This window comes from Nioella sp. (assembly GCF_964229645.1).
Lineage (GTDB): Bacteria > Pseudomonadota > Alphaproteobacteria > Rhodobacterales > Rhodobacteraceae > Nioella.
In genome coordinates, this window is record NZ_CAXREX010000030.1 from 1 (window position 1) to 46,931 (window position 46,931).

Consider the following 46,931-nt stretch of genomic DNA (forward strand, 5'->3'; position numbering starts at 1 on the left):
CAGATCGCCCGCGTCGCGGCCTGTATGAGATCGACCAGCGCCCGCGCCTCGGCCTCGCTTTCGGGGTGGGCATGATCCTGCCGGTCGTCGCCCGCGCAAAAGGCACGACCCTCGCCGGTGAAGATGATCGCGCGGGTATGCGGGCAGGCATTGGCATCGTCGAAGGCGCGGGTCACGTCACGGATCAGCGCGGGGTTCATGGCGTTCAGCCGCTCGGGGCGATTGAGGGCAATCCGTCTGACGCCATCTTCTATAAGATCGCTTCGCACCGTGTCATAGGTGAAACCGGTCATCTCAATACTCCCTCAGCACGCGTTTGGTCTTGCCTTCGGTCACGGGGAAGGTCCCATGCGGCACCAGCGTGACCCGTGCCGTGGCCCCGAGGTTGCGTTTCATGGCGGCTTCGACCTCGGCCTTCAGCGCGTCGCTGGTTTCGCGCCCTTTCGCCAGTTCCACCGTGATCGGCAGGGCGTCATAGGGCGGCGGGGCGTCCAGCACGATCCGGTAGTCGCCTGACAGGGCCTCCATTCCGCTTAGAACCGCGGCGACCATGGTGGGGAAGAGGTTCAGCCCCCGCACCACCACCATGTCGTCGCTGCGCCCCACCACGCGGAAGCGGAAGCCGTGGCGCCCGCATTGGCAAGGCTCGGTCTCGTCGATGGCGATGATGTCGCCGGTGCGGAACCTGACCAGCGGCTGACAGTCGCGCGCGAGGTGCGTCAGCACCAGTTCGCCTTCCACGCCCGCCGCGATCGGCAGCGGGGCCTTGGTTTCGGGGTCGATCAGTTCCGGCCACAGGACATCGGCGGCCATGTAATGCAGCCGCGTGTCATGTTCACATTGCGCGGCGAAGTTGGAAAACACATCCGACACGCCGTAATTGGCGTTTCGCGGCTCCATCCCCCAGGTCTCGCGGATGCGATCCCTCAGGGCCGGGTCATCGAGCCCCGGTTCCCCGCCGAACAGCCCCAGCTTCAGGCCAAGATCACGCGGGCGCATCCCCATCCCCTCCAGCACCCGTTCCAGAACGGCGGGGTAGGAAGGCGTGCAGGAGATTGCGTTGATGCCGACCTCCTGGATCGTGCGGATCAGAAGCTCGGTCGATCCGACGCCGAAGGGCACCACCAGCGCACCGGTGGCCTCCAGCGTCATGTGATCGGTCACGCCACCCATCCACATCTGGTAGTTCAGGCAATGCACCACCGTGTGATCGGGCGTCAGCCCGGCAGAGGACTGGCAGCGTCCGCCTACGGTGCCGGTGATGGCGCTGTCGCGCGCCGACATGGCGAGGTTCATGGCCTGCCCCGTGGTGCCCGAGGTCCGGTGCAGGCGGTTGGCCTGACGGCGCGGTGCGGCGAGGTAGTCACCGAAGGGCGGGTGCGCGGCCTGGGACAGGCGCAGCCCCGCCTTGTCCGACAAGGGCAGCGCGGGCAGGTCCCGAAGGTCCTCTGGCGGTGTGACCCCCTTCCAGAGTGCCTGATAAAACGCTGAATTCCCGGCCACATGGGCGCGCTGCGCGGCCCATGCATCCTGCTGCGCGGGCAGCAATTCCCCTGCCGATAGAAACTCGGCCCCGTCGATCAGGCTCATCCGCCCATCCCCCTTTCCCAGATATGGGTCAATGTCCGGGTCAGAGCGGCCCGGTCCTGGCTGATCTCGCGCACCAGCGGATCGGAGCCGAAATGCAGCGTGATCAGGTATTGGTCGACCATGCCGCCAAGCGCATGGGCGCGGCGCGTGAGCTCGTCGCGCGGGGTGTCTCCGCGCTTTTCCCATGCCGCGACCACCGTGCCAGTCCACTCGGCGTTGAGCCGTTCGAAGGCGGCGCTGGCCTCGGGGAAGGCCTCCATCCGGGTCACGAGGCAGCGCATCAGCCCCTTGTTGGCCTCGAAGAGCCGAAGGTAGGCCGCCGTCGTCTGGTGAGAGCGGTCGGCGGGCGTCTGGCCTGCGCGCGACGCCTCTCGCATGCGGGCCTGAAGAAAGCCCACGAAGCCCGTGAGGGTTTCGGCAAGGGCGGCGCGCGTATCGGGGAAATAGGTGTAGAACGTGCCGTGGGCGCTGCCCGCCCTGCGGGCGATATCGGCCACTTTCAGATCGCCCGTCGGGATCTCGTCAAGAAGGCTGCACAGCGCCGCCTGCACCCTGGCCCTGGTGCGCGCAGCCTTGGCCCCGGTCCGCGCGCCCGCAAGCAGGGCAGAGCCGTAGCGATCGGGATCATCCTCGGTCTTCAGGGCAGGGGCAGGCATGGCATCTCCATTTCTGAAATTGACATCAATATCAAAAATGAGTCGTGTCAAGGAGCCATATGGGCCGCTCGTGTCAGTCGGCGTCGGACTCCAGCGCGCTGCGGGCCGCTTCCGGGTCCCACACGGCCAGCCCCAGGAGCCGCGCCGCCGCCAGCGACAGAACCCCGGAGTCGAGCCCCTGCGGGCGCTGGAACTCGCGGATGGCGGCGCGGGTGCGCCGGTCCATCTCTCCGGTGATCGCGCCGTGATAGAGGCCACGAGCGTCGAGCGCCCGTTGAACGGTGGCGATGAAGGCCGGATCATCCTGCGCGGCGCAGGGGGTTTCGAACCAGATCTCGCGCCGTTCCTCGACGATGCGCTGGCGCGTATCGGTGCGGTAGATCGCGGGCGCGCGCACGGACCCGTCGGCGGCAATCTCGGGCGGTTGCACCAGAACCTGTTCGGTCACTGTCTCGATCACCGCCGGGGTCACGTCCTGCGCGTAGCAGGCATCGGCGCGGGCGTTCTCGGGGCCCTCGCCGCGCGTGACGATGGTGCCGTCCTGTTCCAGAAGACGCGACACCTCTGCCCCGGGCATGGGCCCGCAGGCAGCGAGGCCCAGAAGGCCCGCGATCAGCAAAGGGGTCGGTTTCATCAGGTCGCCTTGGATCTGCTCGGGGTGCGGCCGCTGTTTCTCGGGCCGTCGGTTGCGCATAGGATACAGGGTTTTCGGCCCGAGGCAAAGCGCTCAACCCTCGGGGCGCGCCAGAAGCGCATCCAGCATGGGCGAGATATCCTCCACCTCTTCGGCGATGACGTTGATCACCCCGTGCCCGTGCTGCACCCGGCCCGTGACGCGCAGAAGTCGCCCGGCCACCACCGCCCGGCGAAACCGTTCGTAAACCTTGCGCCAGACCACCACGTTGCAGGTGCCGGTCTCGTCCTCCAGCGTCAGGAAGATGACCCCGTTGGCAGTGCCGGGCCGCTGGCGCACAAGGACCAGCCCGGCCACGGTCACCCGCGCGTTCTGCGGTGGCCGGTTTAGCCAGGCATGGGGCAGCGCCACGGGGGGGCGCGGCCAGTCGGGGGGGCGGATAGCGGGCTCCATGGGAACAAATATAGAACACGAGCGTGACGGCGCAAGCTGACGAATTTCCCTCGAAAAAGTGACGCATTCAGGCTGGCAAAGCGGGAATCGGGCCGCTACCTAAGGCCGGACGCAAGATTGAGGATCGGCAAGACCATGGCGAAAATTACCTATATCGAGTTCGGCGGCACCGAACATGTCGTCGACGTCCCCAACGGGCTGACCGTGATGGAAGGCGCGCGCGACAACAACATCCCCGGCATCGAGGCCGATTGCGGCGGCGCCTGCGCCTGCTCGACCTGCCACGTGCATGTGGACGCGTCCTGGAAGGACAAGCTGCCGGCGATGGATGCGATGGAAGAGGACATGCTGGAGTTCGCCTACGAGCCGGACGAATTCTCGCGCCTGACCTGCCAGTTGAAAGTGACAGACGAACTGGACGGGCTCATTGTGCGCATGCCCGAAAAGCAGATCTGATGAGGCGGGGGCTGGCACATGCGCTGGCCCTCTCGCTTTGGGCGCTCGTGGCCGGCGGCGCCGGAGCCTGCACGGTGGATCCCGCCAGCCAGACCGCTTACCCGGCCAGCCTGACGGTGGATCCGGACACGGGTGGCGCCATCGCCCGGGCCTGGTTCGACGATCCTGTCACGCGCTACCGCCATTTCGTGCTGGGGCGGCAGCATGAGCCCGAAACGCTCTGGGTCAATGCGCCGGGCAATCGCGGGCTCTGCGGTCACGCGCTGACGCTTGACGCTGATCATGTGTTCGAAGACGTGGCCCCGCGCCTCGCCGATCTCGACGGCGATGGCACGAACGAGGTCATCGTGGCGCGCAGCCACCGCCAACTCGGCGCACAGCTTGCCGTCTACCGCTGGAGCGGAACGGAACTCGTGCTCGCAGCCACTTCCCCTTATATCGGCCGCCCGCATCGCTGGCTGGCAATCGTCGGGGCGGCTGACCTGGATCGCGACGGGCGCATTGAGATTGCCTATGTCGACCGCCCCCACCTGGCCCGCACGCTCCGGGTCTGGCGATATCAGGATGGGACGCTCACCGAGGTGGCCGCGGTTGCCGGCCTGACCAATCACCGTATCGGCGAGGGCAGGATATCTTCAGCCCTGCGCGACTGCGCAACGGGGCCGGAGATTCTGACCGCCGACACGGACTGGTCCCGCCTTCTGGCCACGCGCCTCGATGGCAACAGGCTCGTCTCTCGCGATCTTGGACCCTGGTCGTCGGATGCGCTGGCCTCGGCCCTGACCTGTCGCTGACCGCTTCATTGTTCTGAAAATATCCCGGGGGAGTCGCCGCCAGGCGGCGGGGGCAGCGCCCCCAAACGTTTTCCGCTGCGGAAAACGCCCGCGATCCGCGTCGGATCGCGCGGTGTCGCCGCGGCCCGCAGGGCGCGGCGACGCCCATCTCAACCCCCGGCGGGCTTTTGCAGCAGGAAGACCTCGCTCTCCGGCCCGACCGGGTGATTGCGGCTGTTGGGAACGATGGTGCCATCGACGGCGACCGACACACCCCGCTTCAGCGCGGGTTCCAACCCCGGATGCGCCTTGATGAGCGCATCCAGCACCTGGCCGACGGTCGCCCCGTCAACTTCGACCATGTCTTTTCCGTCGGCCAGGGCGCGCAGCCCTGACCACAGGTGGACCTCGGCCATCAGCCCTTGCCCTGGATCGCCGCCAGAACGCGCGAGGGGCGCAGCGGCAGCTCGCAGATGCGCTTGCCGGTGGCGTCGCGCACGGCATTGGCAATCGCGGGCAAAGGCGGCGTGATGCCGGTTTCGCCCACGCCGCGCACCCCGTAGGGGTGACCGGGGTTCGGCACTTCGACGATCACGGTGTCGATCATCGGCAGGTCCGAGGCGACGGGAATCCGGTAGTCGAGGAAGACCGGGTTCTGCAACCGCCCGTCCTCGCCATAGATGTATTCCTCGTTCAGCGCCCATCCGATGCCCTGCGCCGCGCCGCCCTGGAACTGGCCTTCGACATAGGCAGGGTGAATGGCCTTGCCCGCGTCCTGCACCACCAGGTAGCGCAGGACGGTGGTGCGGCCCGTTTCCGGGTCCACCTCCACATCAACCACATGGGTGCCGAAGCTGCCGGAAAAGCCCGTGGGGCTGTCCTCGTAATGGCCCGAGATCGGCCCGCCGGTCGAGCCCATTTCGCCCGCCAGCTCCGCGATGCTGATCGGCTCGAACTCGCCCGCATTGGGGCCAGAGGGCTTGGCGCAGCCCTCTTCCCAGATCACCGCCTCCGCGTCGATGCCCCACTTGTCCGCGGCGCGCTTGCACAGCTTGCCGATGCATTCCTCGGCCGCCCGGATCGTGGCCAGCCCCGAGGCATAGGTCGCGCGGCTGCCATGGGTGGGTTCGTTCACGCCAAGCGCGCCGGTGTCCGACACGTTCACGCGCACGTTCTCATAGGGGATGCCAAAGGCCTCTGCCGCCATCAGCGCCATCGAGGCGCGGCTGCCGCCGATATCGGGGGTGCCGACCGAGACCGTCACCGTCCCGTCCTCGGAAATCGCAACGGAGGCAGAGGTTTCGCCGCCCCAGTTCATCCAGTAGCCCGAGGCCACGCCACGCCCCTGGTTGGGGCCGAGCGGCACGCTATAGTTGGGATGCGCCTTGGCCGCTTCCAGCGTTTCGACGAAGCCGATGGGGCCGTATTTGGGCCCGAAGGTCGCGCGGGTGCCTTCCTTCACGGCGTTCTTCAGGCGCGTGTCGATCGGGTCGAGCCCCAGTTCGCGGCAGAGTTCGTCGATCACGCTTTCGGTGGCAAAGGCCGCCATCGGCGCGCCCGGCGCGCGATAGGCCGCCTGCCGGGGCCGGTTCGACATCACGTCATAACCGGTGTGATGGACATGCTCGATATCGTAGTTGGCGAAGGCGAGCATGGTCGTCACGTCCACGGGCGCGCCGGGGAAAGCGCCGCCCTGCATGCGGAAGACACCGCTTGCCGCAGTGATCCTGCCCTCCTTTGTCATGCCGATCTTGACGTCCATCGAGGCCGAGGCGGTCGGGCCCGTTGCGCGCAGCACCTCGTTGCGCGTCATCACCATCTTGACCGGCTTTCCGCCCGCCTTGCGGCTCAGCGCCAGCGACAGGGGTTCGATGAAGATCGTGGTCTTGCCGCCGAAACCGCCGCCGATTTCCGAGGGCGTCACGCGGATATTGGTGGTCTCTATCCCCAGGACAGCGGTCGACATGCGGCGCATGAACCAGTGGCCCTGGGTGCAGACCCACAGCTCACCCCGACCGTCTGCACCCATCTGGCCAAGGCAGGCATGGGGTTCGATATACCCCTGATGCGCGGCCTCGGTCTTGAAGGTGCGCTCGATCACAAGGTCGGCTTCGGCAAAGCCCTTCTCCAGGTCGCCCCGGCCCGAGTCGAAATAACGCACCACGTTGGGATGCATCCCCTCGGGCACCGAGAAATCGGCAGCCCCTTCGCGGATCACCGGCGCGCCCTCGGCCATGGCGGCATCCACGTCGGTGACATGGGGCAGCACTTCGTAGGTCACTTCGATGAGCTTCGCTGCATCGCGGGCGATCAGCGGCGTGGTGGCGGCGACGGCGGCAACGGCGTGCCCGTCATAGAGCGCCTTTTCGCCCGCCATGCAGTTTTCCTGCAGGTCCCAGGCCTCGCCCTCCAGCCCCTCGGGGAAGTCGGCGCGGGTGATCACCGCCTTCACGCCGTCGAGCGCCAGCGCCCTGGTGGCGTCGATCTTCACGATCTTCGCATGGGCGTGGGGGCTGCGCACAACGGCGCCGTGCAACATGCCGGGCACGGAAATGTCTGCGCCATAACGCGCGCGGCCTGTCACCTTGTCGAGCCCGTCGGGGCGGTCGGGGCGGGTGCCGATATACTTGTAGTCCGTCTTCTGTCCGTCCAGAGCCATCACAACGCCTCCCGCATTTCCGCAGCCGCATCCATCACGGCGCGCACGATCTTGTCATAGCCGGTGCAGCGGCAAAGATTGCCGGCCAGCCAGTAGCGAATTTCCGTTTCCGTCGGGTCGGGGTTCCGTTCCAGAAGGTTCTTGGCCGCGACCAGGATGCCGGGTGTGCAGATCCCGCATTGCAGCGCCGCATGCTCGATGAACTTGCGTTGCAGCGGGTGCAGGGTTTCGCCCTCGGCGATGCCTTCCACGGTGCCGATCTCGGCGCCATCGGCCTCGACGCCCAATACGAGGCAGGAACAGACGAGCCGCCCGTCGAGCGTGACCGAGCAGGCCCCGCAGTCGCCGGTGCCGCATCCTTCCTTCACGCCCATCACGCCCAGGTGGTCGCGCAGGCAGTCGAGCAGGGTTTCGCGCGGATCGCACAGGTAATCGACCTCGTCGCCGTTCACGGTTGCGCTGACGTGAATACGCTTGGTCATGCGCTTTCTCCTTTCGCGCGGGCATAGGCGATTTTCGCGGCCCGCTTGGCCAGAACCCCGGCCACATGGGTGCGGAACTCGATCGTGCCGCGTTTGTCGGTGATGGGGGCACAGGCGGCAGAGGCCGCCGTGGCCAGCGCGTCGAGCGCGGCATCATCGAGCGTGGTGCCGATGATCGCTTCGGCGGCCTCGTTCACCAGCAACGCCGTGGGGGCAACCGCACCGAGCGAGACGCGCGCCTCTGTCACCGTGTCGCCATCAAGGCGCAGGTTCACCGCGCAGCCCACGACGGCAATGTCCATTTCCGTGCGCGGAATGAAGCGCAGGTAGGCGTCACCGCCATTCTGCCCCCGCGCGGGGATCGTCACGCCGGTGATCAACTCACCCTTGGCCAGTGTTGTCTTGCCGGGGCCGGCTGGGATGTCTTCCACCGCGACTTCGCGGCTGCCGCTTGGGCCGGTCACGGTGACGGTGCAGCCTGCCGCGATCATGCCCGGCACGCTGTCGGCAGCCGGAGAGCCGTTGCAGAGATTGCCAACCAGCGTCGCGCGGCCCTGCACCTGGGTTGACCCGATCAGGTCCATCCCTTCGACGAGTCCGGGCCAATCGGCCGAAAGCTCCGCATGTTCGGTCATCTCGGCACCGGCCACGGCCACGCCAAGGCGCCAGCCACCATCGGCGGTGCGCGTGATCTCTTTCACGCCCGAGATATGCTTGATGTCGATCAGATCATCGGGAGTCACGATATCGGCGCGCAATTGCACCAGAACGTCTGTTCCTCCGGCGAGGAACCGCGTGACGCCCGAGGCCCCGGCGGCAATGGCCGCGGCCTCTTCGAAACTCGAAGGTCTATGATATTTCATGCGAACTCCCTGACTGGTGCGCCGGGCGTGGCAGGCGGCCCGGCGTCTTTGCCTTACAGTAACCATGCCGGCGCGGATGTCGATGCACCGGAGGCGACAAATCCTGGCCGATTTTCTCCTTTGCGAAAGGACGGAAAAAGCCTTTCCCCGCTCTGCATGCAGCGGGAAAATATTCGATTTGTGAAACCTCTGTGTCAGTCGCCACGGTCCGGATCGACCGCCATGCTTCGGGTGTCGAATCGATCGGAGCCTCGCTCCGAATCAGTCTTTCGATGCGGCGGGCCTAGACTCGGATTCGGCCTGTTCGGCGCCGTGAAGAAGGATTGTTTCTGATTCGTGAACGAAGAATTTCCATATTTTCTACAGAAAGAATCGAAGGATACGTCAAATACCCGTTAGAGCAATAATTGCCGAACGCAATCAAGTGTTTGTGGCAGGATTTGGGCAGAAATATGTCCGGCAGGCTAGCTCGAATATCTTTAGTGAGTATGGCTTTCTTGATCTATGTCAAAGTATTATCTGACGGTCGATCGCTGGAATATATGTGTAATTCCTGTGTGCGAAGATTAAAGGTGTCTAACTTTCGGCACCAGGGAGCCTCAATCCCCAGTAGCGTCGCATCGGGTAACCAGTTGGAGCGAAGGCGATCATCGCACCAGGACACACAAACGTTTGCTCTTCTTTGGGAGAAAGCCATGGGTGTCAGGTTTTTCAGTTCAACAGTTGGCCTTGGATTGCTTTTGGCAACGGTCCCCTCTTACGCGACAGCGCAGGAAGCGGCTGCCGCGCTTATTGATCAAGACCTTTCCGCGCAGATCGACTTTCGGTCTTTGGCGTTCGGTTTGTGCTTTTCGCAGCCGACTTGCACCGTTGAGGGCGTGACCATTACGGCTGAACGTCGCGACGTCGCCGGAGATGGCTGGGTGCCCGCGCTCATCTATTGGGATCCGATGGATGGTCTTGGGGTGCTGGAAGGTGGCCAGAACGACGAGATTGATTTCGATGAACGGCTGACCGTCTCCTTTAACGGGCTGGAAACCGTGGAACGGGTCTGGCTGAGCGATCTCTTTATCGGCGAAGACCGCCGCTATGGCAGTTATGATCCCGCTGGTGACCCAGACGTGGAAACCGCCGGTATTCAGTTCATGCGCGGAGAAGCCATCGTCTCCGATATGACCGTGGACGGTATGAACATCCTGCCGCAAGACCCGTTCGACCAGATCGTGTCGTCGCAGTTCCGCGAGGACGGGGATCTCTATCGCCGTATCGTCGTGCGCGACAACGTCATCTCGGTGGTGGCCCCCGGCGCAAATTCCTGGGGTCGGACCGAGCTTCTGACCTTCCCGATCGACGAGATCGACGAGGACAAGCTGGCGATCTTCGAAGGGATCGAGACCACGGAGGTCGATCTGACCGACATCATTCTCGGGTTCAACGACGTGCCCCTGTTCTCGGCCGGTAGCCACAACGCCAACGTGATCCTCGCTGCGCTCGATGATGAGGCCCTGCTGCAAAGCCTGCGCGACACGGCCGAAGATGGCCGGGTCGTCGGGTCGCTCTCGAACGGGGAACTGGGTGTCGACATCACGCCCGCAACCCCCGCCACGGCGCTGAGCTTTGTCTCGGTCTTCGGCGGCAGCAACGACTTCTCGGTCGCCGGGATCGTGCTGGCGGGTACGCGCGGATAACGCCGGTCCCCGTCACGCGGGGCCGGACATGGAATTGCCAGACAGGATTGGAAGAACGTCATGGCAGGAAAAAGCAAACTTCTCGGAGCAATGAAGATCGTCAAACTCGTGATCCTGGGCTCTGCCCTGGCCACGCGGACGGCAACCGGTTCCTACACGGTCGAAGACCAGATCGCGAATGAACTGGCCTGGCTCAATGTCCGTCGCGACCTTGAAACCATGCAGCAGCCCTCGCAACTGCCGACGACGATTGTGCGGCTGGTGGCTGCGGGGCAGGGGCCGGAATTCGAAACCCGGATCCTGGCCAGCTACGCGGCAGTCCGGCCCGAGGCCCGGTCGCAGTTGGATGCCATGTGGATGGATCGGTTGGCCGATGAAGCGAGTTCCGCCACGCTGGACCGGTTTCTTGCCACGCGCGCCGTGGCGCTGGCCGAAGCCATGGGGATCGAGTCCGATAGCCTGGAAAGCGCCGATGACTGGGTGATGCTAGCCAACAACGGCAATGGCAACGGCAACGGCAACTATGACAACGAGAACAATGGCTGGGGGAATGGCGACCAGGACGCCCCTGGCGGGTCTGGCGATAACAATAACGCGGAAAACAGCGATAACACGCCGCCGCCGGGTCAGCAGCGCTAATGGCAACAGGCCCCGGTTCCGCCTGATGGAAGGCGCGAAGCGGGGCCGCTTGGCTTAGCTCGACAGGTTGCTCAGATGCGCGGAAAGGCTGCGCTCGCCATTGCCCGAAGCCACCAGGCAGGACAGCCCACGTTCGGGCAAGGTCACCAAGATGGTCCAGGACGTATGCGTATTGTTGGAATAGATCTCGAGCACGGCATTGTCGCGCGACAGCGCGTTGCCGTAGAGCGTTTCACCGAAGCGCTGGTTAAGCTGCTGAACCACGTGGTTCCGGTCTGCACAGGTCGACGCCGAGGCCGCAGATCCGACAGCCGCAATCAGGGCCGCAGTGGTCAGCATCTTGGTCAGTTTTCTCATGTCATCCCTCATCCACTTTGGGGCGGCAACTTTGCCTCGCAAGGCGGGACCGAGAGCGATCCCTGTTGCTCCGCCGATTTGTCAACTGTTGTCGAAGTACACACTAATTACGGCCCTCCGATGGTCTCTCGGAGGCGTTGTTCGGACAGCACAGGTCCGATCCATGTCTTGGCAGGAGAACTAAGGCTGCTCGCTCATTTGTTGTCCGCTTTTCCCCAACCGGGGAGGTTAGGCCATGCTCTCCGTATTCTCACAATACCTCATTTGGCGGAGAATCCTATCCGTTCGGATAGGTATTTGGTGTCCAACGTCCTGTCTGTCGGGGCCGAAAGATCGGAGGATATGCGAAATTCTGAATATAATTCTGCAAAAGACACCCGTAAGATAGTTGGCAATATTAAGTATCAGGCGGAGCAACTATCATGACTGTCCAGGATTGTGTCAGGAATGTGTCTTCCACCCCACGCATGACGTCTGATTCGGATCTGGCGCTGGTTGAAGAGGTTCTGAACGACCTCGCGCCGGACGCGACCCTGGTCGAACTCGGGCCATGGCTCGGGGGCGTAAGCGAAGTCCTAGCACGAGCCGGGCAGCTGCACGTTGTGGATAGCTTCATCTGGACAGCAGATCATGCCAAGCGGGTGCCGGGTCTGCTTGAAAAAGGGGACAGCTTTCGCGGCGTCTTCGAAAACCTGATGGCAGAGCGCGGGGTGGAGGTCACAGCACACGAAGCCACATTCGAGGCCTTTCGCTGGCAGGGTGGGCCAATCGCGTTTTGCATGATCGACAGCCCCAAGAAACCCGAGGCGCTGGCAGACTGCCTGCGCGCTGTGGCCACCGGCCTGGGCGAGGGCAGTCGCCTTGTCATCAAGAACGCCAATGCGCACGGCTATTTCGAGATGATGGACTTCGTGCAAGATCTCATCACTGCCGGGGCGATGCGGCTCTTGCAGGCCGATCCCGAAGGAGGCTGCAATTCCCTCGCTCTGGAGGTGAATGTCGACAGCGCAGAGCTTCTCGAGTTGCTGGAGCAACCCATCGAGCCCGCGCGCCTTTCTGCGCGCAAGGTTGACGGGGGTCTTGGGCATCTGGGCGCATACCAGCTCGGCCTGATCGCGCGGCTGGTGGAGCGGGGGCTTTGGGGCGACGCCTACGAGGTGCTTGCCAGGATGGAAGCAAGCCGGCGGATCTTGCGTGACTGGGACCGGCTGGAGCCGGACCTCGCCCGGTCTGGCATCGACCCTGAGCAGCTTGCCTGGTTTTCCGAGATCATGGCCGTGCAGCATGCCAAGGGGGGGCTGCCCCCGGCTCCGAAATCTTTCAAGGCCAGCGCCGCGCTCAGCCTGCGCGCCTTCTGGATCAACAATGCCGACAAGCCCTGGCGCGCACGCGCCTTCCACCCCGACGTGATCGAGCGGGCGCATGCCTTCGGCTACATGAACTGGGCCAACCAGGTGCAGGATCACGTGCGCGGTCAGTCGGTGCTCGACGTGGGCTGCGGGCCGGGTCTGCACGGGCTTGGCTACCTTGCTGCCGGGGCAAAAAGCTATCTTGGGCTGGACCCGATCATCGACCTGAACAGGGATCGGGTGAAGAACCTGAGCGCCCGTGCTCAGACAATGGCCTTTGGCTGGACCCCGGCAGAACTTGGCCGGATGCTGGAGCCGTGGGAGGTGCGCCCCGACCCGATCCAGGATCTGCCCGACGACCGTGTGTTCGACATCGCCGTCCTGCACAACGTGACCGAGCACCTGCTGCAGATCGACAGCGTGTTCGAGGCCATCGCGCGCAGGCTCAAGCCCGGGGGGCGGCTGCTCTACAATCACCACAATTTCTACGCCTGGAACGGGCATCACCTGCCGCCAAAGCGGGTCAGCGACATCAAGCCGGGCGACCCTGCCCAGGCCGAGATGATGGATTGGGGCCATGTGGAATACGATCCCGCACCCGAGCACTACATCGCGCGCGGGCTGAACCGGATCCGGCTCGATGACCTGATCGCCCTGACCGAGCGGTTCTTTGATATCGAAATCTGCGACGAGCGGCCTTCGCGCCCGGAAACCGGGCTTGGCCGCCTGACAGACGAGATCCGCGATCGCTATCCTTACCTGACCGACCGGGACTTCGAGACGCAGAACCTCTTCTGCCTCGCTCGGGTCAGGGGTTAGGCCCCGCGCGCTCCGCGATCAGCTTGCCCGATCCAAGCGCACGGATCTGCGTCACGCCATGGCGGGCATGAAGCCGCTCAAGCTCTGCCTCTGGGGGCCTTTCGCCGATATGTTCTAGCCCATACCCATAGCGCCCCAGAAGCGGGACCGCCTGGTAGTGGGAGCACAGGAACAAGAGCCGCGCGAAAGGTGTCTGGTATTGGGTCTTGAACAGCCCGGCCAGCGCGTTCGCCAGGGCGCTGCCCATCATCCCCTCGTCATGGATCGCGATGGCAGGCAGGGTGCTGCTCAGCCGTTCCTTCTGGATCGCCCCCGACGGCAAGGGAAGGCGCGGCAAGCGGTTGGAGGCTGCGGCTCTTGCGGCCCAATCGCAGCCGCTGGCGGCCCCGACATCGACGATATCCAGCGCGAAGGGCGGATCGGCAGAAAGCTCGGCCAGCAGCCTGCGCAGCTCGTGCCGGGCCAGCCGCTGCCTGAGCGCCGCGTTTTCCCGCGCAAGCTGCCCAAGGGCGCCCTGCAGGCTGTCGGCGTTGTCCGTCATGGCGCCCTCCCGTTCACGGCAAGCGCCAGAAGCGCGTGGGCCAGTTCTGCCGCCCCATCGCGCCAGTCAGGGCGGGTGTCGATACATGCCTTGCCGCACAGCGCGTCGAAGAAGCGCCGGACCTGGGGCAGGGGGCTTTCGGCTTCGGGCAGGTCCAGCGCCCATCCCTGCCGCGCCGCGTATTGGGCGCGACCCGGTTGATCGTCAAGCTGCGCGTGCCGCGTGGGCGCGAAGAGCACCGGACCCCGGTAAAGCTGCATCAGTTCGTGAAAGCTGTTGTAGCCCGCGGCCGAGATCACCCCGTCGAAGGCCTGAAGGCAGGGGGCGAGCGGGTAGCGGCTGATCGTGGTCATGCCGGTGCGCTCGGCAAGCTCCGGGTCCTCGGCAGCCAGCGGGGATCGCGCCCAGACAAGGGTGGTCCGGGCGGTCTGCGCCTCATGCACCAGCGTGCGCAGCAGCAGTTCCCAATCCCCGAAGGCATCGCCGCCAAGCGAGACCAGGCAAAACCGCCCCCGACCAAGTCCGAGCGCCCGGCGCGCGGCGCGGCGGTCCAGCATGTCCCCCGGCCGGGTCAGCGTGACCGGGGCCGTTCGCGCCATGGTGGCGAAGCCGCCCGTCCGCGCGTGGCGGTTGCGGGTCAGGCCCCGGTCGTCCCCGGACGCAAGGTCACCCGGCTCGATCACCAGATCGACGAGGGTTTCGGCCTCCAGCGCATCGAGCCCCACGCCCGGCTGCCACATGCCGCGTCGCACCAGCGCCAACCGGGCGCTGCCGCTGCCCGGTCGGGCCATCGCCTCGACGATGAAGCGGTCGACCTGGCTGCCATCCTGCACCACCAGGTCTGGCTGGACATCCGCAAGGGCTGCCGCGAAATCCTCGCTTTCCCACCGCAGCCAGGCGTCCGGGTCGGCCTGAAGATGCTGCGCGGTCTGGCGCAGGGTGACGTCGAAGCCGTGGCGCGCGATGATCCCCGCAGCGCGCGAAAAGCTCCAGAAGAGCACCCGCGCGCCGTCCCGGTCACGCAGGCTGCGGGCCACCGCCAGCATGCGGGTCACGTGCCCCAGGCCAATGCCGTTGGGCACCACGATGACGATGACGGGCGGTCGGTCGGTGGTGGCCAAGGGCGAAGTGCCCTCTCCATTGGCGAAGGCCGCAAGGTCCATCAGGTCCGGGTCGCTGGCCTCTGCCGAAAGGCCCGCCAGACGGCGCAAGCGCGCGAGGTTGTAGCGTCGCGCCAGCAGCGGGGGCGTATTGCCTTCCCGCACCAGAAGCGGACCGTCGCCCTGCAGAAGCTGCAGGCGGCGCGGGCCGTGATAACGTTTCGGCATCGGGGGCAGGGGAGAGACAGGCCGCCCGATCCGGTCCGACAGGGCCTGGGCCGCGGGTTCCGTCAGCGCCGCAAGCCGGACATCCTGCGGCCCGGTCTCCAGCAAGGTCGCCAGCAAATCTAGGCTTTCCTGCCATTCCTTCCCGGTCGATCGACCGTCGCGACGCAGGATGATGGTCACAGGGCCGTCATGAGCTGCAAGCGCGGGCCAATGGGCCAGGGCGGCCTCTTGCGAGGGCAGGATCATCGTGTGCTGCCCCCCCAACCCGTCATGCTCTGCCAGCAACTGGATCAGCGGGTCCCCCTGTGGGGTAGGCAGCAGGATGGGGCGGGGCGCGGTCATGACGTCCCCCCGTAAAGATCGAGCGCAAGCTGTGCCAGCGCGCTCATCGAGTAACGCTCCCGTATGAAGGCCACGCGTCCCTCGCGCGGGGCGGATAGCGCGCCGGGCAGCCAGGCCGCCAGCGCATCGGCGGCCTCTTCTGCCCCGATGTCCGCCCGCATCAATAGCCCTGCATCCGGCCCCCTGCGATGCAGCGCGTCGCGCACCCCGCCCACATCGCAGGCCGCCACCGGAAGGCCGCAGGCCTGGGCTTCGAGGACCACGTTGGGGGTGCCCTCGACCGATGACATCAGCAGCATCGCGTCGCTGTCGCGGTAGATACCGGAAGGATCGGTCTGCGGTGCGTCGATCCGCAGGTCCTCCAGCCCAAGGCGCAGCGCCTGCCGGTTCACCTCGTCGATCAGGGGGCCGGTGCCGACGATCCGGGGGGCAAGCGCGATCCCGTGGCGCTGACGCAGCGCTGCCACCGTTTCCAGCCACAGCAGCGGGCGCTTGTTGGGCACGATGCGAAAGAGCCCCACCAGCCGGATGGGCCCATCCTCGCGGACCTTGGCCGGGGCTGGCGAGAAGCGACGCTCGTCCACTGCGTAGGCAAGGACCTCGACCTTTCCCGTCGGAAGGCCGAGCCAATCTTCGTAGTCGCGCGCGCCCGCCGTGGCATTGGCCGTCATCCGAACGGTCGGGCTCTTGATCAATTCGCGATAGACGGCGCGCGAGACACGGGTGGAGCTGTCGCCGCGTTTCTCGGGGCGCATGTTGCGCGCGCTCAGCACGATGCGCGGGATGGCCAGCATCTGGCCCACGATCCCCGCCGCCATCGCCGAACGGTCCTGCCAGCCATGCAGCACCGCCGGGCCGAGGCGCTGCGCAAGCTGCCACAGTGCCAGCACATCGCCGCGCAGGGGCGTTGGCAGCATGGCGATGCGGTTGCGCTGCGCGTCGGGCAAGAGCAGCGGATCGACCGTCATTCGCGACAGGTCATGCACGTGGATGCCAAGCGCCTTCAGGTCGTCCTCGAAATGGGCGTGACGCCGATCCCGCTCGATCGACATCAGCGCCGCGTGCAGCCGGTCAGGGGCTATTCCGTTTTCACACAGCGCGCGTGCCAGCATCACGAACTGGCGTTCGGCCCCGCCCGCGGCAAGGGTGGAATTGACCAGCAGGATCGGGTCTTCGGCGCGCAGGCGTGGCGGCCAGCCCGGCGGCAGGGCCTCGGTGTCGCTGCCGGCGCGGATGGGAAAGAGGATCTCGGGGCTGCAAATCGACAGCGCCTCTTCCATCCCTCCTGGCATGGCCCGGGCGGATCCCGGACCAAACCCGTTGCGACGCAGAAGGTTCTTGGCTGCAGCACCGATCGGGATGCCTTCTCGCCATAGCCACAGCACCAGCCCGACGCAGCCTTCATCCATCAAAAGCGCCGCGATCTCTTCGGCGTCGCGGCCCGTCAGCCCCGGATCGGCGGGCAGGCTCGAAACCAGCTGTTCCAAAAGGCGGGACTGTCCCAGCAGAACGGCGAGGCGCATTTTCTGAAGCGGGTTGGTTTCCGTTTTCAAAAGCGTTGCGGCATGGGCCATGGCACCTGCCTCGTCCCCAAGCCTGCGGTGAAGGCGCACGAGGCGGGTCAGCCCCTGGCCACGCATGGCAGCGTCGCCGCTCAACTGGGCCTGAACCACGGCGCTGGCCGTCGCCAGGTCGCCCATGCCTTCCGCAATCCAGGTCAGCCGGTTGGTAAACCGCCTGTCGTCGGGAAAGCGCGCCTGCGCGGCCTCGCAACGCGCGCGGGCCAGCGCCAGTTCTCCGATTCCGCGCAATGTGTCCACCGCCAGAAGTGCGGTGTCGGCATCGGAGCTTTCCACCCCGTCGAGGCAAGCGAGGGCCGCCGCGCGGTCCTTCGCGGCCAGTGCAACACCAAGCAGGATGCGCGCCTCGGGTGATGAGGGGAGGTGGCCGAACTGGTCTTCGATATAGGCGCGGGCCCGGTCTGGTTGGTTGTCCTTCAGGGCGTGACGTGCTTCGCGCAAGGCAATGTCGGGGCTGCGGACCCCGGCGCGCAGCAGCGCCTGTCTCAGCCTGTGGGCTAGCAATAGTTCGCCCGCACGCGCGGCGCGCCGTTCGAGGTATTCCCAAAGACCGGGATGGCTTTCCGCATCGAAGCCGGTTTCGAGCAGCCGCAAATGCGCCGAAGAAAACTGTTGCGCCTCGCACAGTTCGACAAGCTCAAGCCGGATCGCACCGGCGCTGACGTCAGGTTTCGTCACACCCAAGGGCACTGATCCACGATGAACTATTTTCAAGGTCAACTATGGATCGGATGTCGTCACAGGACAACAGCAAAGCCCGCCGGTTCGGGGTTTTTCGATAAAGGTCAGACCGTTGGGCTGGTGCGTCAGCCCTGTTCCAGCTCATTCAGGATCGGGCAGTTGGGCCGGTCATCGCCCGCGCAGGCATGGACCAGGTGGGACAGCGTGCTGCGCATGGCCGACAGTTCCTCGATCTTGCGGTCAATCCGGGTCAGGTGCTCTTTGGCGATGCGCTTGACGTCGCCGCTGGCGCGGGTTTCATCCTCGTAGAGCGCCAGCAGCGCCCGGCAGTCCTCGATGGAAAAGCCAAGGGATCGCGCCCGGCCCAGGAAGGTCAGTTTGTGCAGATCGCTTTCGCGGAAACTGCGATAGCCATTGGACGAGCGCTGCGGCGTGACAAGGCCGATATCCTCGTAATAGCGGATGGTTTTTGGTGGCAGGCCGGATCGCTCGGCCACGTCTCCGATATTCATCGACGGGTCTCCTTATTCGGCGGCTGCCGGGGCCGGGGTTGGGGCGACGGTGCCGCCTACGGGGGGCTCGTTGCCCTCATGGGCCTCGCCCACCCATCTGAGCCGCAGCGCGTTGGACAGCACGAAGACCGATGAAAGCGCCATGGCCCCTGCGGCCAGCGCGGGCGACAGCATCATGCCCGTCAGCGGGAACAGGACGCCAGCCGCGACCGGGATCAGCAACACGTTGTAGCCAAACGCCCAAAAGAGGTTCTGGCGGATATTGGCGATGGTGCGCTGGCTGATGCGCAGGGCGTTGGTAACACCCAGCAGATCGCCCGATATCAGCACCACGTCGGCGGCCTCGATGGCGATGTCTGTGCCGGTGCCGATGGCAATGCCAACATCGGCGGCAGCCAGCGCCGGGGCGTCGTTGATGCCGTCGCCCACGAAGGCCACCGGGCCGCGCCCGCGCAGACGCTCCAGCGCCGTGACCTTGCCTTCGGGCAGGACGCCCGCAACCACGTGGTCGATGCCAAGTTCGCGCGCGATGGCCTCTGCCGTGGCGGGGCTGTCGCCGGTGATCATCGCGGTTTGCAGCCCCATGTCGCGCAGAACGGCCAGCGCCGTGGGGGTCGAGCGCTTGATCGGGTCGGCCACGGCCAGCATCGCGGAAAGCTCTCCGTCCACGGCGGCAAAGAGCACGGTCTTGCCATCGCGCGCCAGTGCTTCGCCCTCGTCCGCCAGCGGGGCGATCTGGATGCCCTCGCTGCCCATGTAGCGGGCGGCACCCACCTGCACCTTGCGGCCCGCGACCATTGCCTCGGCCCCATGCCCGGTAATCGAACGGAAGCTCTCGGCCTCTCGCAGGTCAAGCCCCCGCGCCTTGGCGGCGCGCAGGATAGCCGCGGCAATCGGATGTTCGGACTTTGCCTCGACGCTGGCGACAAGGCGCAGCACCTCTTTCTCGGTCATGCCGATAGGGGTGATCGTGGCCAGTTCCGGGCGCCCTTCGGTCAGCGTTCCGGTCTTGTCGAAGGCCACGATCTGCGTGGCTTGAAGGCTTTGCAGCGCGTCGCCCCGGCGAAAGAGAACGCCCATTTCCGCCGCGCGCCCGGTGCCCACCATGATCGAGGTCGGCGTGGCCAGACCCATGGCGCAGGGGCAGGCGATGATCATGACCGATACGCCCGCGACGAGGGCAAGGCTGAGTGCAGGCGACGGGCCGAAGATCAGCCACACGGCCACGGTCAGCAAGCTGGCGGCGATGACGGCGGGCACGAACCACGCGGTGATGCGGTCGACAAGGCCCTGGATGGGCAGCTTGGCGCCCTGTGCCTCTTCGACCATGGCGATGATCTGGGCCAGCATCGTGTCGCGGCCCACGCGCTCGGCGCGGAAGGTCAGCGCGCCTGCGCCATTGACGGTGCCGCCCACGACCTCGGCCTTGCGGGTCTTGAGCACCGGGATCGGCTCGCCCGTCAGCATCGACTCGTCCACATGGCTTTCGCCCGAGATCACGCGCCCGTCGACGGCGATTTTCTCGCCCGGGCGCACATGCACGATGTCACCGGCCACGACCTCTTCGATGGCGAGATCGATGACCTCACCTCCCCGTTCGACGCGAGCCGTTTTCGCCTGCAAATTCAGAAGCTTGCGGATCGCTTCGCCGGTGCGGCCCTTGGCGCGGGCCTCCATCCAGCGGCCCACGAGGATCAGCACGACGATGACGCCTGCCGCCTCGAAATAGACATGCGCCGTGCCCTCGGGCAGCAGCGACGGGGCGAAGGTGGCGACGGTGGAATAGCCGTAGGCGGCCAGCGTGCCGAGCGCCACCAGCGAGTTCATGTCGGGCGCGCCCTTGAACAGCGCGGGCAGGCCGCGGGTGTAGAAGAGGCGGCCGGGGCCGAGGAGGGTGGCGGTGATCAGCAGGAATTGCAGGATGCGGCTGGTCTGTTCGCCGATCGACATGGCCACGAAATGATGCAGCGCGGGGAAAAGATGCCCGCCCATCTCGACGATGAAGACCGGCAGAACGAGTGCGGCGGCCAGCAGGGTCTTGCGCGCAAGAGACTGAATTTCCTGAGCTTTCCTGTCGTCCACGCTGTCACCCGCATCCCCTTTCACGCGCGCGGCATAGCCCGCTTCGGTGGCGGCGCGGGCGATCTGGGCGGGGCCGGTCTGGCCGAGCAGGTAGTGCACCTGCGCGGTTTCGGTGGCCAGGTTGACCGTGGCCGACAGAACGCCCGGTGCCGCTTGCAGGGCCTTTTCGACCCGTCCCACGCAGGATGCGCAGCTCATGCCTTCGACCGACAGCGTCACATCGGCTTGCGCTGCCGGATAACCTGCTGTTTCCAAAGCTTTTGTCAGGTCTTCCACCCGGACAGCAGGATCGTGCTGAACCTGGGCGCTTTCGCTGGCGAAGCTGACCTCGGCGCTGATCACACCGGGCACGCCGGCCAGCGCGGTTTCAGCGCGGCGCACGCATCCGGCGCAACTCAGGCCGGTGATCTGAAGGTGGGTTTTGGCTTGGTCCAGCATGGCGGACTCCCTTGGGCCGAATCTTCACTCAGCAGGGTAGATAAGGGTTCCAGTCAATGGAAGGTCAAGGGACGTCCGGACAAAAAAACAGGGGGGCGCCGGGCGTGCACCCCCTGTACACCCCCCGTACACCCCCCGTGCAGACGAAACGGCGTTTCAGGCGTCGGGGAAGGTGAAGTCCGGCAGCTCGCGGAAGGCGTTCTTCAGCGCCACGCCCCAGCCGGTCGAGATCTCATCGAAATAGGCATTGTCGGCCTGGACCCGCATCACCTTGCCGCGCGCGAGGCTGCCGGTGGTGTAGGCGTGCAGGTCGAGCGGCAGGCTGACCGAAAGGTTGGCCTTGATGGTGGAATCGAAGGACACGAGCAGAAGCTTGATCGCGTCCTCGAAGCTCATCTCCGGCTCGAAGGCGCGCACCAGGATCGGGCGGCCATACTTGGTTTCACCGATCTGGAAGAAGGGCGTGTCCTCGCTGGCCTCGATGAAGTTGCCTTCGGGGTAGATCATGAACAGGCGCGCCTCGCCGTCGCCGATCTGCCCGCCCACGATGATGGTGGCCGAGAACATGGCGTCGGCCTGCTGGCCGCTGTCGGCGTGGGTGGCGATGACCTCTTTCAGCGTGTTGCCGATCAGCGTGGCGACCTGGAACATCGACCTGGCCCGGAAGATGCCCGGATTGCGGTCATCGGGGGCCTTGCCGCGTTCTTCCAGCAGGCTGACCACGGCCTGCGTGGTGGCCAGGTTGCCCGCCGTCATGATGGTGATGCAGCGTTCGCCCGGTTCCTCGAAGATGAACATCTTGCGGAAGGTCGAGATGTTGTCGATGCCCGAATTGGTGCGTGTGTCCGACATGAACACCAGCCCCTTGTCCAGCTTCAGTCCCACGCAATAGGTCACGGCCAAGCCTTTCTCGATTCTGGCGCCTAGAAAGCAGCCTATTGCTGAACTTGCAAGCTGACTTGAAGATGCTCGTCCCCCGGCCCCTGGCGAATGCCCATGATCGGGGCCGCGTCGCGGTAACAGCGCCCGGTGGCCACGCGCACGTATCGGGCATCGGGCGAGATGCCATTCGACACGTCGAAGCCCACCCATCCGAGGGTCTCGGTCCAGACCTCGCACCAGGCGTGGCTGGCGTCCTGGTCCACCCGGTCGTTCATCATCAGGTAGCCCGAGATGTAGCGCGCGGGATGCCCCAGCAGGCGCGCGGCCGCGATCATGATCTGGGCATGGTCCTGGCAGACGCCGTGGCCTGCGACCAGGGCCGTCTCGGCGGGGGTGTCGCTGTCGGTGCGGCCCGGTTCGTAGCGCACCTGCGACAGGATCTGCGCCGACAAAGCGTGCAGCTGCGCCAGCGTGTCTTCCTCGCCATGTTCGGCCTTCACCTGCCGCGCCAGGGCCCGCAGGGCCGGGCCGGGGGTGGTCATCTGGGTGGGGGCCTCGAACAGCCAAAGCGGCGCAAAGCCCTTGTGGGTGCCGATGATGCCGTGGCGGTCCTCGACCTCGACGGTGCCTTCGCTGACGATCTCGATCCGGGTTGCGCCGGGATCGACCCGCACCAGTTCGGTGTGGTTGACGAACTGGTCGTCGAAACTGACCTGCTTGGTGCCGCCGGTGATGGTCGAGCGCCAGTCGAGCACCGTCTGCCCGTGGCCTGAGCGCGGGATCAGACGCAGCTGTTGCAGCGCATAATGCACCGGCTGGTCGTAGGTGTAGGTGGTCACATGCCGGATCGAGAGGCGCATGGGCAGGCCTATTGGTAGAAGCGGAAGTCGGTTTCGATGCGCTGGGCAAGCTCGGCGGTGTCGGTGATCGAGGCGCTGAGGAATTCGTGCAGGCCCTCGTCGAAGACATCCTCGATCGTGGCCCCGTCGAGCCGTGCGCAGGTCTGGTCGGCCAGGTCGTGGCTGGGGTGGCGGGTGCCGTAGTCGCGCGCCAGGTGGCCCAGGTTCTCGCCGATCTTGGCATAGCAGAAGGCCAGCGACCGGGGCATGCGGCGGTCGAGGATCAGGAAATCGGCGATGCCCTGGGGGCTGGTCTCTCCGCCATTGAGCCAGCGGTAGCTGGTTTCGGCCGAGACCGAGCGCAGGATCACCTCCCATTGCACGTTGTCGATCCGGCTGCCCACGAAAGAGGCCGAGGGCAAGAGCACGTAATATTTCACGTCGAGGATGCGGGCGGTGTTGTCGGCCCGTTCCAGGAAGGTGCCAAGCCGCGAGAAGGCGAAGATGTCGTTGCGCAGCATGGTGCCGTGCAGCGCCCCGCGCACGACCGAGGTGCGATAGCGGATGGTGGCCAGCAGGTCATGCAGGTTGCGTTCCGAGACCGGGCGGGCGAGCGCCTCCTTCAACGCCATCCAGCATTCGTTCACCGCCTCCCACACTTCCGAGGACAGTGCCGTTCGCACAAGCCGCGCATTCGAGCGCGTGGCCTCGATGGAGTTGAGCACCGAGGAGGGGTTGTCGCGGTCGCGCAGCAGGAAGTTGATGACCGGCGCGGCCTCGAAGCTGTCGTGCTTGAGGCTGTAGGCATGGTCGATGCCCGCGGTGGTGACGACCGATTGCCATTCGTTGGAATCGTCGTCGCTGCGCGTCAGCGCGATGCGCCAGCCCGCCTCCAGAAGACGTGCGGTGTTTTCGGCCCGTTCGAGATAACGGAACATCCAGAAGAGGCCGCCTGCGGTTTTTCCCAGCATCATCGGCTCAGTCCCCCAGAACCCAGGTGTCTTTGGTGCCGCCGCCCTGGCTGGAATTGACCACCAGCGAGCCCTTCTTGAGCGCGACGCGGGTCAGCCCGCCGGGCGTGATCTCGATCTTGTTGGGCGAAACCAGCACGAAGGGGCGCAGGTCCACGTGGCGCGGCGCAAGCCCCGCCTTGGTCAGGATCGGCACGGTGGACAGCGCCAGCGTGGGTTGCGCGATGTAGTTCGAGGGGCGGGCGCGCAGCTTTTTCTCAAACGCCGCGATCTCCTTTTTCGAGGCGGCCGGCCCCACCAGCATGCCATAACCGCCCGAGCCGTGCACCTCCTTGACCACGAGTTCGGACAGGTGATCGAGCACGTAGTTGAGCGAGTCCTCCTCCGAGCAGCGCCAGGTGGGCACGTTTTGCAGGATCGCCCGCTCGCCGGTGTAGAACTCGACGATATCGGGCATGTAGGAATAGAGCGCCTTGTCATCGGCGATGCCGGTGCCGGGGGCATTGGCGATGGTGATGCCGCCCGCGCGGTAGACATCCATGATGCCGGGCACGCCAAGCAGGCTTTCTGGGTTGAAGGTCAGCGGATCGAGATACTCGTCATCGACCCGCCGGTAGAGCACGTCGATCGGGTGATAGCCTTCGGTGGTGCGCATGGCCACGCGGCCGTTTTCGACCCGCAGGTCATGGCTTTCCACCAGTTCCGCGCCCATCTGGTCGGCCAGGAAGGCATGTTCGAAATAGGCCGAGTTGTGGATGCCCGGGGTCAGCACGGCGACGGTGGGCTTGCCCACGGTTCCCTCGGGCGCGCAGTCGGCCAGCGAGCGGCGCAGAAGCTGGGGGTAGGCGCTGACCGGGCGCACCTTCAGCTGGCTGAAAAGCTCGGGGAACATCTGGAGCATGGTTTCGCGGTTTTCCAGCATGTAGCTGACGCCCGAGGGCGTGCGCGCATTGTCCTCCAGCACGAAGAATTCGTTTTCGCCCGTGCGCACTAGGTCGGTCCCGACGATATGGGTATAGACGCCGCCCGGAGGGTTCACGCCCACCATTTCCGGCAGGAAGGCCGAGTTCTTCGAGATGATCTCCTGCGGGATGCGGCCCGCGCGGATGATTTCCTGGCGGTGGTAGATGTCGTGCAGGAAGGCGTTGATCGCGCGCACCCGCTGCTCGATGCCCCGTTCCAGCGTCGCCCATTCGCGCGCCGAGATGATGCGCGGCACGATGTCGAAGGGAATGAGCCGCTCGTCCGCTTCCTTCTGGCCATAGACGTTGAAGGTGATGCCGATCCGGCGAAAGAAGGCCTCGGCCTCTGCCGATTTGCGGCGCAGGTCCTTGAGGTTCTCGCCGCTGAACCAGTCGTGATAGGCGGCATAGGGCGGTCGCGGCCGGTCGGCGGCGTCCAGCATTTCATCGAAAGTTTTGCGCGTGCTTGCCATTAGATCACTATGAGATGGTTTTCAGCTTAATCAATTGGCAAATGCATGGGGGCGGGATGCAAGCGACGGCCCTGCGCCAGTAGGGGTCTGCCGTTGTCCGGGCTGATATTGCCCGAAAAAGCGGCGTAAGCGTCAGGGGCTTGCATGCAATTGCGGCGCTACGGGGTTGACCGGGGCGGGTCTTGCCCGCTTCCATGACGTTAGGGAAAGACGGGCGCAACGACAGGGACGGGGACACATGCTGCACAAGCTTCTGGAGCGAAACGCGGTCTGGGCGGCCATGCGCCGGGCCGAGGACCCCGGCTATTTCGAGCAATTGTCGAAGGGGCAGGAGCCCACCTATCTCTGGATCGGCTGCTCCGACAGCCGGGTGCCGGAAAACGTGGTGGGCGGGCTCGGCCCCGGCGAGATCTTCGCCCATCGCAACGTGGCCAACCTGGTGCATTCGACGGATGTGAACCTGCTCAGCGCGCTGGAATTCGGCGTGAACGAGCTTGGCATCCGCGAGATCATCGTCTGCGGCCATACCGGCTGTGGCGGGATCGCGGCGGCGATGCGCGGACCGCTGGAGGGGGTGGCCGATCACTGGCTGGAAACGATCCGGCGGTTGGCGCGGCGCAACGAAGAGGTGCTGTCGGCGCTGCCCGAGGGCCCGGCGCGCAACGACAAGCTGGCCGAGATTTCGGTGGTCGAGATGGTCGATCGGCTGTGCGAGACCCCGGTTCTGCGCAAGGCCTGGGCGCGGGGCATGGCGGTTTCCGTGCACGGGTTGATCTACCGGCTGTCGCAGGGCGAGCTGGACAACCTTGACGTGACGCGCACCGGGGCGCATCTGGAAGGCGGAAAGCCGGGGGCGGGACGAACAGCATGAAGATCGGATACGTGATGTCGCCGGGGCGCGGGGACGTGGACCTTGTGCTCAAGCGCTTCGCCGAGGCGCTGATGGCGCGCGGTGTCGCGGTCGCGGGCGTTGTGCAGACCAACACCGATTGCGGCCCCGCGAAGCCTTGCGACATGGATGTGCAGGTGCTGCCCGACGGTCCGGTGCTGCGCATCAGCCAGGACCTTGGCCCCGGATCGCGCGGCTGCCGGCTGGACCCCGAGGCGCTGGAGCGGGCCGTTGGGCTGGTGGGCGGACGGCTGGCGGGCGATACCGGGCTGCTGGTGGTCAACAAGTTCGGCAAGCAGGAGGCCGAGGGCCGGGGCTTTCGCGAGGTGATCGGCGCGGCGCTGTCGGAGGGTGTGCCGGTGATCGTGGGGCTGAATGCGCTGAACCGGCCCGCCTTCGAGGCTTATGCGGGCGAACTGGCCGAAGCCGTTTCCCCCGAGGTCGGAGCGCTTCTGGACTGGTTCGAGGGGGCGGCTGCCTAGAAGGCCTTGAAGGTCAGCGTGGTCAGCGTGCGCTCGATCCCCGGCACGTCGAGCAGGTTGTCGTTGATGTAGCGCCCGATATCTTCGCCCGCCGGAATGATGAGCTTCACCATCAGGTCGTATTCGCCCGAGGTCGAGTAGAGCTCGGCATGGATTTCCTTCAGCACGATCTGGAAGGCCACGTCATAAGCGGTGCCGGGCTTGCAACGGATCTGGACGAAGACGGTCTGCATGGGGTTCCTCACGGGTCTGTGCCTGCGCGCCAGAAGACCCCGGATCGGGTCCGGGTGCAAGGGGCGGGGGATCTTGCGTCGAGGCAAGAGGCACGTGGCGCGCTGACGTGCCGTGCGCGAAACACCCCGGGTCGCCTTGGGGCGCATCTCGGCCCTATGCCGCGTGGCCGGTTGCCGCTAGGCTCGCGCCCATGACCACGCGACTGCCCTACCGGTTCCTGCTGCTTCCGGGCTTCGATCTGGCGGCCCTTGGCGCGGCCTCGACGGCGCTGACCGAGGCCGGGGTGGACTTTCAGACCACCGCGCTCGGTGCCGCCCCGGTGCCGGGTGACAGCGGCGTGCACGTGGCCCATGCCGGCCCCGTTCCGCCGGTGGAGCCGGGCGATGCAACGGTGGTGTTCTCGGGGCTGGAGCTTGACGAGGCCACCCGCGAAGCGGCGCTGGCGGTGCTGCGGCGCACCCTGCGCCAGCAGGGGCGGATCTGGGGCGTGGGCGCAGGGGCCTGGCTGCTGGCGCAGCTGGCCTTGCCCCCTGAAACGGTGCTGTCGGTGAACCCGGTCACGGCGGCGGCGCTGGACGAGATGCGGCGCAAACCCGCGATGACCGATGCGCCCTTCGTCTGGACCCCGCGCGTGGCCACGGCCCGTGCTGCCCATGTCGCGGCACTGATCCGCTACGACCTTGCGATCGACCGCGCCAGTGCGCCCGACACAGCGCCGCTTGCAGCCGCCGATACCGGGGCCGAGGCCGCGCGGTCGCAGCTTCTGCCGCTGGATGAGCGCTATTCCACCCGGCACAAGACCGTGGTGGCGGGGCTGGAGATCATGCGCGCGAACCTCTTTCGCCCGGTTTCGATCGCGGCGCTGGCCCTGTCGCTTGGCCTGTCACAGCGCCAGCTGGAGCGGCTCTTCGAACGGGAACTGGGCGACACGCCGGGGCCGATCTACCGCGAAATGCGGCTGGAAGCGGCGCGGATCGAAGTGCGCCAGGGCCGCCGCCCGATGCAGGAGATCGCCCATGATTTCGGCTTCACCTCGGGCAGTTTTTCCAAGACCTACCTGCGCCAGTTCGGCGTAACCCCCAGCACCGACCGCCGCGCCGCCGTTACCGGGACCGATTGACCGCTTGACCCCACCCGCCCCGCCGCCATGCTGGCGGGCAAAGGGAGACCAGGCATGACGACAGGCGGCGGCCCGCTCGCGGGATTGAAGGTGGTGGAAATGGTGGGGCTCGGCCCCGGGCCCTTCGCGGGAATGCTGCTGGCTGACATGGGGGCCGAGGTGATCGCGGTGGACCGGCCCGGCGGCGCGTCGATCGTGCTGCCCCGTGACATCAGCTGGCGCGGCAAGACACGGGTGGAGCTTGACCTCAAGACGCGCGCGGGGCGGGCGGCGGTGCTCGATCACCTGGCCACGGCAGATGCGCTGATCGAGGGCAACCGACCCGGCGTGATGGAACGGCTCGGGCTTGGGCCCGAGGACTGCTGGCAGATCAATCCCCGGCTGGTCTATGGCCGCATGACCGGATGGGGGCAGGAGGGGCCGCTGGCACAGGCGGCGGGCCATGACCTCAACTACATCGCGCTGGCGGGGGCCCTGCACCCGATGGGTGCGCCCGACGCGCCGCCGCCGGTGCCCCTCAACCTTGTGGGCGATTACGGCGGCGGGGCGATGTTCCTGGCCTTCGGCATGATGGCCGCGCTGTGGGAGGCACAGCGCTCGGGCAGGGGGCAGGTGGTGGATGCGGCGATGGTGGACGGGGCTTCGCTGATGATGACCTTCTTCCATTCGCTGATGGCCTCGGGCTGGTGGGCGCAGGAGCGGGGGGCCAATTTCCTTGACGGCGGCGCGCATTTCTACGGCTGCTATGCCTGCGCGGACGGAAAATTCGTCAGCGTCGGCGCGATCGAACTGCCCTTCATGAAAGTGCTGGTCGAGAAGATGGACCTGCCCGAAAGCTGGCTGGAACGGCACATGGACCGCGAAAGCTGGCCCGAACTGAAAGCCGAGTTGGCCGTGCGATTTGCCACGCGCCCGCAAGCCGAGTGGTGCGCGCTGCTGGAAGGCACGGACGCCTGTTTCGCCCCGGTCCTGCCCGTGTGGGAAGCGCATGAGCATCCCCACGCGCTGGCGCGTCACGCGTTCATTCGGCGCGAAAACGTGGTAGAACCAGCCCCTGCGCCGCGCTTTTCGCGGACGAAACCCGATCTGGCGAAATAGATATGAAGGAGATTTGATGACCAGGATTCTTTGCGAAACATTTGATACCTATGCGATTTTGACACTCAACAAACCTGCGCGCCGCAATGTTCTGGGCACGCAGACCGCCCTGGACCTGCAGACTCACCTGGCCGCTTTGGCCGAGGATGATACCTGCCGTGCGGTCATTCTGACCGGAGCCGGGAAAGGCTTTTGCGCGGGCAGCGATCTGAGGGAACTTGCAGCGCTGGACCTGGACGGGCGCGTGGCGCATGAGGCGGCGACCGCGGCTGCGGTGCGGGCGATTTCGGCCCATCCCGTGCCGGTAATTGCGGCGGTGGAGGGCCACGCCCTGGGCGGTGGCTTCGTTCTGGCCACGGCTTGCGATCTGGTGGTGACCGGGTGTTTGGCCAGATGGTCGATGCCGGAGGTGCCCAAGGGGTTCTTCCCACCCTGGGGCATGGCCCCTCTGCTGGCGCGGGTTGGTCCGGCGCGGGCGCAGCTGATCGTCTTGGGCATCGAGGAATTGTCCGGCGAGGATGCGGTGAAGGCCGGGGTGGCGGACCAGCTGAGCTGGGATGAAAAGGCGCTGGACTCCGCCAAAGGAGCGGCCAAGCGCATTGCCCTGCTGCCCGAAAGCGCCGCGCGCAAGGTGAAGGGCTTCTTCGGACCCGATATGGCCGCGCGGGCCGAGGCGATGGATGCCCGCGCCAGCGCGCTCTTTGCCGAGGATTGCGACGGGCCCGCCGCGCGGGAAACCTTCGCGCGCTTCAGGCGCTGAAGGGCAGGGGCACGATTCGGACGCTGCGGTCCCCGTCAGGCAGGTGCAGCGAGAGCCCGGTGCTATCCGGGCCGAGCCCCATCTCGGCGATCCCCAGGCCGAGGGTTTTGCCAAAACGCCGGGAATGGGCGATTTCGCTGATGAAGCCGACCGGACGGCCCTGGTGGAAGAGATCCAGGGGGTGTTCGTTGCCCGTTACCGGGGCACCATCGACCTCGATGCCGATGCGCTGGCGGCGGGGACCTTCGGCAGCAAGGCGCACAAGCGCGTCGCGCCCGATGAAATCGTGGCCCGTTTCAAGGTCGATCATGGCCCCGAAACCCATTTCGAAGGGCGTCACGGGATGGGTCTGGCGGCGCATGTCGGCGCCGTAGGAAATAAGCCCGCTTTCCAGCCGCTCCACGTCATTGGGCGCGCCGGGGCCGATGCCGTAGGGCTGACCCGCGGCCCTGACCTTCGCCCAGAGCGCGTCACCTCGCGCGCTGTCCATCAGGTAGAGTTCATATCCCCCCTGCTTGGACCAGCCCGAGCGGGCGAGGACCAAGGGGATGCCGTCAAGCTCGGTCTCGCGGAACCAGAAATAGCGCAGGTCCCTGATCCAGTCGCCAAAGAGCGCGGCGGTCACTTCGACGGCGAGCGGCCCCTGGATTGCAAGGGGCGAGACATCGGGTTCGCTGACCTCAACATGCAGGCCCCGCTCGGCCGCGATCCCCGCGGCCCAGAGCTGCACGTCGCTGTCGGCGATCGAGAGCCAGAACCGGTCCTCGGCCAGTTTCAGCAGCACCGGGTCGTTGATCAGGTAGCCCTGATGGTCGCAAAGCGGCACGTAGCGGCCCTGGCCCACCCTGGTGCCGTCGAGATTGCGCGGGGTCAGAAGCTGTGCCAGCCGGCCCGCATCGGGGCCAAAAAGCTGGACCTGACGCTGCGCGGCCACGTCCCACATCGCCACCCCGTTCAGGAGCCGGTCATACTCGGCCTGCGGATCACCGAAATTGCCCGGAATATACATGTGGTTGTAGACCGAGAAGCTTTGCACCCCCTCGGCCACGGTGGCCGCGAAATAGGGGGATTTGCGGATGTTCGGACCGATATGGATACGGTAACTCATGACCTGCCTTGGCGGTTGCGATGCTCGGCGCAGCTAAGCGGGAAACCGCGAAGGGGGCAAGCCGGAGGTCAGTTGACCACGCGCGGGGCGACCGAGAGACCCTCGGTGATCGCGGCAGAGGGGTAGAGGATGACGCTGTCGCCCTCGGCCAGCCCGTCCAGCACCTCGGCCTCGATTCCGTTGTTATGGCCCAGTTCGACCGGGTGAATGGATGCGGTGCCATCGGTCACGGCAAAGACGGCCCATCCGCCCTGGTGGCGGAAGAGCGCGGCCGAGGGCACGATCAGTGCCGCCTCCGCTTCCCAGACCACGATGCGGGTTTCGACTCGGAAGCCGTGGCCGAGCCCCTCGTGTTCTTCGCGCGCAGAGGTGAAGTCGATGCGCACGTTGACGCGCTGTTCCTCGACGCCGAGGGCGGAAAACTGGGTGGTGCCGAAGGGATCGACCCGGGTCACGGTGCCCGCGAGCGGCCGGGGCTGGCCCCAGTTCTCGATGATCACGCGGTCGCCGGGGCTGACCTGCACGGCATCGGTCGACAGCAGGGCCACGGTGACGGCCAGGTCGCCCGCGATGTCGCCGATTTCCATGATCGGCGTGCCGGCGGGCAGGGTGGTTTCGCTTTGCTGGATCACCCGCAGGATGGTGCCATCGGCGGGCGCGGTCAGGGGAATGGCGTGGTCGGTGCTGGCGATCGCCCCCCAAAGCCCCTGGTCGTCGAAGCTGATCAGCCGGGCCTGGGCGATTTGAAGGTCGGCCTCGCGCATGGCGATGGCGGCCTCGGCGGTATCGACGGTGGCATCGGCGGCGCGCGCGGCGCGTTCGGCCCGGTCGAGCGCGGCCTGGCTGACGGTGCCGCTTTCGGCCAGCTGCGCGGTGCGTTCAAGGTCGGTGCGCGCAAGATCCTGTTCGGCCAGGGCCGCGTTGCGGTCGGCTTGGGCCACGCGCAGCGCCGCTTCGGCGGCGGCCACGGCGGCGCGCGCCTGTTCGCGCGACGAGATGTCGAGCGCGGCGGGGTTCAGCGGCTCCATCACCGCGACCTGGGTCTGCCCGCGCGTGACCGGGTCGCCCGGTTCCACCTCGACCCGCAGCAACCGCCCGGCCACCGGGGTCGAGACCACGTAGGCGTCGCGCACCAGCGTGCGGCCCTCTTCGTCGATGGTCACCATCATCGGGCCGCGCGCCACGCTGCCAAGGTCCACCAGCACTGGCTGCGGCCAGAAGGCGGCCGTAAGCGCCCCGGCCACGATCACCATCGCGCCGATCGTCAGGGGCAGTCTGGAACGTCTGCGGGCCATGGCTGATTACTCCCTCGTTTTCAGGGCCAGGACAAGGTCGGCCTTGTCGATCTGGCGTTTGACAACCCAGCCCGAAAAGGCGGCGGCGGCCAGCACCGCGACGGCGGCAGAACCGATCGAGGCCGGGTCGGGATAGGCGGAGACCTGGTAGATGTCGTTGGAAAACGCCTCGCTCACCGCCCAGGCCAAGCCGAAGCCGAAGCCGCTGCCGATGGGGATCGCGGCCAAGGTGACCACCACCAGTTCCCCCAACAGGACGAAGCTGACCTCGGCGCGGGTGAAGCCCACGACGCGCAGGCTGGCCAGGTCGCGGGCGCGTTCCGCATAGGCGATGCGGGCGGCGTTGTAGACCACGCCGAAGGTGATCACGCCCGCGATCACCGCCATGACGTAGCGCACCGCGCCCGCGCCGGTATCCATGATCCGCTGGAAGGCCTCGCGGCTGTCGGACTTGAGCGTGACGCCCGCGATGGCGGGCATGTCGTTGAGACGCTGGTAGAGCGGGGCGGCAACCTCGGGGTCGATGCGCAGATAGGCCCCCGACACGCGGCCCGGCTCGCCTATGGCGCGGTTCATCGCGGCCAGTTCCATGTAGGCCGGCGCACCCATGCGGGTTTCGGCGATGCCCACGACGGGTAGGTCCAGCATCTCTTGCCGGCCTTGGCGCATTTCGACCGAGAGCATGTCGCCGGGTGCGATATCGAGAATGCGCGCCAGCGCCGCGCCCAGGATCACGCCATCTTCGCGCGGGGCAATCTCGCGGTCGTCGCGGTCGAGCGCGCGGAAGAGCCGGGGCGCGGGCACCAGGCCCGTCAGCGCGCCCTGGTAGTCGTTCAGCCCGTTTCGGAACACCACCGGCACATGGCGGATCGGCTCGACCTCGATCACGCCCTCCATCCGGCGCAGCGCGAAAATGGCGCTCTCGCCCACGGCATGGGTGAAGGTGACGTTCAAATCGGAACGGTCGGCGACCGAGAAACTGTGCTCGATCGTGCCGTCGAAACTGGCCATGAGCGAGATCATGGCGACCGACAGGCCCATGCCGCAGGCGATGCCCACGGTGCTGCCGGCCATGCGCACCGGCTGGCGCGTGATCCGGCGCAGCACCATGCGCGAGGGCTGGTCCAGCACATGCGCGATCCCGGCGGCGAGGCGGCCGGTGCGCGAGTAATCGGCCGGGGCAGGGGGGCGCATGGCGGCGGCGGGCGTCAGCCGGAAAACCCGGCCCATGACCATGAGACCGCCCGCCGAGGCGATGGCAATCGACAGCCCGATCCCCGCGATGATGGCCGCGGGATCGACGCGGAAGACGAGGAAGGGGAACTTGTAGAATTCCAGGTAGATCTCGACCTGGAGCCGCCCCGCCAGCACCCCGAGCGCGGCCCCCAGCACCGCACCGCCGCCCGCGATCACCAGCACCATCATCAGGTAATGGGTGGCCACCTCGCGGTCGGTATAGCCGAAGGCCTTCATCAGCCCGATCTCCTCGCGCTCGGACTGGATGATGCGGGTCATGACGATGTAAAGCAGGAAGGCCGCCACCGCGAGGAAGATGGGCGGCACCGAGCGGGAGGTGGCCCGAAGCCCGGCAATCTCCTCGGTCACGAAGCGGTCGGAGCCGTGATCTTCCAGACCATAGGCGCCAAGCCCGCCATAGGGGTCGAGCACCCGGTCCACGGCGTCCAGGACCTCGGCCTCGGTGGCGCTGCGCCCAAGGCGCAGAAGCGCCTCGTTGAAGGCCCCGTCCATGTCATAGGCGGCCGACAGTGCCGCGCGGCTCATCCAGCTGACGCCGACGCGCGCGGCGTCGGGGATGATCTCGCCCGGCGCGGTCACGTAGAGAAACTCGGGGCCTTGCGCGAGACCGACGATGCGAAAATGCCGCCGCGCCCCGTTCATCGTGGCCGACAGCCTGTCGCCGGGGCGCAGCCCGTGGGCGGCGGCGAAGCTTTCCAGAAGCAGGATCTCGGAGTCCTGCCGGGTGTCCAGGTGGCGTCCATCGACCAGCAGGTAGCCATTGATCGGCGGAGGGCCGAAATCGGGAACCGAGACGGCGCGTGCCTGCACCGGCAGGTCGCGCCCCGCGATGTCGATCAGCGCGCTGCCCGTCACCCGCCCATAGGCCGCCGCGACGCCCGGGATCTCGGCCAGCCGGTCAACCAGCTGGTTCGGCGCGCGGGCGGCGGGGGCGAAGACCTGCGCCATGCGGTAGCGGTCGTAATAGGCGTCGCGGGTTTCCTGAAGCGAGGTCACCAGACCGGTCTGCATGACCAGCAGAAGCACGCCAACGGCAATGACCGCGCCGATGGCGGCGGCCTGGCCCTTGATATGCCACAGGTCGCGCCAGAGCTTGTGGCCAAGCGGGCTCACCAGTCGATCTCCTCGGGCGGAGTCTTGGTGGTGTTGACCACCACTTCGCGGATCGCCCCGTCGGAAAAATGGATCACGCGGTCGGCCATGGCCCCGGTGGCGGCGGCATGGGTCACGATCAGCACGGTGGTGCCCATCTGTTCGTTCACATCGGCCAGCACCCGCAGCACCTCGCGCCCGGTTGTGGAATCGAGCGCGCCCGTGGGCTCGTCGCACAAAAGCACCGTGGGCCGCTTGGCCACCGCCCGCGCGATGGCGACGCGCTGCTGTTCGCCGCCCGAGAGCTGCGCGGGAAAGTGATGGAGCCGCTCCTTGAGGCCCACCAGCGACAGCGCCTCGGCCGGTTCCATCGGATCGCGGGCGATCTCGGTCACCAGTTCCACGTTCTCGGCGGCGGTCAGGGAGGGCATGAGATTGTAGAACTGGAAGACGAAGCCCACGTGGTCGCGCCGATACTGGGTCAGTTGCCGGTCGCTCATGGCTGAAAGCTCGGCCTCGCCGAAGAAGGCCTGCCCCTCGGTGCCGCGGTCGAGCCCGCCGATGATGTTGAGCAGCGTCGACTTGCCGGACCCCGAGGGCCCGAGCAGAACCACGAACTCGCCCGCCGGAATGGTCAGGTCCACCCCGCGCAGCGCATGCACCGCCGCCTCGCCCTCGCCGTATGTCTTGGTCAGGGCGCGGGTTTCAAAGGCCGCGTGCCCGGGCTCTATGCTGCGTCTTGAGATGGGCATGGCTCACCGTTATCTGTTTCGCCGTGGGTCCCGCCTTGACTATGATCAAGATCAGGCGGCGGCGCCAGCAAAGAGGAATGGCTTGACGCGACGGCCCCGGCGGGCAGACTTGGCGACGTCAATTATGAGGATGCCGACGATGAGCGTTGACTGGATTTCCCGGTTCCAGGGTCTCTCGAAGCTGCCTGAGCGGATCCGGGGCATTCTCGAAAGCCGTTCGACGGTGATCGACCTGCCCAAGGGCACGGTGATCTTCGGCCCCGGCAAATCGCCCGAGAACCTTCTGTTCCTGCTCGATGGCACGGTGCGGGTGCAGCAGCTGGCCGAGAACGGGCGCGAGATCGTGCTCTACCGGGTGCAGGCGGGTGAAAGCTGCGTGCTGACCACGGCCTGCCTTCTGGCCTACGAGGATTACAGCGCAGAAGGGGTGGCGGAAACGGCGATCCGGGCGGCGATGGTGCCGCGCGTGGTCTTCGACGACCTCATCGCGCAGTCCAAGGAGTTTCGCAATTTCGTCTTCTCGGCCTATTCGCGGCGGATCACCGACCTTTTCCACGTGATCGAGGAGATCGCGTTCCAGCGCATGGATATCCGGCTGGCGCAGAAGCTGCTCGACCTCAAGCAGGGCGACACCGTCAAGGCCACGCATCAGCAGATGGCCGCGGAACTGGGCACCGCGCGCGAAGTGATCTCGCGCCAGTTGTCGGAGTTCCAGCGCCGCGACTGGATCAAGCAGTCGCGCGGGGCGATCGAGCTGACCGACCCTGGCAGCATCGCGAAACTGGCGCAGTCGGAAGCGGCCTAGACGGTCTTCCATCCACCTGTTGGTTTGCCAATCCGCTTTGGTGACATCGTCACTGAAGCGGGGCAGCCTGCGTTGTAGACAGACATCAAGCTTCATACGTGAAGTTCACAGGAAACAGCCAACAGGGCCTGCAAAACAAGGGGTGGATGCGCGATTCGCCCGAAGGCCCGAAGGAGAACAGGACGACATGGAAACCGAATTCACACCTCTGGCCAGCACCATCGGCGGTGTCCTCATTGGCACGGCCTCGGTGCTTTTGATGCTGACGCTCGGTCGCATCATGGGCGCCACCGGCATCCTGGCGGGCTTCTTCAGCCCCGCCTCGCGTGAAGACTTCTACTGGCGTGCCGCCATCCTTTTGGGCATGGTCACCGGTCCGCTGGCCTACTTCATCCTCATGGGGCAGATGCCCGCCGTTGAGGTGCCGGTCTCGACCCCCATGCTGATCGTTGGCGGCTTCATCGTCGGGATCGGCGTGACCTTCGGGTCGGGCTGCACCTCGGGCCACGGCGTCTGCGGCATGGCGCGCCTGTCGCCGCGGTCAATCTCGGCTGTTGCCACCTTCATGGTCTTCACCGGACTGACCGTCTTCGTCCTTCGCCACGTGATCGGAGCCTGAGCCAATGCGTATCATCGTTGCCTATATCATCGGGATCGTCTTCGGCCTCGGGATCTCCATCTCCGGCATGGCCAACCCCGCCAAGGTGCTGAATTTCTTCGACGTGGCGGGAACATGGGACCCGAGCCTAATCTTCGTGATGGGCGGGGCCGTCGTGGTGACCTTCCTGGGCTACCGCTTCGTGCTGAAGCGCCCCATGCCGCTCTTCGATCGGCAGTTCCTGCTGCCCGGCTCCAACGTCATCGATCTCAAGCTCCTGGGCGGATCTGCCGTGTTCGGCATCGGCTGGGGCATCGCGGGCTTTTGCCCGGGCGGGGCTCTGCCCGCGCTCGGCACCGGCCGGATCGAGGTCGTTCTCTTCACTGTCGCCCTTGTCGCGGGCATCTTCGCGGCGCGGGCCATGATGCACTTCCGGCGTCCCACGGCGCCGACCCAGGCCTGACGCCTGGCTCCCCAAACATCTGATCCCTGGAGGATATACCTATGTCTGACTATCCCGTGAACATGGACATCAAACCCGAAGTCCACGCCTTCTTCGACCCGGCCACCAACACGATCAGCTACATCGTGAAGGATCCGAGCTCGACCAGCTGTGCCATCGTCGACTCGGTCATGGATATCGACTACGCCGCCGGCCGCATCACCTACGAACATGCCGACGAGCTGATCGCCTTCATCGAGAAGAACGGCCTGAAACTGGAATGGATCATCGAGACCCATGTCCATGCCGACCACCTGTCTGCCGCGCCCTATATCCAGGAACGCCTTGGCGGCAAGATCGGCGTCGGCGACAAGATCATGGTCGTGCAGGACACCTTCGGCAAGGTCTTCAACGAAGGCACCGAGTTCCAGCGCGACGGCAGCCAGTTCGACAAGCTCTTCGTCGATGGCGACACTTATAAGATCGGCAACATGGAAGCCGTGGCGATCTACACCCCCGGCCACACCCCGGCCTGCATGGTGCACGTGATGGGCAATGCCGCATTCGTGGGCGACACCCTGTTCATGCCCGATGGCGGCTCGGCCCGGGCCGACTTCCCCGGCGGTGACGCGGGCACGCTGTACGACTCGATCCAGAAGGTCCTGGCGCTGCCCGACGACATGCGGCTCTTCATGTGCCACGACTACGGCCCCAACGGTCGCGACATCCAGTGGGAAACCACCGTGGGCGAGGAAAAGGCGCACAACATCCACGTGGGCGGCGGCAAGACGAAGGAGGAGTTCGTCAAGTTCCGCACCGAGCGCGATGCGCAGCTTGACATGCCCAAGCTGATCATCCCCTCCTTGCAGGTGAACATGCGCGCGGGCGAAATCCCGACCGACAAGGACGGCAAGCCGATGCTGAAAGTCCCGCTCAACGGGCTCTGAGCCACGCGGTCAGGAAGGACACAGACCCATGGAAATCAAAACCATCAATGCCTCGATCTCGGTCAGCCCGCAGGTCTCGGCCGAAGAAATGCGCCGCATCGCGGACCAGGGCTTCCGGTCGGTAATCTGCAACCGGCCGGACGGTGAAGGCGCCGACCAGCCCAACCATGACGAAATCGAAGCGGCGGCCAAGGCCGCGGGTCTCGAATTCCGCTACCTGCCGGTCGTGTCCGGCCGCGTCACGGACGAGGACTCGGAGGCGTTCGGCAAGGCGATGGAGGAGCTTCCCAAGCCCGTCTTCGCCTATTGCCGGACCGGCACGCGCTGCGCGACCCTGTGGTCGCTCAGCCAGGCCGAAAAGCTGCCCGTGGCCGACATCCTGGCCTCGACCAAGGCGGCCGGCTACGACATGGCGGGCGTGGTGCGCCGCATCGTGAACGGGGGCAAGACGCCCACCGACCGGGCGGATGCCACCTATGACGTGGTGATCGTCGGCGGCGGGGCCGCGGGCATCGCCACGGCGGCCTCGCTCAAGGCGCGCAAGCCCGATACCGAGATCGCCATCATCGACCCGGCCGACATCCACTATTACCAGCCCGGCTGGACCATGGTGGGCGGCGGCATCTTCGAGGCGGCCGACACCGCCAAGACGATGGGCAGCCTCATTCCGCGCGGCGTGCACTGGATCAAGTCCGCCGTCGCCGCCTTCGAGCCCAAGGACAACGCGATCCTGCTCGATGGCTGCCGCGTGGTGGGCTACAAGCGCTTGATCGTGTGCCCGGGGCTCAAGCTCGACTGGCACAAGGTCGAAGGGCTGGTAGACACGCTCGGCAAGAACGGCGTGACCTCGAACTACCGCTATGACCTTGCCCCCTATACCTGGCAGCTTGTCCAGCAGATGAAGGAAGGCCGGGCGATCTTCACGCAGCCGCCGATGCCGATCAAATGCGCCGGCGCGCCGCAGAAGGCGCTCTACCTGTCCGGCGACCACTGGTTCCGCAATGGCCGCCTGAAGGATATCGACATCGAGTTCATGAACGCGGGCGGGGTTCTGTTCGGCGTGAAGGACTATGTCCCGGCGCTGGAGAAATACGTCGAGAAATACCAGGCCAAGCTCAACTTCTTCCACAACCTCGTGGCGGTGGATGGTGAAGCCAAGAAGGCCACGTTCAAGGTCGCAAAGCCCGATACCGACCCCACCGAGGTGACGGTCGAGTTCGACATGATGCATGTCTGCCCGCCGCAGACCGCGCCCGATTTCATCCGCGTCTCGCCGCTGGCCGATGCCGCCGGTTGGGTCGACGTGGACCAGGCCACCCTGCGTCACAAGACCTATGAAAACATCTGGTCGCTCGGCGACGTGATGAACGCCCCCAATGCCACGACGGCATCGGCGGCGCGCATGCAGGCGGCCGTGGTGGCGCAGAACGTGGCCGACGACATCGACGGACGCTCGCCCACCTCGCTCTATAACGGCTACGGGTCCTGCCCGCTGACCGTGGAGCGCGGCAAGATCGTCCTGGCCGAGTTCGGCTATGGCGGCACGCTGCTGCCGTCCTTCCCGAAATGGCTGATCGACGGCACCAAGCCGTCGAGCCTGTCGTGGCTTCTGAAGGAAAAGCTGCTGCCGCCGGTCTACTGGAAGGCCATGCTGCGCGGCCGCGAGTGGATGGTGAAGCCCGAGAAGGTCACCGTTCGCTGACCGCCTGACACCCTGAGGATCGCGCCCCGCAGGGGCGCGACCGGATCGCGGCGCTGCGCGCCGCGATCCTACCTGACCTATTGCCGAGAAAGGTGTGAGCCATGCTCGCCCGTTACCTGCCTATCCTTGACTGGGGCCGCCGCTATGACCGGCAGGCACTGTCCAATGACCTGATCGCCGCGGTGATCGTCACCATCATGCTGATCCCGCAATCGCTGGCCTATGCGCTGCTTGCGGGGCTTCCGCCCGAGATGGGGCTTTATGCCTCGATCGCGCCGATCATCCTTTACGCGATCTTCGGGACCTCGCGCGCGCTCGCTGTGGGGCCGGTCGCGGTGGTGTCGCTGATGACCGCGGCCTCCATCGGCCAGATCGCCGAGGCAGGCACCGCGGGCTATGCCATCGCCGCCCTGACGCTGGCCGGGCTTTCGGGCGCGATCCTGCTGGCCATGGGCGTCTTCCGGCTCGGCTTCCTGGCCAATTTCCTCTCGCATCCCGTCATCGCGGGCTTCATCACAGCCTCGGGCGTGATCATTGCCGCCAGCCAGCTCAAGCACATCCTCGGCGTGCGCGCCGAGGGTCACAACCTGCTGGAACTGGTGGAATCGCTTTGGCACCACCTGCCCGAGACAAACCCCTACACGCTGGTCATCGGCGTTGCGGCCACCGCCTTCCTGTTCTGGGTGCGCAAGGGGCTGAAGCCTGCGCTGCGCAAGATGGGCCTGTCGGCGGGGATGTCCGATATCGCCGCCAAGGCGGGCCCGGTGGCTGCCGTCGTCGTCACGACCGGCGTCGTCTGGCTGTTCGGGCTCAATGACCTGGGCGTGTCGATCGTGGGTGAGGTGCCGCAGAGCCTGCCGCCCCTGACCCTGCCGTCGCTCAATCTCGACCTGATCCGTGCGCTGGCGGTGCCCGCGCTGCTGATCTCGGTCATCGGTTTCGTGGAATCGATCTCGGTCGCGCAGACGCTGGCGGCCAAGAAGCGCCAGCGCATCGACCCCGACCAGGAACTGATCGGGCTAGGTGCCGCCAATATCGGCGCGGCGTTCACCGGCGGCTTCCCGGTGACCGGCGGCTTCTCGCGTTCCGTCGTGAACTATGACGCGGGCGCCGAAACGCCAGCTGCGGGGGCCTATACCGCCGTGGGCCTGGCGATTGCTGCGCTGGCGCTGACCCCGCTGATCTTCTTCCTGCCCAAGGCCACCCTCGCGGCCACGATCATCGTGGCGGTGCTGAGCCTTGTCGACTTCTCGATCCTGAAGAAGACCTGGGGCTATTCGAAGGCCGATTTCACCGCCGTTGCCGCCACGATCCTGCTGACCCTTCTGGCGGGCGTCGAACTGGGCGTGTCGGCGGGCGTGATGCTGTCCATCGCGCTCTATCTCTACAAGACCTCGCGCCCGCATATCGCCGAGGTCGGCCTGATGCAGGACGGGTCCGAGCATTTCCGCAACATCCGCCGCTACGAGGTGCTGACCCATCCCGCGATGGTCACGCTGCGCATCGACGAGAGCCTCTATTTCGCCAATGCCCGCTACCTGGAGGATTACATCCTCGACCGCGTGGTGGGGTCGAAGGGGATCAAGCACGTGGTGCTGATGTTCTCGGCGGTGAACGAGGTCGACATGTCGGCGCTGGAATCGCTGGAAGCCATCAACCACCGGCTCGCCTCCATGGGCATTGCGCTGCACCTCTCGGAGGTGAAGGGCCCGGTGATGGACCGCCTCAAGAGGGCCCACTTGCTCGACGAGCTGACCGGCAAGGTTTTCCTGTCGCAATACGCCGCGATGATGGAGCTGGGGCCCGTCGTCGGGCAGGGGGCCGAGACCGCCGCCTGATCAGCAGGTGGCGGGTTTGACCGCCAGCAGACGCGCCAGCCCGGCATTGTCACAGGTCAGATCGGCCAGCGTGACCTTGTCGAGCGAGGAATAGAATGCGTCCAGCGCATCGTCGATCGAGGTGCGCAGCTTGCAGACCGGGGCGATGGGGCAGTGATTGTCCCGCGCCGAGAAGCATTCGGTGAAGGGCGTGTTCGCCTCGAAGGTCCGAAAGACCCGGCCCACGCTGATCAGCTCGGGCGCAAGCTTGAGCCGGATGCCACCATGACGGCCCCGGATCGTTTCGATGAACCCGGTTTGCGCCAGCTGGTTGATGACGACGCCCAGATGCGCCTCGGACGCGCCGGTCGCTTCGGCGATCTCGGCCTTGCGGACGATCTTGTCGGGATTGACGGCGCAGGTCATGAGCGCACGCATCGCGATATTGGTTCGAACGGTCAGACGCATGTGGAATATTCCTTTTCTGCGCACACCGTGTAGCGAAATATCCGCCCGTTACTTTGATCTATGTCAGAGTGGGGCACTGGATGATTTGCTTAACATGAACATCAGAATCGGGTTTCACCCAATTCTTCGCGGGGCTCCTCTCTCCCGGCCCACGCGCAATTTGGCCCCGGCTGTCCTCGCCGGGGCCCGTCTTTTTGGGGGGGTGGCGATCAGAAATCGACGGAATAGAGCGCGGCGGGCCGATGGCGGCCGCCCGAGGTCTTTTCCTTGAGATCCACCAGATCCCAGGTCGCGGCGATCCACTTGCGGAAATTGCGCTTGTCCAGTTCTTCGCCGCGCAGCGTCTCGAACACGGCCTGGGCCTGGGCGAGGGTGAATTTCTGCGGCAGGAACTGGAAGGCTGCGCGGGCGGTTTCGGTCACGCGGTTGGTGACCTTGTCGGCCAGGCGCGCGCGGGCATCGGCCAGGATCGTCGCGTGATCGAAGGCCAGCGCGGGCAGGTCGTCCATGTCGAACCAGCGCGCATCGGCAGCATCGGTGGAGGCCGCGAGGACCATCTGGTCCGATGGCACGAGCGCCATGAAGGCCACGGTTATCACCCGTTCGCGCGGGTCGCGGTCGGGGGCGCCATAGGCGCCGAGCTGTTCCAGGGGCACATCGGCGACACCGGTTTCTTCCTCCAACTCGCGTCGGGCGCCGGTTTCGAGGTCTTCATCCATCTTGATGAAGCCGCCGGGGATCGCCCAGCTGTCCTTGTAAGGCTCCACAAGGCGCTGGATCAGCAGCACATGCAGTTTGCCTTCACGGATCGAGAAAATGCAGATGTCGGCGGTGACCGCCGGATGGGGATAGTCGTAGGTGTAGCTCATGTGCCCGTCAGCCGGCCTGAACCCGGCCCTTTCATTGAAGGTCCCGTCCCGGGGCATTCTTGTTGATCGTGTAACCGTCACACATAGAAGCCGCCCCGTCAAGCAAATTGGCCGGCCCCCTGGGACGCGAGGGGCCGGCCGGACGATCCTGAGAGATGGGGACAGGGAAATCTTGGATCGTCGTCTGGGAGGAGAAAAGGGAGAGAGGAAAAAGGTCTGGTGTTTAAGGTCTTAAGCTGGTCTTTCCTGTGTTAGCCTTGGGTGGCGTCATCTTGTGGTGTCTGTATGACACTATCAGTTGGTGTTGTAAATACATTTATTTGAGCATGCGTGCCTTTTTCCGGGCCTCACGAGGTAAGTCATTGATTTTTGGGGGGAAGAATTTTCGTCGCACGGGTTGGATGCCGCGCAGTTATGCCTGGGCTTGCTGTGTGTGGGCATGTCTTTCCCTCCAGGATCGGGAATCACGGCTGGCGGGGCTGGATTTTTTCCCGCCCGCGCGGCTTGATGGCCTCAGATGACAGACCGTTCCAGAATCTTCATCTCCTATTCGCACAAGGACAGGGACCGGGCGGATTTCCTGTATGAAAGCCTGCGCGCACGTGATCACGAGGTGTTCATCGACCGCGAAGGCATCCTCGAAACGGAACTGATCACCAAGCGTATCCGCGACATGATCCAAGGCTCGGATGTGGTGCTGCTGGTTCTTGGGCCGAACTGGATCACCTCGCCGGCCTGCCGGATGGAGATGCATTTCGCGCTGGAGCTGAACAAGCGCATCCTGCCTGCCGCCTTCGAGGACGTGGGGGCGGACCTGCCCTCGGAGATCAAGGAAATCAACTACGTCCGGTTCTACGGGGAAGACGGGGCGTGGGACGAGGCGATCGAGCGGCTCGACGGGGCGCTTGACCGCGATATCGACTGGATCCGCGACCATACGCGCTTTGGCGAACAGGCCGCGCGCTTCCTCGGCGGGGTCGGGGCGCCGCCGCGAGGACAGGAACTGCGCCACATGCGTCGCTGGATCGAACGTCACCCCCGCGGTGCGCCCGTGGGATCACTGGCGATATTTCAAGGCCGGGATGCGCCGGAGAAAATGGGTGCAGATCATCACCGCCGTGGCCTCGACCCTGGCGGCCTGCGTGGCCGCCGTGGCCAGCGTGATCTGGATCAGCAACGGCCAGTGCGAAGAGCTGCGCAGCCGCGCCCGCGAAGCGCAGACGCTGGAGCCCGTGCAGGCGATCCAGTCGATCCTGCCGCTTTCGGCCTTCAGCTTCTGCCGCGCGCCCGACGCCTGGCTGGAAGTGCTGGAAACGCTTGGCCAGTCGATCCAGGGCCAGCGTCTGCGCGCCGCGGTCACGTTACCCGATGCCCCCGCCCATTTCGTCGATTTCCTCCCCGGCTCGGGCCACGTGGTCACGATTGCCGCCGACGGAAGCGGCGCGGTGTTCGACCCGGTCACGGGCGAGCCGATCGAGGGTGAACTGTCCATGCCCGCCGCCGACGTTGCGCCGATGGTTCTGTATGACCAGGGGCGCTTCTTGCTGATCCGCGACAGGCGCGTCACCGTCTGGAACCCGCGCCGTGGCGAGGTGGTGGGCCTGCCCTACCAGGGCGAGGGGCGTGTCCTGTCGGCGGCTCTGTCGCCCGAGGGCGATACGCTGGTCGTGGCGACCGAGGGCAACCGGCTGCACTTTCACTCGCTGGCTTCCGGGCGCGAACTGCGCGAGGCGATCGAGCTCGGCGCCGATGTGAGCGCGCTGGCCTTCGTGTCCGGCAGCGCCCGGCTGATCGTAGCCTCGGGCAGCATCCTGCGGGTGATGGATCTCTTGCCCGCGCTCGATGGCCGCCCGGCGGGCCTGATGCGCACGCTGGAGGTGCCGGGACCGATCATCGCGATGGATGTGTCGGATGACGGCACCACGGTTGCGGCGGCCACGGGCAATGTCGCGGCGGTGTGGGACCTGACCACCTTCGACGCGATCCTGCCGCCTTCGGCGCTCTATCTCGACGGGGTCGAGATCCTGAGCCTCGGTCTCTCACCAGACGGGTTGCGGCTGGCCGTGGGGGCCTCGGACAAGCGTGCCCGTATCCACGACGTGCTGACCGGCAAGTCGCTGATGACGCTTCTGGGCCACCGCAGCCCGGTGCGCGCGGTCCGCTTCTCGCCACGCGGAGACGCGGTGATGACCCATGACACGGACGGGGTGATGCGGTTGTTCGACGTGTCTACGGGCCTGCTGGCCGCCGATATCCCCGACGAAATGACCGATGCGGTGATTTCCACCACCCGAGCGGGCGAAAACGCGTCGTCCATGCAGCTTCTTGCGACGGGCCTGCGCATCTCGATCCTGCCCAACCAGGAAAACGTGCTAGCGCTGGCCCACACCACCGACGACGCGCCGCCCTTCTACGACGACCGGCTGGTGCATGAAGGGCTGGTGACGGCCATGGCGCTGAGCCCGGACGAAAGGCTGCTGGCGACCGGGGCCGATGACGGGCAGGTCCGGGTCTGGGACACGCAGACCGGGCTGCTGCTTTATACCTTTGGCCATTCGCGCGATGCGCTGGTGCCCTTCCTGGGGGCCGATTTCACGCCTTCGGGCAATCACGTCGTGTCCTGGGACAGCAATGGCGAGCGCCGGGTCTGGGCGATCCAGCCGCTATCGGGCGACCTGTTCCAGACCGCCTGCCGGCTGTTGCCCTTCCAGGACGGGGTGCGCGACCTGACCGATCCGGAGGGCAACCCCGACGCGACCGCACTGCCCGTGCCCGAGGGCCAGGACCCCTGTGAAAGCGTGTTGCTGAACCCCAGGTGGGGCCTGACGATGTGGCTGGCCGGACGCTGAGCCGCCCGCGCCGGGATTGAATTGCGCCCGTGGGGGCATATTTCTGCCCCGTGCCCCCCTTGCAGCCCCCCTAGGGCGGCCATAACATCCCGTCGACAACGCATGTATCCTTACCCGAGGCAGGCCCGATGAAAGATCCCTATGACGTTTACATGAACACGCTGGTTCCGATGGTGGTCGAACAGACCAGCCGGGGCGAGCGCGCCTATGACATCTTCTCGCGCCTGCTGAAGGAGCGGATCATCTTCCTGTCCGGCCCCGTGCATGACGGGATGAGCTCGCTCATCGTGGCGCAGCTGCTGCACCTTGAGGCGGAAAACCCGTCCAAGGAAATCAGCATGTACATCAACAGCCCCGGCGGCGTGGTGACCAGCGGCCTGTCGATCTACGACACGATGCAATACATCAAGCCCAAGGTCTCGACCCTCGTGGTGGGGCAGGCGGCCTCGATGGGCTCGCTCTTGCTGACGGCGGGCGAACCGGGCATGCGCTTCTCGCTGCCCAACAGCCGCATCATGGTGCACCAGCCCTCGGGCGGCTACCAGGGCCAGGCGACCGACATCATGATCCACGCCCAGGAAACCCAGAAGCTCAAGAACCGGCTGAACGAAATCTATGTCAAGCACACCGGCCAGAAGCTTGAAACCGTGGTTGACGCGCTGGAGCGCGACAATTTCATGGATGCCGAACAGGCCAAGGACTGGGGCCTGATCGACGAGATCGTCGCCAACCGCGCGGCGACCGAAAGCTAAGCAAACCGCGCCCGCGTGCCGCCAAAACGGGCCGCGCGGGCGTTAACCGCAGGGTGAAATTTGCCGTGCATTTTGACATTGTGGAGCAGGTAGGGCTGCTCTAGGCTTAGGGCGACAGGGCCGGGACACAGGGGTCAGCCCCCCGGCGCAGCGCGAAAACCTGTTTAGGTAGGACGATATGGCGAATTCATCCGGCGGCGATTCCAAGAACACGCTTTACTGCAGCTTCTGCGGCAAGAGCCAGCATGAGGTGCGTAAACTCATCGCCGGACCGACCGTCTTCATCTGCGACGAATGCGTCGAACTCTGCATGGACATCATCCGCGAGGAAACCAAGTCGACGGGGCTGAAAAGCTCTGACGGGGTTCCGACCCCGCAGGACATCTGCAACGTGCTGGACGATTACGTGATCGGCCAGGCGATGGCCAAGCGTGTGCTCTCGGTCGTGGTGCACAACCACTACAAGCGCCTCAACCACAGCCAGAAGAGCTCGGATATCGAGAGATCGGAAGAGCACACGTCTGAACTCCAGTCACACTGGTAGAT

44 protein-coding genes and 2 pseudogenes are annotated in these 46,931 nt (G+C 65.8%); 20 read left to right on the forward strand and 26 right to left on the reverse strand.

What is annotated here, in order from left to right:
* The 5 genes from ACEQXV_RS02120 to ACEQXV_RS02140 form a co-directional block, all read right to left on the reverse strand.
* The coding region (locus ACEQXV_RS02120; protein WP_370267666.1) for an enoyl-CoA hydratase/isomerase family protein at window positions 1-293 on the reverse strand (293 nt) is incomplete at its 3' end.
* A gap of 1 nt (window position 294) precedes the next feature.
* Entirely contained in the window at window positions 295-1,590 is a 1,296-nt protein-coding gene (locus ACEQXV_RS02125) for a phenylacetate--CoA ligase family protein (protein WP_370267668.1), read from the reverse strand.
* Window positions 1,587-2,246 (reverse strand): TetR/AcrR family transcriptional regulator, encoded by a 660-nt coding sequence (locus ACEQXV_RS02130; protein WP_370255090.1) that lies wholly within the window; start codon window positions 2,244-2,246, stop codon window positions 1,587-1,589. Before ACEQXV_RS02130 ends, ACEQXV_RS02125 begins: the two co-directional genes overlap by 4 nt.
* A 73-nt stretch (window positions 2,247-2,319) precedes the next feature.
* Window positions 2,320-2,880 (reverse strand): peptidoglycan-binding protein, encoded by a 561-nt coding sequence (locus tag ACEQXV_RS02135; protein ID WP_370267670.1) that lies wholly within the window; start codon window positions 2,878-2,880, stop codon window positions 2,320-2,322.
* A 93-nt stretch (window positions 2,881-2,973) separates the two neighbouring features.
* Entirely contained in the window at window positions 2,974-3,333 is a 360-nt protein-coding gene (locus tag ACEQXV_RS02140) for an OB-fold nucleic acid binding domain-containing protein (protein ID WP_370267672.1), read from the reverse strand.
* A gap of 135 nt (window positions 3,334-3,468) precedes the next feature.
* Here ACEQXV_RS02140 and ACEQXV_RS02145 point away from each other — a divergent pair, with 135 nt between their 5' ends.
* Together ACEQXV_RS02145 and ACEQXV_RS02150 are read left to right on the forward strand one after the other, a co-directional pair.
* Window positions 3,469-3,789, forward strand: a complete 321-nt coding sequence (locus ACEQXV_RS02145) for a 2Fe-2S iron-sulfur cluster-binding protein (RefSeq protein ID WP_370267673.1) — start codon at window positions 3,469-3,471, stop codon at window positions 3,787-3,789.
* Entirely contained in the window at window positions 3,789-4,583 is a 795-nt protein-coding gene (locus ACEQXV_RS02150; protein ID WP_370267674.1) for an FG-GAP repeat domain-containing protein, read from the forward strand. The genes ACEQXV_RS02145 and ACEQXV_RS02150 overlap by 1 nt, the downstream gene beginning before the upstream one ends.
* 149 nt (window positions 4,584-4,732) lie before the next feature.
* On the opposite strand, the gene ACEQXV_RS02155 is transcribed toward ACEQXV_RS02150, so the two are convergent.
* From ACEQXV_RS02155 to ACEQXV_RS02170, 4 genes are read right to left on the reverse strand one after another with little or no spacing between them, the layout of a single operon-like run.
* Window positions 4,733-4,978, reverse strand: a complete 246-nt coding sequence (locus ACEQXV_RS02155) for a MoaD/ThiS family protein (protein WP_370267676.1) — start codon at window positions 4,976-4,978, stop codon at window positions 4,733-4,735.
* The gene (locus ACEQXV_RS02160) at window positions 4,978-7,221 is read right to left on the reverse strand and encodes a xanthine dehydrogenase family protein molybdopterin-binding subunit (RefSeq protein ID WP_370267677.1); all 2,244 of its coding nucleotides are present in this window, start codon (window positions 7,219-7,221) and stop codon (window positions 4,978-4,980) included. The genes ACEQXV_RS02155 and ACEQXV_RS02160 overlap by 1 nt, the downstream gene beginning before the upstream one ends.
* On the reverse strand, window positions 7,221-7,703 hold the full coding sequence (locus ACEQXV_RS02165) for a (2Fe-2S)-binding protein (RefSeq protein WP_370267678.1): 483 nt from the start codon (window positions 7,701-7,703) through the stop codon (window positions 7,221-7,223). Before ACEQXV_RS02165 ends, ACEQXV_RS02160 begins: the two co-directional genes overlap by 1 nt.
* Window positions 7,700-8,566 (reverse strand): xanthine dehydrogenase family protein subunit M, encoded by an 867-nt coding sequence (locus ACEQXV_RS02170; protein WP_370253782.1) that lies wholly within the window; start codon window positions 8,564-8,566, stop codon window positions 7,700-7,702. Before ACEQXV_RS02170 ends, ACEQXV_RS02165 begins: the two co-directional genes overlap by 4 nt.
* Before the next feature lie 923 nt (window positions 8,567-9,489).
* Here ACEQXV_RS02170 and ACEQXV_RS02175 point away from each other — a divergent pair.
* Both ACEQXV_RS02175 and ACEQXV_RS02180 read left to right on the forward strand, forming a co-directional pair.
* On the forward strand, window positions 9,490-10,254 hold the full coding sequence (locus ACEQXV_RS02175) for a hypothetical protein (RefSeq protein WP_372525078.1): 765 nt from the start codon (window positions 9,490-9,492) through the stop codon (window positions 10,252-10,254).
* Window positions 10,255-10,344: 90 nt separating this feature from the next.
* Window positions 10,345-10,893: a hypothetical protein gene (locus ACEQXV_RS02180; protein WP_370267681.1), complete on the forward strand. Its 549-nt coding sequence runs from the start codon at window positions 10,345-10,347 to the stop codon at window positions 10,891-10,893.
* A gap of 54 nt (window positions 10,894-10,947) precedes the next feature.
* Here the strand turns inward: ACEQXV_RS02180 and ACEQXV_RS02185 are convergent, their stop codons facing one another.
* On the reverse strand, window positions 10,948-11,250 hold the full coding sequence (locus ACEQXV_RS02185; RefSeq protein ID WP_370253785.1) for a hypothetical protein: 303 nt from the start codon (window positions 11,248-11,250) through the stop codon (window positions 10,948-10,950).
* Window positions 11,251-11,717: 467 nt separating this feature from the next.
* On the opposite strand from ACEQXV_RS02185, the gene ACEQXV_RS02190 reads away from it, so the two are divergent.
* Window positions 11,718-13,418, forward strand: coding sequence for a methyltransferase domain-containing protein (locus tag ACEQXV_RS02190; protein WP_370267682.1), 1,701 nt, complete (start codon window positions 11,718-11,720; stop codon window positions 13,416-13,418).
* On the opposite strand, the gene ACEQXV_RS02195 is transcribed toward ACEQXV_RS02190, so the two are convergent.
* The 9 genes from ACEQXV_RS02195 to ACEQXV_RS02235 form a co-directional block, all read right to left on the reverse strand.
* Window positions 13,408-13,959 carry a hypothetical protein gene (locus ACEQXV_RS02195; protein ID WP_370267683.1) on the reverse strand — a complete coding sequence of 184 codons (552 nt, stop codon included), beginning with the start codon at window positions 13,957-13,959 and terminating at the stop codon, window positions 13,408-13,410. The genes ACEQXV_RS02190 and ACEQXV_RS02195 overlap by 11 nt on opposite strands.
* Window positions 13,956-15,629: a hypothetical protein gene (locus ACEQXV_RS02200; RefSeq protein ID WP_370267684.1), complete on the reverse strand. Its 1,674-nt coding sequence runs from the start codon at window positions 15,627-15,629 to the stop codon at window positions 13,956-13,958. The genes ACEQXV_RS02195 and ACEQXV_RS02200 overlap by 4 nt, the downstream gene beginning before the upstream one ends.
* Window positions 15,626-17,887, reverse strand: a complete 2,262-nt coding sequence (locus ACEQXV_RS02205; protein ID WP_370267686.1) for a glycosyltransferase — start codon at window positions 17,885-17,887, stop codon at window positions 15,626-15,628. The genes ACEQXV_RS02200 and ACEQXV_RS02205 overlap by 4 nt, the downstream gene beginning before the upstream one ends.
* A gap of 128 nt (window positions 17,888-18,015) precedes the next feature.
* A complete protein-coding gene (cueR, locus tag ACEQXV_RS02210; RefSeq protein WP_370267687.1) occupies window positions 18,016-18,402 on the reverse strand; it encodes a Cu(I)-responsive transcriptional regulator in 387 nt (128 codons plus the stop codon).
* A 12-nt stretch (window positions 18,403-18,414) separates the two neighbouring features.
* The gene (locus ACEQXV_RS02215; RefSeq protein WP_370267688.1) at window positions 18,415-20,922 is read right to left on the reverse strand and encodes a heavy metal translocating P-type ATPase; all 2,508 of its coding nucleotides are present in this window, start codon (window positions 20,920-20,922) and stop codon (window positions 18,415-18,417) included.
* Window positions 20,923-21,078: 156 nt separating this feature from the next.
* Window positions 21,079-21,819, reverse strand: coding sequence for a peptidase (locus tag ACEQXV_RS02220; protein WP_370253948.1), 741 nt, complete (start codon window positions 21,817-21,819; stop codon window positions 21,079-21,081).
* Between the two features lie 38 nt (window positions 21,820-21,857).
* The gene (locus ACEQXV_RS02225) at window positions 21,858-22,664 is read right to left on the reverse strand and encodes a transglutaminase domain-containing protein (protein ID WP_370267689.1); all 807 of its coding nucleotides are present in this window, start codon (window positions 22,662-22,664) and stop codon (window positions 21,858-21,860) included.
* A gap of 8 nt (window positions 22,665-22,672) precedes the next feature.
* A complete protein-coding gene (locus tag ACEQXV_RS02230; protein ID WP_370253949.1) occupies window positions 22,673-23,614 on the reverse strand; it encodes an alpha-E domain-containing protein in 942 nt (313 codons plus the stop codon).
* Between the two features lie 7 nt (window positions 23,615-23,621).
* Window positions 23,622-25,049, reverse strand: coding sequence for a circularly permuted type 2 ATP-grasp protein (locus ACEQXV_RS02235; protein ID WP_372525083.1), 1,428 nt, complete (start codon window positions 25,047-25,049; stop codon window positions 23,622-23,624).
* A 238-nt stretch (window positions 25,050-25,287) separates the two neighbouring features.
* On the opposite strand from ACEQXV_RS02235, the gene ACEQXV_RS02240 reads away from it, so the two are divergent.
* Both ACEQXV_RS02240 and ACEQXV_RS02245 read left to right on the forward strand, forming a co-directional pair.
* Complete coding sequence (locus ACEQXV_RS02240) at window positions 25,288-25,920, forward strand: carbonic anhydrase (protein WP_370253928.1); 633 nt, start codon at window positions 25,288-25,290, stop codon at window positions 25,918-25,920.
* Entirely contained in the window at window positions 25,917-26,420 is a 504-nt protein-coding gene (locus ACEQXV_RS02245; RefSeq protein WP_370267692.1) for a DUF2478 domain-containing protein, read from the forward strand. The genes ACEQXV_RS02240 and ACEQXV_RS02245 overlap by 4 nt, the downstream gene beginning before the upstream one ends.
* On the opposite strand, the gene ACEQXV_RS02250 is transcribed toward ACEQXV_RS02245, so the two are convergent.
* Window positions 26,417-26,653 (reverse strand): Lrp/AsnC ligand binding domain-containing protein, encoded by a 237-nt coding sequence (locus ACEQXV_RS02250; protein WP_370253930.1) that lies wholly within the window; start codon window positions 26,651-26,653, stop codon window positions 26,417-26,419. The genes ACEQXV_RS02245 and ACEQXV_RS02250 overlap by 4 nt on opposite strands.
* Before the next feature lie 191 nt (window positions 26,654-26,844).
* Between ACEQXV_RS02250 and ACEQXV_RS02255 the strand changes: the two genes are divergently transcribed.
* The 3 genes from ACEQXV_RS02255 to ACEQXV_RS02265 are packed head-to-tail and all read left to right on the forward strand — an operon-like array spanning window position 26,845 to window position 29,632.
* Window positions 26,845-27,774 (forward strand): helix-turn-helix domain-containing protein, encoded by a 930-nt coding sequence (locus tag ACEQXV_RS02255; RefSeq protein ID WP_370253932.1) that lies wholly within the window; start codon window positions 26,845-26,847, stop codon window positions 27,772-27,774.
* A 54-nt stretch (window positions 27,775-27,828) separates the two neighbouring features.
* Complete coding sequence (locus tag ACEQXV_RS02260) at window positions 27,829-28,872, forward strand: CaiB/BaiF CoA transferase family protein (RefSeq protein ID WP_370267693.1); 1,044 nt, start codon at window positions 27,829-27,831, stop codon at window positions 28,870-28,872.
* A gap of 16 nt (window positions 28,873-28,888) precedes the next feature.
* Window positions 28,889-29,632 carry an enoyl-CoA hydratase/isomerase family protein gene (locus ACEQXV_RS02265; protein WP_370267695.1) on the forward strand — a complete coding sequence of 248 codons (744 nt, stop codon included), beginning with the start codon at window positions 28,889-28,891 and terminating at the stop codon, window positions 29,630-29,632.
* On the opposite strand, the gene ACEQXV_RS02270 is transcribed toward ACEQXV_RS02265, so the two are convergent.
* The 4 genes from ACEQXV_RS02270 to ACEQXV_RS02285 all read right to left on the reverse strand — a co-directional run bounded on the left by ACEQXV_RS02270 (window position 29,622) and on the right by ACEQXV_RS02285 (window position 35,136).
* Window positions 29,622-30,740, reverse strand: coding sequence for a glycine cleavage T C-terminal barrel domain-containing protein (locus tag ACEQXV_RS02270; protein ID WP_370267696.1), 1,119 nt, complete (start codon window positions 30,738-30,740; stop codon window positions 29,622-29,624). The two genes, ACEQXV_RS02265 and ACEQXV_RS02270, sit on opposite strands and share 11 nt — an antisense overlap.
* Before the next feature lie 68 nt (window positions 30,741-30,808).
* Window positions 30,809-32,035, reverse strand: coding sequence for an efflux RND transporter periplasmic adaptor subunit (locus ACEQXV_RS02275; protein ID WP_370267697.1), 1,227 nt, complete (start codon window positions 32,033-32,035; stop codon window positions 30,809-30,811).
* Between the two features lie 6 nt (window positions 32,036-32,041).
* A complete protein-coding gene (locus tag ACEQXV_RS02280; protein WP_370267699.1) occupies window positions 32,042-34,405 on the reverse strand; it encodes an FtsX-like permease family protein in 2,364 nt (787 codons plus the stop codon).
* Window positions 34,402-35,136 carry an ABC transporter ATP-binding protein gene (locus ACEQXV_RS02285; RefSeq protein WP_370253940.1) on the reverse strand — a complete coding sequence of 245 codons (735 nt, stop codon included), beginning with the start codon at window positions 35,134-35,136 and terminating at the stop codon, window positions 34,402-34,404. Before ACEQXV_RS02285 ends, ACEQXV_RS02280 begins: the two co-directional genes overlap by 4 nt.
* A gap of 139 nt (window positions 35,137-35,275) precedes the next feature.
* Here ACEQXV_RS02285 and ACEQXV_RS02290 point away from each other — a divergent pair, with 139 nt between their 5' ends.
* From ACEQXV_RS02290 to ACEQXV_RS02315, 6 genes are all read left to right on the forward strand, one after another.
* On the forward strand, window positions 35,276-35,941 hold the full coding sequence (locus ACEQXV_RS02290) for a Crp/Fnr family transcriptional regulator (RefSeq protein ID WP_370253941.1): 666 nt from the start codon (window positions 35,276-35,278) through the stop codon (window positions 35,939-35,941).
* Between the two features lie 187 nt (window positions 35,942-36,128).
* Window positions 36,129-36,560 (forward strand): YeeE/YedE family protein, encoded by a 432-nt coding sequence (locus ACEQXV_RS02295; RefSeq protein ID WP_370253942.1) that lies wholly within the window; start codon window positions 36,129-36,131, stop codon window positions 36,558-36,560.
* A 4-nt stretch (window positions 36,561-36,564) separates the two neighbouring features.
* The gene (locus ACEQXV_RS02300; RefSeq protein ID WP_370253944.1) at window positions 36,565-37,002 is read left to right on the forward strand and encodes a DUF6691 family protein; all 438 of its coding nucleotides are present in this window, start codon (window positions 36,565-36,567) and stop codon (window positions 37,000-37,002) included.
* 41 nt (window positions 37,003-37,043) lie between these two features.
* Window positions 37,044-37,928 (forward strand): MBL fold metallo-hydrolase, encoded by an 885-nt coding sequence (locus ACEQXV_RS02305; RefSeq protein ID WP_370267700.1) that lies wholly within the window; start codon window positions 37,044-37,046, stop codon window positions 37,926-37,928.
* Between the two features lie 28 nt (window positions 37,929-37,956).
* A complete protein-coding gene (locus ACEQXV_RS02310) occupies window positions 37,957-39,630 on the forward strand; it encodes a TIGR01244 family sulfur transferase (protein ID WP_370267701.1) in 1,674 nt (557 codons plus the stop codon).
* Between the two features lie 101 nt (window positions 39,631-39,731).
* The gene (locus tag ACEQXV_RS02315) at window positions 39,732-41,468 is read left to right on the forward strand and encodes a SulP family inorganic anion transporter (RefSeq protein ID WP_370267703.1); all 1,737 of its coding nucleotides are present in this window, start codon (window positions 39,732-39,734) and stop codon (window positions 41,466-41,468) included.
* On the opposite strand, the gene ACEQXV_RS02320 is transcribed toward ACEQXV_RS02315, so the two are convergent.
* A complete protein-coding gene (locus tag ACEQXV_RS02320; protein WP_370252507.1) occupies window positions 41,469-41,915 on the reverse strand; it encodes an Rrf2 family transcriptional regulator in 447 nt (148 codons plus the stop codon).
* Window positions 41,916-42,124: 209 nt separating this feature from the next.
* The gene (locus tag ACEQXV_RS02325) at window positions 42,125-42,784 is read right to left on the reverse strand and encodes an NUDIX domain-containing protein (RefSeq protein ID WP_370267705.1); all 660 of its coding nucleotides are present in this window, start codon (window positions 42,782-42,784) and stop codon (window positions 42,125-42,127) included.
* A 517-nt stretch (window positions 42,785-43,301) separates the two neighbouring features.
* Here ACEQXV_RS02325 and ACEQXV_RS02330 point away from each other — a divergent pair.
* The 4 genes and pseudogenes from ACEQXV_RS02330 to ACEQXV_RS02345 all read left to right on the forward strand — a co-directional run.
* Window positions 43,302-43,667, forward strand: a pseudogene (locus ACEQXV_RS02330) (toll/interleukin-1 receptor domain-containing protein); the annotation flags it as partial.
* Between the two features lie 217 nt (window positions 43,668-43,884).
* Window positions 43,885-45,633, forward strand: coding sequence for a WD40 repeat domain-containing protein (locus tag ACEQXV_RS02335; protein ID WP_372525090.1), 1,749 nt, complete (start codon window positions 43,885-43,887; stop codon window positions 45,631-45,633).
* A gap of 128 nt (window positions 45,634-45,761) precedes the next feature.
* Entirely contained in the window at window positions 45,762-46,385 is a 624-nt protein-coding gene (locus tag ACEQXV_RS02340; protein ID WP_370254731.1) for an ATP-dependent Clp protease proteolytic subunit, read from the forward strand.
* A gap of 178 nt (window positions 46,386-46,563) precedes the next feature.
* Window positions 46,564-46,902 (forward strand): annotated as a pseudogene (locus ACEQXV_RS02345) (ClpX C4-type zinc finger protein); the annotation flags it as partial.
* Window positions 46,903-46,931 lie beyond the last annotated feature (29 nt).

Excerpts from the sequence above, each read along its gene's own strand:
- ACEQXV_RS02275 (WP_370267697.1), bottom strand. The coding sequence starts at position 32,035 with ATGGCCCGCAGACGTTCCAGACTGCCCCTGACGATCGGCGCGATGGTG.
- ACEQXV_RS02155 (WP_370267676.1), bottom strand. The coding sequence starts at position 4,978 with ATGGCCGAGGTCCACCTGTGGTCAGGGCTGCGCGCCCTGGCCGACGGA.
- ACEQXV_RS02185 (WP_370253785.1), bottom strand. The coding sequence starts at position 11,250 with ATGAGAAAACTGACCAAGATGCTGACCACTGCGGCCCTGATTGCGGCT.
- ACEQXV_RS02270 (WP_370267696.1), bottom strand. The coding sequence starts at position 30,740 with ATGAGTTACCGTATCCATATCGGTCCGAACATCCGCAAATCCCCCTAT.
- ACEQXV_RS02125 (WP_370267668.1), bottom strand. The coding sequence starts at position 1,590 with ATGAGCCTGATCGACGGGGCCGAGTTTCTATCGGCAGGGGAATTGCTG.
- ACEQXV_RS02130 (WP_370255090.1), bottom strand. The coding sequence starts at position 2,246 with ATGCCTGCCCCTGCCCTGAAGACCGAGGATGATCCCGATCGCTACGGC.
- ACEQXV_RS02320 (WP_370252507.1), bottom strand. The coding sequence starts at position 41,915 with ATGCGTCTGACCGTTCGAACCAATATCGCGATGCGTGCGCTCATGACC.
- ACEQXV_RS02295 (WP_370253942.1), top strand. The coding sequence starts at position 36,129 with ATGGAAACCGAATTCACACCTCTGGCCAGCACCATCGGCGGTGTCCTC.
- ACEQXV_RS02135 (WP_370267670.1), bottom strand. The coding sequence starts at position 2,880 with ATGAAACCGACCCCTTTGCTGATCGCGGGCCTTCTGGGCCTCGCTGCC.
- ACEQXV_RS02200 (WP_370267684.1), bottom strand. The coding sequence starts at position 15,629 with ATGACCGCGCCCCGCCCCATCCTGCTGCCTACCCCACAGGGGGACCCG.
- ACEQXV_RS02310 (WP_370267701.1), top strand. The coding sequence starts at position 37,957 with ATGGAAATCAAAACCATCAATGCCTCGATCTCGGTCAGCCCGCAGGTC.
- ACEQXV_RS02140 (WP_370267672.1), bottom strand. The coding sequence starts at position 3,333 with ATGGAGCCCGCTATCCGCCCCCCCGACTGGCCGCGCCCCCCCGTGGCG.
- ACEQXV_RS02230 (WP_370253949.1), bottom strand. The coding sequence starts at position 23,614 with ATGCTGGGAAAAACCGCAGGCGGCCTCTTCTGGATGTTCCGTTATCTC.
- ACEQXV_RS02180 (WP_370267681.1), top strand. The coding sequence starts at position 10,345 with ATGAAGATCGTCAAACTCGTGATCCTGGGCTCTGCCCTGGCCACGCGG.
- ACEQXV_RS02235 (WP_372525083.1), bottom strand. The coding sequence starts at position 25,049 with ATGGCAAGCACGCGCAAAACTTTCGATGAAATGCTGGACGCCGCCGAC.
- ACEQXV_RS02305 (WP_370267700.1), top strand. The coding sequence starts at position 37,044 with ATGTCTGACTATCCCGTGAACATGGACATCAAACCCGAAGTCCACGCC.
- ACEQXV_RS02255 (WP_370253932.1), top strand. The coding sequence starts at position 26,845 with ATGACCACGCGACTGCCCTACCGGTTCCTGCTGCTTCCGGGCTTCGAT.
- ACEQXV_RS02240 (WP_370253928.1), top strand. The coding sequence starts at position 25,288 with ATGCTGCACAAGCTTCTGGAGCGAAACGCGGTCTGGGCGGCCATGCGC.
- ACEQXV_RS02285 (WP_370253940.1), bottom strand. The coding sequence starts at position 35,136 with ATGCCCATCTCAAGACGCAGCATAGAGCCCGGGCACGCGGCCTTTGAA.
- ACEQXV_RS02245 (WP_370267692.1), top strand. The coding sequence starts at position 25,917 with ATGAAGATCGGATACGTGATGTCGCCGGGGCGCGGGGACGTGGACCTT.
- ACEQXV_RS02250 (WP_370253930.1), bottom strand. The coding sequence starts at position 26,653 with ATGCAGACCGTCTTCGTCCAGATCCGTTGCAAGCCCGGCACCGCTTAT.
- ACEQXV_RS02165 (WP_370267678.1), bottom strand. The coding sequence starts at position 7,703 with ATGACCAAGCGTATTCACGTCAGCGCAACCGTGAACGGCGACGAGGTC.
- ACEQXV_RS02195 (WP_370267683.1), bottom strand. The coding sequence starts at position 13,959 with ATGACGGACAACGCCGACAGCCTGCAGGGCGCCCTTGGGCAGCTTGCG.
- ACEQXV_RS02225 (WP_370267689.1), bottom strand. The coding sequence starts at position 22,664 with ATGCGCCTCTCGATCCGGCATGTGACCACCTACACCTACGACCAGCCG.
- ACEQXV_RS02315 (WP_370267703.1), top strand. The coding sequence starts at position 39,732 with ATGCTCGCCCGTTACCTGCCTATCCTTGACTGGGGCCGCCGCTATGAC.
- cueR (WP_370267687.1), bottom strand. The coding sequence starts at position 18,402 with ATGAATATCGGAGACGTGGCCGAGCGATCCGGCCTGCCACCAAAAACC.
- ACEQXV_RS02145 (WP_370267673.1), top strand. The coding sequence starts at position 3,469 with ATGGCGAAAATTACCTATATCGAGTTCGGCGGCACCGAACATGTCGTC.
- ACEQXV_RS02170 (WP_370253782.1), bottom strand. The coding sequence starts at position 8,566 with ATGAAATATCATAGACCTTCGAGTTTCGAAGAGGCCGCGGCCATTGCC.
- ACEQXV_RS02160 (WP_370267677.1), bottom strand. The coding sequence starts at position 7,221 with ATGGCTCTGGACGGACAGAAGACGGACTACAAGTATATCGGCACCCGC.
- ACEQXV_RS02190 (WP_370267682.1), top strand. The coding sequence starts at position 11,718 with ATGACGTCTGATTCGGATCTGGCGCTGGTTGAAGAGGTTCTGAACGAC.
- ACEQXV_RS02260 (WP_370267693.1), top strand. The coding sequence starts at position 27,829 with ATGACGACAGGCGGCGGCCCGCTCGCGGGATTGAAGGTGGTGGAAATG.
- ACEQXV_RS02150 (WP_370267674.1), top strand. The coding sequence starts at position 3,789 with ATGAGGCGGGGGCTGGCACATGCGCTGGCCCTCTCGCTTTGGGCGCTC.
- ACEQXV_RS02265 (WP_370267695.1), top strand. The coding sequence starts at position 28,889 with ATGACCAGGATTCTTTGCGAAACATTTGATACCTATGCGATTTTGACA.
- ACEQXV_RS02300 (WP_370253944.1), top strand. The coding sequence starts at position 36,565 with ATGCGTATCATCGTTGCCTATATCATCGGGATCGTCTTCGGCCTCGGG.
- ACEQXV_RS02325 (WP_370267705.1), bottom strand. The coding sequence starts at position 42,784 with ATGAGCTACACCTACGACTATCCCCATCCGGCGGTCACCGCCGACATC.
- ACEQXV_RS02215 (WP_370267688.1), bottom strand. The coding sequence starts at position 20,922 with ATGCTGGACCAAGCCAAAACCCACCTTCAGATCACCGGCCTGAGTTGC.
- ACEQXV_RS02340 (WP_370254731.1), top strand. The coding sequence starts at position 45,762 with ATGAAAGATCCCTATGACGTTTACATGAACACGCTGGTTCCGATGGTG.
- ACEQXV_RS02290 (WP_370253941.1), top strand. The coding sequence starts at position 35,276 with ATGAGCGTTGACTGGATTTCCCGGTTCCAGGGTCTCTCGAAGCTGCCT.